We start from the raw sequence: 55395 nt of genomic DNA on the forward strand, positions 1-55395 counted from the left end.
CAGATGCTGCTCGGCAACCTGGGCAGGCCGGGAAGCGGTGTGAACCCGCTCCGCGACCAGAACAACATGCAGGGCGCCTGCGACATGGGAGCCCTTCCAGACGTCTACTCCGGTTACCAGAAGGTCACCGATGAAGCGGCCCGAAAGAAGTTCATGGACGCCTGGGGCGTCGATATCGCCGAAGGCGAAGTCGGCTATACCGTCACCGAACTGATGAACGTCCTCGCCGACAACCCCGGCGAGATCAAGGGGCTCTACATCATGGGCGAGAACCCGATGCTCTCCTGCCCGGACCTCCACCACGTCGAGAAGGGCCTTCGGAACGTCGAGTTCATGGTCGTGCAGGACATCTTCATGACCGAGACCGCCGAGCGCGCCGACATCGTCCTCCCCGCTGCCTGCTACGCCGAGAAAGACGGCACCCAGACGAACACCGAACGGCGTGTCCAGCGCTGGAGGAAGGCCCAGGAACCTCCGGGTGAAGTGAAGGAAGACTGGCAGATCATCTGCGAACTCGGCGCGAAGATGGGCTACGCAGAGCAGTTCGCCTACAAGAACCCCGAAGAGGTCTTCAACGAGATCGCCGCCGTCACGCCGTCCTACCACGGCATGTCCTACGAGCGGCTCGACCCGGACGGCCTGCAGTGGCCCTGCCCAACCGAAGAGCACCCGGGGACCCCGATCCTCCACCGGGAGTGGTTCTCCAACCCCGACGGTCTCGGCATCTTCGCCCCGATCGAGTGGAAACCTCCGGCGGAGGTCCCCGATGCCGAGTATCCGTTCGTGCTCACCACGGGGGGGGTCATCTGGCAGTGGCAGACCGGCACCATGACCCGCCGGTCATGGGACCTTGAGAGGGAGGCTCCCACGGGCTGGATTGAGATCAACCCCGAGGACGCACAGGCGCTCGGGATCAAAAATAAGGAAATGGTCCGGGCAAGCACCCGCCGTGGGTCCGTCGACGTTCCCGCAAAGGTGACCCCCGACATCATGAAGGGCGTCATGTTCATGCCGTTCCACTATCGGGAGTGTGCGGCGAACATCCTGACAAACAACGCGCTCGACCCTATCGCCAAGATCCCCGAGTATAAGGCCTGCGCCGTGAAGGTTGAGAAGATCAAGGAGGCGTGAATAATGGCAGGAAAAGGCGATTTACTCTATGCGTGGACGACGGACGAGGGCCTCCGGGAAAAAGCGGAGACAGGCGGGGCGGTCACTGCTCTGCTGCGCCACGCCCTCGAGAGTGGTATGGTCGACGGAGTCTTTGCGGTCCGGAAAGGAGCGGATGTCTACGACGCGGTGCCGGCCCTGATCACGGACCCGGCCGAGATAGGGGGGATTGCCGGTTCGCTCCACTGCGGCACCCTGCTCCTCCCCAAACAGATGCGGCGATGTCTCCTTGCTCCCGATCCGGCTATGCGGATCGCCACCGTCCTGAAGGGCTGCGATGTCAAGGCGATCTACGAGATGGCCAAGCGCAGCCAGGTCAACCTGGACAACATCATCGTGATCGGCCTCAACTGCGGCGGCACCATCCGGCCGGAGACGGCGCGGATCATCGTCCGGGAAAGACTCGGTCTTGATCCCGACGATGTTGTCAAGGAGGAGATCGACAAAGGGAAGTTCATCGTTAAGACAAAAGACGGCCATCATGCCTCGATTTCGATCGACGAACTTGAAGAGGGCTCGGAGGACCTCCTCGGGAACGAGGGGCTCGGCCGCCGGTCCAACTGCCGCCGCTGCGAGATCAAGATCCCGCGCCAGGCGGACCTCGCCTGCGGCAACTGGGGCGTTATCGGTGATTTGGCCGGTAACGCCACTTTCGTCGAGGTCTGCTCCGAGAAGGGCGCGAACCTCCTCAACGGTGCTGTTGCGGCCGGGGCCGTCGCCACCGAGCCCGCAAACCCGAAGGGCATCGAGATCCGCGGCAAGGTCGAGAACGCGATGTTGAAACTCGGCGATAAGTGGCGGGCGCGCTACTTCGGGGCGCTCGGTGAGGGTACGGAACGCTTGAACCGGATCCGTGAGCAGACGAGCCGGTGCATCAAGTGCTATGCCTGCGTCGAGAACTGCCCGATCTGCTACTGCATCGACTGCAGTACGAAAAAGGACTACCTGGTCGAACCGGGTGTGATCCCGCCGCCTTTCATGTTCCACCTGATCCGGTTCGCGCATATCTCCGACTCCTGCGTCAACTGCGGCCAATGTGAGGAACTCTGCCCCGTGGAGATAGCAAACTCGGTTTTTCTCCACGCCATCCAGACCGATCTCGAGAGACTCTTTGGGTTCCACCCGGGAGCGGATATGACCCCGCCGGTGCTTGCGCTCGTCGAGGAAAGTGCGGAGCGTGACCGGCTCGTCTCCACCGGAAGCGATCAGATCTTTGATATCTTTAAATAACGCCGTTCCGAAGGATCGTCGTTCGAGCACCGTGAGGTGCGTTTCCGCCGTTCCGAAGGATCGTCGTTCGAGCACCGTGCGATGTAGGTCGTGTGTGGGGTGCGGGGCCGGGGTCTCTCCGCCGCTCCCCTGGCGCGGTCCCGGCCCCGCTCCCCCATACGGCTGTGGAGTGCGACACCCATACACCGCTGGCCACAGAGACCCGACAACGTCCCTGGTTCCTCGGATATCGCCGGAGAGCACCATACGGACCTCTTCAGGTGCGGGTTTGCGGCCAAGGTCCTCCCTGCAGTCTCGCCTCCTCCGGCTTCTCAAAACGCGCAGGTGTCCTCCAACTATTTCCCCGGGTCGTCTGTTGCCCCGACGCGAGTATACGCGAAAATCCGGAGACCTGCGCGCCCGCCCCCGTGCACCCGCTCAAATACTCTCCAGAAGCCCACCTGTATTCCGCGTAACTTCAAAGGGATGGATGAAACCACGATTTATCGACTCCTCTCGTTTAACGACAGAAATTAACTTACGACAGGGATAAACGCTTTAATTTAGATTGCGCACTCCGTGCGCCACTATCATTTCGAAACCTATTAATAGCACTCTCAGTTTACTGATTAATTAGACCTATACACTCTGATTACTTGATGGTATAGGTAGGACGTTTAGAGAGGTGTATGAAAAATGGTGTTCCATCCTCCAGTTGCTATCGTAGCAAAAGCGGGTGATTCTGGAAAGTATAAAGTCGGACTACCCGTCTGGAACATGATCCTCCGTGGTATCATGTCCGGGGCTTACATCGCTATGGGTGGTGCCCTGGCAACGGTCTGTTCCACCGGTATCATGGCATCCGACGCTGCGATGCGGTTCGGTTTTGCAAGTCCGGGTGTCGCCCAGCTCGTTCTGGGTGCCGTCTTCCCTGTGGGGCTTATCATCACGGTCCTGACCGGTGCCGAGCTCTTCACCGGTGACGCGATGCTCGCCCCCATGGCAGCGTTCATCCACAAGGTCAGCTGGGCAGGCGTGCTCAACCTCTGGCTCTGGGTGTATATTGGAAACTTAATCGGGTCGTTAATCTTTGCGTATATCATGGCATACGGCCCGTGTGTCAGTTTCGACGCCGCCGGAAACGCAACGCTCACGGCGTTCGGTCTACGCGCAATAAGTATCGCGACGGCAAAGACGAGTTACGTCGGCGGTATGGCGCTGTGGTCGGTCTTCCTCAAAGGAATCGCCTGTAACTGGCTCGTCAACCTCGCCATCCTGCTCGGTATCTGTGCCGACGATGCGATCGGTAAGATTGCCGGTATCTGGTTCCCGATCTTCGCCTTCGTTGCCAGCGGGTTTGAGCACAGCGTTGCGAATATGTACTTCATCCCCACGGGTCTCCTCTGCACGGGTCTTGACCCCTCGAAGGCAGTCGATACGCTCACCTGGACGACCATGTGGACCAGCAACATCATTCCGGTCACGATCGGCAATATCGTCGGTGGTCTGCTCTTCGTAGGTATCCTTTACTGGGTCGCGTTCAGAAAGGAAATTGCAGCCCTCAAGTAAACCTGATTGACGATGCAGATCGGAAATATTAAAGTGAGGGTGACGGTCGTTACACTGGCCGTCTTCCTCTTTTTTATGGTCCTGATCGCAGTATACGTCCTTGCTACCGGGGACGTATCCGCGCTGATCTGGAGCGTTCCTGCGGCTGTCATGCTGATCCTCATACCGCTTGCACTTAACTACATGAGCCAGAAGCAGTATGCATCACTGGTGCCGACCTACGAAGCGGAAGCAAGAACCGTCCGGATACGGGAGATCAACCTGAACATGCTCGGGACACCGGTGCGTGTGAAAGGAGTCGTGGAGCGGACGTATTACCAGTTCCTCAACCGCCCGCAGTATCTCGTCGCCGACCGGACAGGCGAGATCTCGGTCAAGATGTTCACCTCCCCCTTAGAAGATGTGCAGAAGGGGGATGTAGTCGAGGTGCTCGGCGTCATCGTCAAGCGCTATATCCTGACCGGGGACGCGGTCATCAATTGTGTATCTATACGAAAAATAGAGAACGTTCAGCAATCCTGACGCCTTCGTGCGTCAAGCAATTCAGTGAAGGGACGGTTGACATCGGATAGCATCCTGCCAACATCACCTTCGCGCGTTGCCCTTAAAACGCCGTGTCAAGCCCGTCATCTATCGATTTTGCCCCTGGCTTTCTATTGAGGTACTCGATATACTCCTCAAAGAGATGGATCCGGGTGCTCACCGGAAACGGGATCCCTATTGTGCTGATGACCGCCTCTCCCGGCTCAAGCGTCTGAATCTCGGTGTCCAGGCGTGAAAGGTCCTGTTTTGCGCTGCTTGCGATGGTGTCGCGGTCCCCCCGGTCGGAGAGCCCCATCACCACGAAGGTGTTAATCTGGGCCAGAACCCGGGCATCGATATTCTTCGGCTGCTGGGTGACCACACAGAGCCCCACACCGAACTTCCTCCCCTCCATCGCGGCTTCCCGAAAGATCTGGGTGCTCCCCGGCCCCGACCCAAGAACCCGTTGCGCCTCCTCGATGGTGATCAGCACCTGTCTTGGTTCCTCTTCGCCCCCGGCCCCTTCTCCCTGGTGGTTGCGCATAATCTTGCGCGTTATGATGGAGAGCACGAAGAGTTCGCTCTGTTCGCTCATCCCCGGGATATCGATCAGGACGACCTTGTTCTCGTGGAGTTTCTGGAGGATATCGGGGATCGAGGAGCCGCTCTGCCGGAGGAACCCCCTGTTCCGGTTGAGCATGCCGGTGATGCGCCGTTGCATGACCGAGAGCGTGCTCGGCGCGAAGTTCTTTACGTCGCGGGCAATCCGGGGGTGCCGCCCGCTGTAGGTCCCGGCGTCAAAGGTTGCAAAGTCGGTGTTCTGGAAGAAGTCGATCACGTCGGAGCCCGGCGTGCTCTCGAGCATCTCCACCACCTCGCGCTGGGGCGGGGAGTGTTCGTAGAGCAGGAGGAGATCGGGCGCCCGGAAGTCGTTGTAATCCAGGTAGAGCTGGTCCAGGTGGTACCTCTTCCGGAACTGCTCCGACCGTGTGGAAAAGACGGAGAGCCCGTCCCTGCCGGCCTGGTAGTGCAGGAGCCCCCGGGTGTCCTTGCCGCTCGACGACCGCCCGCCGGCCACGTACTCGCCGTGCGGGTCGACGATGAGCAGCCCGAACTCGCGTGCCCGCATACAGGATGCACAGAAGACCTTCATGAAGTTGCTCTTTCCCATGCCGGTCGTGGCAAAGACTCCCATATGCTGCCGCATCACCGCCGCGTGGAGCGCCACTTTCACGTCCTGCAGTACGCCCTGACCGGTCTTCATCACTCCGACCTCGATCTCGCCCATCACCTGCCGCAGGAACGCAAAGTCGCCGGCCTGCGGCCGCTCCACACGGGAAAATTTCGCAGGGATCGTCCGGGGTTTGCGGAAGGCGCCGTCTTTGCTCACGTAACCGAGGGGGATCGCCTCCACGAGGATGAAGACGTCCTCGTCGATATTGTAGAAGTGCTCGGTATGGGGGCGGGTGTCCCACTTCGGGTCGGAGAAGTTACAGTCGTGGAGCAGGTCGCTTATTTTGGCAAAGAACGTCAATCCTTTGACGTGATCGGTGATCTTCAGGATGTCCCCGAGGTAGAGTTCTTCGTCGTGAGGAACGGCAAACCGGTAATTGAGCACCCGGTCCCCGATCAGGCGGTATTTCGAGGCGTCGTCGCCGTCAATATCGGTCAAATTCATCGTGGTAGTCTCCAAAGATGCTGATGTAATCGGCAAGGCTCATCCCGAGCCGGTCCATGCCCCGGAGTATGTCCTGACGGACCTGGCCGATTGTATCCTTTCCGATCCTGGTGGTGAGGTGGGCGTCGAGGAGCGGGTAGGGGTAGCCCGTGACCCTGCCGTCGTCGGCAAAGGACGCAAGCGCGGAGAAGACCTCTTCGACCAGGTCCTGGCTGTAATACTTGGGAATCTCCACCTTGAAAGCCCGCTGCGCCCGCGGGTGCAGCCGCGCTACATACTGCTCGCCCCGCTGCTTCCAGAGGTGCGTCTCCTCCCGGTCGAGAAGGCCTTTTGCGGCGGAGACGCAGAGGTACCAGGGTTCGGGAACCTCGAGGTCGCGGGCAAGCCCTTCCGCCGCCGGGACGATCGGGTGCCCGCCCCCCCAGGTGAGCGACGTCCGTTTCGTCACGGCGGCGACGAGCACTCCCCGGAGGTTGCAGAGATTCAAGAGTCCCTCGATGACCTCGTCGTGGCTTGCGTGGCGGACCTGGAGCGTGCCGTCAAGCACGATGAGGTCGCCGGCGTCGAGTTCCGCGGCCATCTCCGTCGCCGCCCAGTACTCGAGGGTATCCCGCATGACGGCGGCGTTCCGGACCGGATCGTCGTGGTCGAGGTGCACCTTCGGGGGAGCGTGAAAGCAGTCGTGGAAGAGCGCGTCGAAGTCTTCGTTTCCGTTCCCGGGGTTGACGGTGACGACGTGCAGGGGTGTTGTCCGGCGGCAGATGCGTGAGGTGCCGGCATATGAACTGACCGCAGCCCGGACGGCCGCAACGGCAAAACTGCCTGCATCGAGGACGATGGCGTTGCTCCCGTCCACCGCACAGACCACACCGTCGAACTCGGGCCGGCAGCGGTGGTATGACGACGCATCAAAACCGCTGCACGCCGTGAACTGCCCGGAAAGGTCGTCCGGAGCCGCATCCCGGATCTTTCCTGCAACCCGCCGGATCGCATCCCGGTAAAGGGCCTTCTGGTCCATCACTCGCACTCCCTGACCTGGCTTGCCTGGTCCGCCCCCATCTCGACCATGAGCGTCGTCGAGAACTCATCCTGAACCTCGGTGATGTGGGAGATCAGGATAATCTGGGGGAAATGGGCCTCCTGTGTCCTGAGTGCGCAGAGCAGGTTGTTCCGCCGCCCTTCGTCCTGGCTCCCGAAGATCTCGTCGAAGATCAGGAACGTGGAATCATGCACCTCGTTCACTTCGGCAAGGAACCTGGAGAGGGCGATCCGGAGGGCGATGGCGATGTCGTCCTGTTCGCCGCCGCTGAACCGGTCGGCCGGATAGTCGTCTCCCAGGTCGTGGACGAGGACGGTGAAATCGTCGTCGAGCATCACGGTGCCGTAGCGTCCGTCGGTGATCTCGGCGAGCACCCTTCCTGCCTCCTCCTCGATCCGGTCCCTGATCACCTGCAGCAGGTAGTCCGTGTAGTCCTTGATGAGCGACCGGGTCAGTTTCAGGCGCCCGATCTCCAGGGTGAGAGCCTCCTGCTGTCTGGCAAGGTCCTCCGCCCGGGCAAGTTTCCCGGTCTCGGCCTCGATATCCGCTTTCAGGCCGGTTATCCCGGCGGCGATCGCGTACCTCCGCTCCCGTGCCGCCATAATCTCCCGCTCGCAATCCGCGAGTGCCTCCTCCGCCGCCGCGACCATCCGTTCGTCAAAACCAAGGTCGACGATAGCCGCTCTGACCCGGGCGAGTTCGGCCTCCCGGTTCGCGAGAAGGGTCTTCCTGGCTTCCAGCGCATCGAGGAGCCGCGGAACCTCTTCGAGACGAACCCGGAGTTCAAGCGCTTTCCGGTGCGCCGCTTCGGCGCGGCTGCACTCCTCGGTGCAGCGCGCGAAGCGTTCCGGATCGAACGAGAGGCGGATGAGTTCGCCTTTCGCGGATTCCTGCCTCTCCCGGAGTTTTTCGCTCCTTGCAAGAACCGTCTTCTGTTCTTCTTCCAGCGCCGGCCGCCGCAGGAGTCGGGCCTGCGCCTCCGTGTAGGCCCGGAATGCCTCCTCAAGCGCCTGTGCTTCCGCATCAAGGCGCTGAAGGACCTCCTGATCGAACCCGAGTCGGGAGACCTTCGCCTCAATCTTCTCTTTGCGGGCGAGGTAGCCCTCGACGTCGACGATGAGCCGCTGCCGCTCCTCCTGGAGGACCGGGAGGCGGCTGCACTCGCCCCGGAGGGTATCTGCCGTCGCCCGCTTCTCCGCGAGATCCCTGATCCGCTCCTTGAGGGCGGTATGCGCTGCCGGGTCGTAGCCGTCCATGCCGAGCGCCTGTATCGCGTCACGGTGCTCCCCGGCCTCTGCCCGCCACCGCTGCACGGCGCTCGCGCTCTGCTCGTGTCGGGATACATACAGCGCGTGCTGCTCTTTTAAGCGCTGGTACTCGGTGCGCTGCCGGTGCAGGTCCTGCAGGGCGGCGATGAGGCTCTCGCGGTCGGCGGTCGCCTTCGTGTACTCCTGTTCGAGGTCTGCAAGCGCGGCCTGCATCGACGCGGCAGCAGCCGTAAGGTCGCCGACCAGTTCCTCATAGTGTTCGCCGAGGCTCTGGTGGCATGTGGGGCAGGACCCTTCCGGACCCGCAGCGATGATCTCCGCCCGGTGTTCGGCCGTCCGCCGGATCTCTTCGCGGAGTGCCTCCCGGCGTTCGGCGCAGGCACTGATCCGCGAGGTCAGGGAGTCTTTCCGACTCTCCGCGGACTCGATCTTCTCATCGATGGCGTCCATCCCGGCGAGGCGCCGGGCAAGGTCGGCGATCTTACTTTCGAGCAGGCTCATCTCTTCGGATGCGGTGCGGACCTCCTTCAGGCACCGCTCTTCCTGCCGGGCCTTCTCCAGAGCCGCATGGAACGCCTCTTCCCGGTCCCGGAGGGCGTCGAGGCTGCCGATCTCCGTTTCGAGCGCACGAAGGCGCCGTATCTTTTCTTCGATCCCTTCGATCTCGACCCGGTTCTCCCGAACGCGCCGCTCCGTCTGGGCGAATCGTTCGTCCATGCGGGCAAGTTCTTCCCGGAGAGCGTCGTACTCCGGCTGGAGGGCCTTCATAGCCGCGATACGGTCCCGGAGGGTCTGCCGCTCCACGACCTTCCGGGCACGGTCGTCAGCCGTCTTTTCGGCATCTGCAAGTGCGGCGAGTTCTGCTTCGATCTTCGCGCGACGCTCGTCGTACTCCCGGACCTGCTCGTCCACGGTCTTCACTTCGAGGGTCAGGCGGTCCGAGGCGGCCTTCTCCTCCGTCATCGCGGCAACCTCCGCCTTCAGGGGTTCGTAGCGCCCGGCGAGAGGCCTGAGTTCGTCGAGTTCGGCCTGCAGGTTCCTGCGCTCTGCGACCTCCGCCTCCCTCTCCCGGCATTCGCTTTGGAGCCGTGCGATCTCGCCCGTGAGCCCCTCGTCTTCCCGCGCGAGGTTCAGGTACCGGTCGCGGACGGCGAGCAGCCGGTCGCGCTCCGCCCGGGCACGTTCGAGCGCCTCCCCGGCTTTTCTCTCGGCGTCGCCCGCTCGCTCCGCCTCTTCGTCTGCACCGGCGAGATCGGCGCGGAGCGCCGAAATCCGGTCGCGGACGGCGTCGGCATCCACCTCCCGAATGCGGCCGGAGAGTTCCAGAGCGGCGCTTTCCCGGGCATCGATGACCTGTTTGAGGTCTTCCATACTGTCCTTCTTGAGGTAATCGATGCCGAGCACCTGCATGAACCAGTCCTTCCGGGACCCGGCCCTGCTCTCAAGCAGGGTCATGAGTTCCTTCTGCCCGGCGTAGATGGTGTTCCGGAAGTCGCCCGGACCCATGCCGACGATCCGCTGCACCTCCTCTCCCACCTTCTGGACGCTGCTTGCAAGAAGTTTCTGGTTCAGGTAGAGTTTTGCTTCGTGGAGGGTCGAGGAAGGGCGCCGCTTGAACCGGCGGACGACAGCGTACTCGTTGCCGCCGACCAGGAAGTCCAGGCGTACCTCACAGACGTCCTGTGGACCCGCAAAGGAACTGACGATGTAGTTTCCGTCGAGCCCGGTCCCCTGGAGCCCGTAGAGCGCGAAGAGAATGGCGTTCACGATGCTGCTCTTGCCGGTCCCGTTGTTTCCGACGATGCCCGTGATCCCGTCCTGAAAAGTAATCTCCTGGTCGCGAAACCGCTTGAAGTTCCGCATCCGGAGTTTATTCAGCAGCACTCTCTCCCTCTCTATGGCGTGCGATGACCGACCGGAGGACTGCCGTCCCGGTCTTCTTCACGAACTCCTCTTCGCCGGGTGCGAGGTGCTCCCTCTCCACAAAACGCTCGAATTCACCGATATAGTCCACACCGACAAGCGAGTCTTCATAAAAGATCCGGGACGGAGCGTCGACGGCAATCACCTGCAGCTTGAGGTTCAGCGCCCGGCTCCTGACCTCCGAGAGGGCCTTCTGGTCGAGCGCGCGGAGTGTCTCGCGGCGTATCCCGTCGAGCGTGACCTGGCAGATCTGTCGGTCGATCCCGGTTTTATCGGCCGCGTCAAGGATGCCGTCCATGACCTCCCGGGCCGAGAGCCCGTCGCAGTTGATCCGGCCGAGGCTGATCATGGGGGTATGCGGGAGGTCGATATGTTCGACCTCTCCGGAAGCGAGGTCCACGGCGAGGCCGCCTTTGGTCTCTGCGATCTCGCCGTAGTTGCAGTATTCAAGAGACCCGCTGTACCAGGCGTTGTCGGCGACCTGCACCTGGCCGTGGTAGTGGCCGAGTGCGATGTAGTCGAACCGGTCGGAGAGGATCGTCGCGTCCAGTTCATGTTCGGCGACGGTGTGCAGCCGCTTATCCGAGAGAATGCTCGCGAGGCCGTGGGTGACGAGAACGTTTGTGCCGGGAGAGTATGCGATCTCCTCGAACGCCGTGCGGTATCCTTCGGGGAGGAGCATATTCGGTATCAGGTGAAATACGACATCGTCCAGTTCGACCCGCCTGTAGCGGTTGTGGTGGGCGACGTAGAGGTCGTTTGTGCGGTAGCCGCTTCGCTCGAGCACCTCGAATGGTGAGGCCGTGTACCGGGTCTTGGCCATGCTGTGGTTTCCCGCGATCACGAGCACCGGTATCCCTGCGTCCCGGAGGCGGGAGAGAGCGTCGAGCACCGTCGTGTAGGCGCGGGTCTTCGGCTTGACCTGGTGGAAGAGGTCGCCCGCGTGGACGAGCGCATCGGGGTGAAGGTCGATGATCCGGTCGACGGCGGCAAGGAAGTTGTCGTAGACGAGATGTTCGCGCAGGTTCATCCCGGTCTCCGGATCTACGCGGTTAAAAGCCGATAACCCGAGATGCGTGTCTGCTATGTGGACGATCTTCATGCTCCATTACTCTCCATGTCCCCCGTGCATAAATGCCTGATCTCCGTGGCGTGAAAGTGTCCGGTGCCGTCCCGGCGCCCATAATACGCTTAATCTAATATATCCTCACTGATATTTGTATGGTGATCTTTTGTCAAAAAGGGCCGTAGATGCAGTTTTTCAGGCACTCTTTATCCTCTCCGACATCCGGTTCCTGCTTCGGGAGACCGCTCCGGGGCATGACCTCGATGAAACGCAGAAAGCACGTGCTGCAGCCTCCCTTGAGAACGTGAAGCGGCAGATTGCAATCATCGAGGAGGAGTTGATCCGGTGAAATGCGCGGCCGATATCGATGTCCGCGACGTCGAGGAGATGTACATCAACATCGACCCGATCCAGGCGGGTGGGCGGCTCACTCTTGAAGCCATGAAAGCGGCAATTGCTTTCGGCGACGGCTACTCGGTCTGTGACAACTGTCGAAACCCTCCCCGGCTCGACTACATCCGAAACCCCCCCATTGCACAGTTTCACGCCGACCTCGCCGCGTGGCTGAATATGGACACGGCGCGTGTGGTCCCCGGGGCGCGCCGGGGGTTTCAGGCGGTCGCGAGCACCCTCGTCTCGAAAGGCGACCCGGTCATCCTCACGTCGCTTGCCCACTACACCGAGTTTATGGCGGTTGAGGAGGCGGGGGGGGTTCCGCGGGAGATCCCGAAGGACGCAGCGAACCACATCACCCCCGACGCCGTCGCGGAGAAGATCGAGGCGGTGATCCGGGAGTTCTCGAAGACACCGCCCCTGCTCTTCGTCGACCACGTCGACTACCAGTATGGGAACGTCCACGACGTCGCGGGCATCGCGAAGGTCGCCCACCAGTACGACGTCCCGGTCCTCGTCAACGGGGCCTACACGGTCGGGGTCCTGCCGGTCGACGGTAAAGCGCTCGGCGCCGACTTCGTGGTCGGGTCGGGGCACAAGAGCATGGCGGCCCCGGCGCCCTCCGGCGTCCTTGCGACGACGAATGAGCACGCGGCGAAAGTCTTCCGGACGACGCAGGCAAAGGGGGACGTGACGGGCAGGACGTTCGGACTAAAGGAGGTTGAGATGATGGGCTGCACCTTGATGGGCGTCACCGTCGTCGGGATGATGGCCTCGTTTCCCCATGTCCGGGAGCGGGTGCAGCACTGGGAGACCGAGGTGGCGCACTCGCAGTCGGTCGTTGACGCCCTCCTCTCCGTCGAGGGGACGAAGGTTCTCTCGGACTGCCCGAGGCAGCACACCCTGACCCGGATAGACACCCGCGGTTCGTTCGATACGGTGGCGCAGCATCACAAAAAACGCGGCTACTTTCTTTCAAGCGACTTGAAAAAGCGAGGAATCACCGGTGTCATCCCCGGCTCCACGAAGGTCTGGAAGTTTAACACTTTCGGGCTGACCGCAAAGCAGATCCGGCATGTCGGGGAATCGTTTGTCGAGGTTGCCCGGGAGAATGGGCTGAATATTCTCTGAAAATTCTCGGATTTTTTTGGGCGAGTGCGTGCAGGCCGGAGCAAGCCACGGTCTCACGCTCGATGATTTCCTTGCGGACGGTAGTTGGCCTCTAACTTCGGAATCCGCGTATAACCTGGAGTAAGGAGAATGGGCGTCCTGCGAGTCACACCCTCCATGGCTTTTCATCTAAAGTGCATTTCCGATTGAGGAGCCCCTTACCTTTCCTCCTCAATTACCCCGTTCTTTGCGCGGTACCGCCGCACCGTCCCCACCGCCCGTGCCGCGAGGCTCTCCACGTCGATCTCCTCTTCTATCGCCGTGATCGTCGCCGCGGGCGCAGCCGTCGAGGGATAGCGGGGGGCGACCGTGCATTCGACACTTCCCGGCCGGGCCTCGAACGTCCCGATGGCGCGGGCGCGCTCGACGATCTCCGCCTTGTCGGACCCGATGAGCGGCCGGAGCACCGGAACGGAAGCCGCCGTGGCGATCACCGTCATGTTCGCGAGCGTCTGGGACGCCACCTGCCCCAGGTTATCGCCGTTGACGAGCGCGGAGATGCCCCGTTCTTTCGCGAGGATGCTTGCCACCCGGAGCATGAACCGCTTGCAGAGGATGCACCGGTAGCGGGGCTCTTTCAACGCCGTGATCACCTCAAAGAACGGCTCCATATCCACGACGAGGAGGTCGAGGGGGTGCCCTGGAATCCAGCCGGAGAGCCGGGCATGGTTCTGCAGGACGTTCTTTTCCACATCCGCACCCCCGTACCGCCCGCTTTGCATGTGGACGTGCACCATCCGGCACCCCCGGCGCATCATCAGCCACGACGCAACGGGCGAGTCGATGCCGGCCGAGAGCAGGGTCATCACTTCTCCCTGTGTCCCGTAGGGGAGCCCGCCCGGTCCGCGGATCTTCTCATCGCAGACGAGACCGCCGAATTTCCGGGCTTCCACGAAGATCTCGTAGTCGGGCGCCGTCAGGTCGACCCTCGCCTCCGGCACCCGGTCGAGAACGGCCGAGCCGACCGCCGCCGCCAGTTCTTGACTGTTGAATCCCTCGACGCCCGACCGCCGCGCCCTGACCGCAAACGACATCCCCGATCGGAGGCGCCGCTCTGCGTGCTCGACGGCGGCGGCCGCGATGCCGGCGATATCGGCCGTCGTCACCGTACAGACGCTGGCGCTCACCACCCCGAAGGTTCTTGCGGCCGTTACAGCGATCCGCCGCGGCTCGTCGCCGAAGATAAGGACCCGTTCCCGGTGGATCTCGATACCGGGTTTGAGTCCTTCGGCCTCCAGCGCGAGCCGGATGTTTTCGGTCATTGTCGCTGTGAACCGCCGTTTCACCCGCTCGCTCTTGAGGAAGATCTCGCCGTACCCGATCATCACCGCTTCCATGAATCCTTATCCCTCTCCCGGCCGCGTCGGGCCGGATCGGTATCGACCCTGGTGCCGGTCGCCCGGATACCCGAGGGCGCGACTGAAATGGGCCCGCAAGATTCGTGGAATGTCTCAAGCCCGAAATATCCCACCATCTGCTCTTCTTATGCTCGCTCGTCATAGATGAATCTTCGCGGGACCGTGACAATCCGGGTTCCCTGCGCGAAGAGCAAATGGTTTTTAACAGAGCACTCAGAATGTGTACAGAACATGGCGAAGAAAGCGAGTGCCAAACAGGCAGAACCCCTGAAACTCTTCTATATTTTTTATAATCAGGAGCGCTGGGACAACTGGATTACAACGCTTGAGGGCGCAAGTTTCGAGCCCGCCGAAGGCGAAGAGGTATCCGAAGGCGAGCAGATGCTCTACAATTTCAGCGAGGACATCACGCTCTCGGTCTTGAAGATCATCCGCCTCTACCAGAACGGCCGGTTCACGAAGGAGGAAGCCACGGAGAAACTCGATGACGTGGAGTTGATTGTCATGACCGGGCTTCCTGAGGGAGACCTTGAGGAGATCGTCGGGTCGCTCCAGCTCTCCTTGCTGGTGCTCTTCACCGCCTGCCGGAAGTACCTCGAGGGCGAGTTCGACAAGGACATCAAGGCGCTCGTGAAGAAGGGCCGGGATCTTGACGAGGAGAACCTTGAGGAGGTGCTCGAGGTTGCGGCGAATATCGGTGCCGCCGTGATCGACGGCGCCACCTGCTGTTCGAAGTACATCAAGGACGATGTTGAGAATCCCGGCCTCTTTGACGAGTGGCTCATCGAGATAGAGACCATGGCTGGCGCCATGAAGTCTCTCGCGAAGTTCGACGAGGAGCCCGGCGAGGCGTCGTGATTGCGGATAAAGCCCGGTTCCGGGCGGCACGGAAACTGGAACGAGCTTGCGGGTTCCGGCTCCCGGACCATGTTTTCTCGGGTGCGTTCCTTGAGTCGCTCGGAAAATCGATCAACTTCGAGAACCTCGACCGGCGGACGCATGAGCAGCTTCTCGCCTTCTTCCGCGACTTCATGGACTGTAAATGCAAGAATGCCCCGTTCTGTGGATGTCCGGAGCGGAAGTTCACCCTCACTATCATCGAATTCCGGGAGATGGGGCTCGACCACCGTCAGATCAGTTCCCATCTCCTCGAAGAATACGGGATTGACCTCTATCCCGCTGATATCCTGAGTTTTCTTGAAGACTCCGTCCATACGCTCGAAGCGATACGGGATGTCGCCGAGCTGCAGGGGCGGGAGAAACTGGCGGAGAACGCCATCGATCACATAAAAAAGATCGAGCATTAGGCCGGGTTCTTCCCCGGTACCGGCAGAGTCTGTCGGTGCTTATCGGTTGGGGTTCCGCATCATGGGGGCGACGTTGCACCCCTCCATCTCCCCGAAGCAGAAGATAAATCGTTCCTTGATGCTCGTCGGCAGCCTCGCCTCGGGAATGGGCTCAAACCCGAGTTTTCCGTAGAACTCGATCAGGGGGAGGGTCGAGTGGATGTAGATCGTTTCGGAGCCGCATTCATCGAGGAGTCTCTGCACGACTTCCTTTGCATACCCGTGTCCTCGATACTCGTCCAGGGTGAAGACGCAGTCCATCTCGAGGCCGCCCGGATGACGGGTGCAGCGGGCCGTCGCCGCAAGAACGCCGTCAACAAAGACACCGAAGATCTTCTCCCGCGTCGCGTCCGCTTTCTGACCCCGGTAATGCGTCCAGACCTTCTCTGCAAGCGGAAACTCTTCATGCTTCAGTTCACGGACCTCTTTCTTCATTGTCTTCCTCGCGTAGGGATTGCCGCACCTGCTATTTCAACCAGATGGTTCCCCCACCCGGGCGGGGGCCGGGGGTCAGAGTATGTGGGGCCAGGGGAGGCCGAGTTTTTCGATGAGGTCCTTTAGTTCGTCGTGGATGCCCCTGTCGAGTTTAAGGAGAACCAGGATATAGACCAGCCCGCCGAGTGCGACCGCCGCAAGGACGAGGAAGACGTTCGAGAGTGGGATGATGAACGAGCATGCTATGACGACGGCTGCCATAACGAGCGCGGCAAGAACGATGTTGCCCACGGCCCCGGGCTCTATCCGCACACGGATGCTCCGGGAAAGGGCCCGGTGGGCGAGTACCGCGTTCAGCACCATGGTGACGAGCGTTGCCGCCGAGGCCCCGACGATGCCGTATGCCGGAATGAGGAAGAGGTTTAACCCGATGTTTGCGGCAACCGCGACCGCCGTCACCCGGAACGAGTCTCTCGGCCGGTCGAGGGCGTTCAAGCACATCGTCTGGAGGAACATGAAGACGTGGGCCACCTGAACGGGCAGAAGGAGCGCGAGAGCCCCCGCCCCGGAAACGGATGACGCCGTGTAGAAGAAGTAGAGGAGCCGTTCCCCGAGGAGCCAGCCCCCGGCAACGACCGGGACCGCGAGCAGGAGCGAGTAGGTGAAGGCGCGGGCCAGCGCTCCCTCCACCGAAGCGAGGTCGCCCTGCTTCCCCCAGTAACTGATCTTCGGGTAGAGGGTGGTATGGAGCGCCAGGGTGATGAACGTCGCAATCGTGGTGAGCTGGAGCGCCACGCGGTAGGTGCCGACGTCGGTATCGGTCATGAAATAGCCGATCATGATGGTGTCGGCGTAGGAGAAGATGAGGTAGCCGCCGGAACTGAGGAACATCCAGAACGAGAAGGTAAAGAGGCTTGCGATATGCGACCGGTCGAACGGCGCGAGTTTGAGATCCAGGAACCGGAAATCGATGAGCCCGGCCGCAAGGAGTCCGGCAACGAACCCGCCGGCGAGCCCCGCAACGCCGTAGCCGAGGATGACCGCGATGACCTGGGTGGTCACCCGGGTCAGGTTGTCGATCAGGCCGCCGATCTGGTTGATGCCGACCTTTCCGGTGCCGTAAACGCCGTTTGAGGTGATGTTTGTGAAGGTGCTGATGATCAGCGCGAGGACCAGCCAGGGGAAGATCCCTGATGCGGCGATATCGACGAGGTACGGCTGTACGATGAGGAGAAAGCCTATCGATACGACCGTCAGCATCACCCGGAGGACGAGAAACGCGGTGAAGTAGGCATTCTGGTCTTCTCTCTCGCTGATCCGCTTCACCGCGGCGCCTCCGAATCCGCCGTCTCCGATCAGGTTGAAGACGCTATAGTAGGCGACAAAGAGGTAGTAGGCGCCCAGCACCGCGAGACCGACGGTATGGGTGAAGAACATCGTGGAGAGGAACCCGATCGCGGTCAACCCCAGTGTCGAGGCGAGGCTGATGAGGCTCTGGCGCTGAACGGGGTCGATGCGCATGACACGGGCAAGATACCCGGAGGGCCGGAACACGAGCATTGATTTTGCCGTGAAGAACGATATTGGTTTTGAACCGGAGCGGGAGGGGTCCGGCCTGGAAGGAGGGCTTAGCGATACTGTCATAGCGTAACGGTGTCAAACGTAAATGAGTAGCACCATACTTACGGCGGTGAGATCTTGGATGTAGGGGTAATCGGTATCGGAATGATGGGCAGGAATCACGCCCGTGTGTACTCGGAGTTAAAAGCGGTGGACTCTCTCTACCTGTACGACCTTGACCGGAAGGCGGCCGGCGACCTTGCCGAAACCTTCGGGGCAACGGCCTCCCCGACCGCCGAGGCTCTGCTCGGAAACGTAGACGCGGTGAGCGTCTGCGTCCCGACGCCCTACCACTTCTCCGTTGCGGCGCAGGTTCTCGATGCCGGGGTGCCGCTGCTCATCGAGAAGCCCATATGTGCGACGGCGGAAGAGAGTCGGCGGCTTCTCGCAGAGATCCCGGACGGCCTCGTCGCCGGCGTCGGGCACATCGAACGGTTCAACCCGATCGTCCCCGAGATCAAGAAGATCGTTCAGGCCCCTCTCTACATCGAGATGAAGCGGCACAACCCCGCCTCTTCCCGCGTGAGCGGCTCCTCGGTCGTTGAAGACCTGATGATCCACGATATAGACATCGTGCGTAACGTCCTTCTTCCTGCCGGCGCCTACCGACTCTCCAGCAGCGGGAACGAGGATGTTTGCAGCGCCCTCTTCTCCTTCGAGGGGACCCCCGTCTACCTCTCGGCAAGCAGGAAGTCCTCGAAGAAGATCCGGATGATCTACATCGAAGAGGAGGAGTTCACCATTGAGGGGGATTTTATGGCTCAGGAGATCTACATCCACAGAAAACCCGGGCAGTACGCGGTCGAGAACGAGCGGTATGTGCAGGAGAACATCATCGAGAAGGTGCTCGTAAACAAGCAGGAGCCGCTGAAACTTGAACTCTCGACGTTTCTCTCCTGCGTCGACCGGGGGCGCGAGTTCCCGGTCAGCCCCGCGCAGGCGTTGCGGAATATGGAGATCTGTGAAGATGTCGCACGGTGTTTTGCGTAAAGGTGGTTTTCCATGAGCGGCAGGTTAGAGTCGATAATCAATAACAAAGGCCCGATCAAAAAAATCGGCGTTGTCGGGATGGGCTACGTCGGCATCCCCGCCGCTGTGCTCTTTGCGGACGCGCCCGGGTTTGAGTCCGTCATCGGGTTCCAGCGGAACTCTCCGTCCTCGGGCTACAAGATCGATGCGCTGAACCGGGGCGAGTCGCCGCTCAAGGGTGAGGAGCCGGGACTGGAAGACCTCCTCGCAAAGGTCGTCCGCGCGGGGAAGTTCCGGTGCACGTCGGACTTCTCGAAAGTCGCGGAGTGCGACGCGGTGACCCTCGCCATCCAGACGCCGTTTGCGGACCCAAAGGACCTGATCCCCGACTTTTCTGCCCTGACCGAGGGGCTCAGGAACGTCGGGCGCCATCTCGTGCCGGGCATGCTCGTGGTGCTCGAGTCGACCGTCACCCCGGGGACGACCGCCGGGATGGCCCGCGAGATCCTCGAAGGCGGGTCCGGGCTCGTCGCCGGTGAGGACTTCTGCCTCGCTCACGCTCCCGAGCGGGTGATGGTCGGGCGGCTGCTCAAAAATATCCGGGAGCACGACCGGATCGTCGGCGGGATCGACGCCGTCTCGACGAGACGCGCGGTCGAACTCTACCGCCCGGTCCTCACGACGGGAACGATCGTCCCGATGACCGCGACCGCGGCCGAGGTGACGAAGACCGCCGAGAACGCCTTCCGCGACCTCCAGATCGCCGCCGTAAACCAGCTTGCCCTCCACTGTGAGGCGATGGGCGTCAACGTCTACGACGTCCGGGCCGGGATCGACTCCCTCAAGGGGGAGGGGATCACCCGGGCGATCCTCTGGCCGGGGGCCGGGGTCGGCGGTCATTGCCTGACGAAGGACTCCTGGCACCTCGAGCGGGGCGCGCAGGTCCTCGGGCATGGGGACCTCTGGTATCCCCACGGGGCGGAGTCGATCTTCGGCGTCGCGCGGAAGGTCAATGAGTTCATGCCCCGGCATATGGTCCACCTGACCGTCGAGGGGCTCAGGCGGGCCGGGAAGTCCCCGGAGGGTGCAAAGGTCGCGCTCCTCGGGTGGGCGTTCATCCAGAACTCGGACGACGCGAGGAACACCCCGGCGGAGCCCTACCTTGCGGCGATGGAGGAAGCCGGTGCGGAGGTCCGGGTCCATGACCCGTTCGTGGACCGCTACCCGGGGGTCGAGGTGTCCCATGACCTTGACGAGACCCTCGCGGGTGCGGAAGTCGTCACCCTCTTCACGGCCCACCACCACTACGCCTCTCTTGACCCGGCGCGGCTACGGGAACTCTCGGGCCGGGAGCACCCGGTGATCGTCGACGGCAGAAACGTCGTCGACCCGGACGCGTTCATCGGGGCGGGCTTCATCTACAAGGGCATCGGCCGGGGCGATAAGAACAATCACCCGATCGTTTCGTATCGGCGGCAGCCATGAAGATCGCATCGATCGTCGGCGCCCGGCCGCAGTTCATCAAGTGCGCCCCGGTTTCCCGGGAACTCCGGAGCCTGCACGAGGAGGTCCTCATCCATACCGGCCAGCACTATGACTACGGGATGTCGGCGGTCTTCTTCGAAGAACTCGCCATCCCGAAGCCCGACTACAACCTCAACATCGGCTCCGGCAGCCACGGCCACCAGACCGGAGCGATGCTCGGGGCGATCGAGGACGTGCTCCGGGAGGAGGAGCCGGATGTCGTCCTCGTCTACGGCGACACGAACTCAACCCTCGCCGGCGCGCTTGCGGCGGCAAAACTCCACGTACCGGTGGCGCACGTCGAGGCGGGGCTCCGGAGTTTCGATCGCCGGATGCCCGAAGAGGTGAACCGGGTGCTCACCGACCACTGCTCGGATATCCTCTTCTGCCCGACGGAGACGGCCGTCGCGAACCTTGCGGCCGAAGGGGTCACGAAGGGCGTCCACCTCGTCGGGGACGTGATGGTCGACGCGATGGAGTACAACCGCGCGGTCGCGGAAGAGCGCTCCCGGGTCCTCGAGGACGCCGGGGTTCGACCCGGGGAGTACCTCGCCGTCACCGTTCACCGGCCGTCGAATACCGATAGCCCGGAGAACATGGCGGCCATCATCGGCGCTCTCGGGGAGGTCGGAAGGCCGGTCGTCTTTCCTGTTCATCCCCGGACGCGGAACTACCTCGGCGAATACGGCCTTCTCGATGCGATGCCAGAAAACGTCCGGGTCGTCGAACCGCTCGGCTACCTCGATATGCTCCGCCTGATGGCGCATGCGGAAAAGATCCTCACCGACTCGGGAGGCGTCCAGAAGGAGGCCTACGTGCTCGGTGTCCCCTGCATCACCCTCCGGGAGAACACCGAGTGGGTCGAGACGGTCGAGGCCGGGTGGAACGTGCTTGTCGGGGCGAACCGGAGGAATATCGTCTCGATGATTTATGAGTTTACCCCGGCAGGAGATCGGCCGCCGCTCTTCGGGGACGGCCGGGCTGCCGCCGTGATTGCAAAGGTTCTTGGTTCCTGAAGTCGCATCGCGTCCCGGTATACAGGGGTGCAGGCTTCTGGTGAGCGATGGTAAACCTGCCGTCTCGGTGGTCATCCCTCTCTACAACAAGGCTTTGTATGTCGAGCGGGCGTTGCGCTCGGTGTTTGCCCAGACCGAACAGGGGTTCGAGGTCGTCGTCGTCGACGATGGGTCGACGGACGGGGGTGCGGCAATCGTCGAGCGGTTTGCGGACCCCCGGATACGCCTGATCGTGCAGGAGAACCGGGGCGCCTCGGCTGCACGGAACCGGGGGGTTCGGGAGTCGGGTGCGGCGCTCGTGGCGTTCCTGGACGCGGACGACGAGTGGTGTCCCGCTTTCCTTGAGGCAGTCCTCGACCTGCACCGACGCTACCCGGGGGCCGGGGCTTACGCGACGGCGTATGCGGTCTGCAATCCTGACGGTAGCAGGCGTGTCGCCTCGATTGCAGCCGTGCCGTCTCCTCCCTGGAGCGGGCTGCTCCCGAACTACTTTCGATCCGCAACCCTTGGGGAGCCGCCGGTCAGCGCCTCTTCGGTGGCGATACCCCGCGCCGTCCTGCAGGAGATGGGGGGATTTGCCGAAGGCCACTGGTGGGGCGAAGACGCGGACCTCTGGGGGAGGATTGCGTTTCACCACTCGATCGCGTTCACCTGGGCAGTCGGTGCGGTTTACCATACCGACGTGGTCGGCAGGGTCTGCACCCGTGTCCGGTCCGTCGCCGAGAACCCGTTCGTTGCCTCGGCATACCGCGCGATAGAACGCGGGCTGATCCCTCAGGAGGTGCTGGACGACCTGCTGGAGTACGTCGCCGTAAAACAGCTGCAGACCGCCGCGCGGAACATCCAGGCCGGGCGCCCCGACCTTGCGCGGACAAATCTTGCCCGGTGTCCGACCCGGCTGCACCGCCGGCAGAAGGCCGCATATGCCCTCATGGCTCTCATACCCGCCCCGTGTTACCGGAGTTACCGGCGGGTGAAAGCGGTCTTTGTCCGGCAGCAGTGAGAACATTTATCACCTCCTACGGCTCTCTCCGTGGCGATGGCTTCCGGGAACGGCGACCACCTGGTGGTCTTCACCATGTCCTACCCCTATAGCAGGGTCGGGGAGTCGTTCCTCGACGGGGAACTCCCGCACCTCTGCATGGCGTTTGGTACTGTCACGTTCGTCCCGCGCCTCTATCCTCCACCCGGTGAACGGCTTCTCCGGCCGCTCCCGGAGAACGTATCTGTCGAGACTTCGATCATGCACGATGCAGAGAAAGAGAGCACGGCGGTCTACTACCTGCGCCTCGCCCTCGCGGCGCTTGCATCCCCGGCGTTCTACGCCGAGTTCCGGAAGAACTACCGTTCCCTCCTTCACCCGGCCGGGATGAGGAAGGCGCTCGGCTACCTCGGCATCGCGCTCGATGTCCGGGGCTGGGTCGCGCGGAGGGTTGAAAGGGGTTTGATCGATCCCGGCCGTACGCTCCTCTACACCTACTGGTTCGACGGCACCGCGCTCGGTGCCGCGCTGGTAAAGAGGGTCTATCCGGAGATCCGGTGCGTCTCGCGGGCGCACGGCTATGACCTCTACGCTGAACGCTACGCCCCGCCCTACCTGCCGTTCCAGGAGACGCGGGCCTGTCTGCTCGACCGGGTCTATACCGTCTCGGAGCACGGGAGAAGGTACCTTTCGGCCCTGCACCCCTCGTACGAGTTCCGGGTGGCCCGGCTCGGTACCGGGGACCCCGGGTTTTTTGCGTCCCCTTCCGTCGACGGGGTCTTTCGCATCGTCTCCTGCTCCCATCTCATCCCGATAAAGCGCATCGATCTCCTGGTTCGGGGGCTTGCGGAGGCGGGTCGGATGTGGCCCGACCGGGAGTTTGGGTGGGTGCATATCGGTGGAGGGCCGGAGCAGGCGGAGATGGAAGCATATGCGGACGCGACGCTGCCCGGGAACGTCGGTTGCCGGTTCACCGGATACGTCGCGAACGCTGCGGTCCTGGAACATTACCGGAAGAACCCCGTCGATGCCTTCATCAATGTCAGCGAGTCTGAAGGCGTCCCGGTCTCGATTATGGAGGCGGAGAGTTGCGGGATTCCGGTGATCGCGACGGCGGTGGGTGGGACCCCGGAGATCGTCTCCGGCGCCACGGGTATCCTGCTCCCGGAAAATCCGTCACCCGGAGAGATCGCAGACGCCGTCGGCAGGCTCGCCGCCGACCCCGGCGGCGGACGGGCGATGCGGTCGGCGTGCAGGGAGAACTGGGAGCGCCGTTACGACGCGGACCGGAACTTCAGTGCATTTGCCGCCGATCTTGAGGTCCTTCTGCCGGTTGCCGGCCGTCCAGGAAGAGTTCCAGAAACTTCGCCGCGCTCTTCTCCCATGTAAACCGCTCGTCGACGGTCCTCCTCGCGTTCATCCCGAGGCTCCGGGATACACGGGGGTTTTCCAGCAGGTAATCGATCCGCTCTGCGATTGCTGCCGGCTCTGGCGGCACGAGGATGCCGTTCTCGCCGTCCCGGATCGCCTCCGGGATACCCGCCACGGGGGTTGCGACGATCGGTCTGCCCGCGGCCATGGCTTCAAGGAGCGCTATCGGCAACCCGTCCCCGAGAGTGATGTGGGCGTATACGTCGCAGAGGGAGAGCGGCACAGCAGGGTTCTCGATGTTCCCGGTAAAGACGACGTGCCCGGACAACCCTTCGTCCCGTGCGAACGCTTCCACCTCCGGAGAGAAGACCCCCTTTCGCGTCGCGATGAGGACGATCCCGGGGTACTTCTCCTTGAGGATGTTTACGGCCCGGATGAGTTGTTTCAGGCCTTCTGCCTTGTACTTCAGTGCGGTCAGGCCGAGGGCGAGGAGCACCGGCCGGCGGTCGGCGATACCGAACCGCTCGCAGAACAGCACCGCTTCGTCGGGTGTCACTCGACCGACCTTCGGGGCCCCTGCGTAGGTGATCTCGGTCTTCGGGAACTCCAGGTTCCAGACCTCGATGGTCCGTTCCCTGAGCCGGTTCGATACGAACGTCACGTGGTCGCACCGGTTGAGGAGGGCCTGGTAGAAGAGCCTGAACCGGTCCGTCAACGCCTCTTCCGGTTCGGTATGGAACGTCTGGACGACGGTGCAGCCGTGGAGGAGTTTGTAGGCGACCGCCGGAAAGAGGCAGTGCCAGCCGCCGTGTACGCTGACGACGTCGGGCCCGTAGTTGCGGAGGGCGGAGAGCGACCGCACCGCAAAGACCCGCTGGCTCGCCGGGATGCAGACCGCGTCGGGGTCCTGCCCCTCCCGGAATATGACCCGCACGTCGGCGCCGCGTGCGTCCAGTTCCCGGACCAGGTTCTCCAGGTAGACCCTGATCCCGCCGCCCTGGCTCCCTCTCCAGTAGTTGGTGACGATCGCGACCTTCATACTATCCGGGGTGATGGGTGCCGCGTCGCTATATCAACCTTTGTGCACCCGTTCGCGCTGCTCCGGCCGCCGCTGGTTGTTCGCCCGCCCCGCCGAGCGGGAACCGGGATGTTGCGGGGACCGATTCTGCCAGGATTCATTCGAAGGAAATTATATATACTTACCTCATAAAAGTGGGGCCGTTCAACTCCTCTCGTTCACACCCGGGGATATCCGGGGGGAAGGTCCCGTGCAGAGAGGCCTGAACGGGCTCCAGTCCCATGAAGGTCTGTATGCTTACCACAACGCATCCTCCTCACGACGGGCGGATCTTCGAAAAAGAGGCGAAGAGCCTTGCGAAGGAACACGACGTCACGATCATCGCTCCTTCGGATGCCGGAGACGTTGGGAATGAAGGGGGCGTCCGGATCGTCACCGTCCGGAAACCATCCTCTAACCTTCTCCACCCGGTGACTCTCTGGAGGACGTTCCGGGCGTGTCTTGCCGAGGATGCCGATGTTGTCCACTGCCACGAGCCGGATGCGCTCTTTGTTGCGCTCCTCCTGAAGGCGTTGAAAGGCCGAAAGGTCGTCTACGACGTCCACGAGCACTGGCCGAGCGAGATCCCGTATGATCTCGGAATCCGGAACGGTACGCTGGTGCAGAGAGCACTTTCTGCATTCGTCTCAAGTGTAGAAATCGCAATGGCGCGCCGGACCGAGAATTTATTCGCCGTAAGCGAGAGCGTTGCCGCCCGATTCAAGGAGAGAGGGCTTGAGCCGATCATCCTCCCGAACTACTCGCTCGCCGCCATCGCCATCCCTTATAACCCAAACCGGAGCGGCCGGAAACTTATGTTCATGGCGGGAAATATCAATTCCTTCCATGGAGTCGGCGAGTGCATCCGGGCAGTATCGCGGGTCAGGGAACGCTACCCTGATACCTCACTCACGCTCGTCGGAAACGTTCGAGAAGACCTCAAAAAGCATACTCACGGCTCAGACCGTAATGAGTTCATCCTCTCCACCGGATTCCTCCCCTACAGGGAGATGTACGAGAAATTGAACGAAGGTACGGTCGCTCTTCTTGTTTTCCAGCCGACGTATTATAACATCTTCATCGGTCTGCCGAACAAGCTCTTCGACTACATGCTCCTCGGGCTTCCGGTCATTGCAAGCGATCTACCGGAGATCCGTAATGTCGTTAGCAAGGCGGACTGCGGCATCCTTGTCGATCCGGGAAATGTGAGTGATATTGCCGATGCAATCGCCTACCTCTTCGATCACCCGGAAGAGGCACAAAGAATGGGTGCGAACGGCAGACGAGCGGTTCTTGAGACCTATAACTGGTCCGCTATGGAGGCAGACCTCTTGCAGGCATACCGAAACCTGGACGGCGCCTCCTCAAGACCTGGGTGATCAGCAGACAACAGCGCTCTTCTGCACCCTGTTCTGTCCGACTGTCGTCGGTACTTACTAGTAGTTGGCCATCGACGTGAGTACATTATGCTTCACGTCCTCCTCCTCGACTTCGACGGCGTCATCGTCGAATCCATCCCCCTAAAGACCGCCGCGTTCCGGAAGATCTTCTCCTTCGCCCCCGATCACCTCGACGAGATCATCGCCTTCCACCTCGATAACGGCGGCATGTCGCGGTACGACAAGTTCCGCTACATCTACAAAAACATCCTGCACGAGGCTCTCACCCTGGAACTTGAGGAGCGGCTCGCGGGCGAGTACGCCGGGCTGATCTTCGACGCCATGCTCACCGTACCGTACGTTGAAGGAGCGGAGGAACTCCTCAGAGACTGTTCCCGGGTGCTCCCCCTCTACATCGTCTCCGCGACCCCGGAGGGGGAGATGCACGAGATCGCCCGCCGCCGGGACCTTACAAAGTTTTTCGTCCGGATCTACGGTGCGCCGAAGACAAAAGCCGCGTGCATCCGGGAAATCCTGGATTCGACCGGGGCGTCACCCACTGAGGCTCTCTTTGTCGGCGACGCCCCGAACGACTGGGAAGCGGCATACGAGACCGGCGTCCGGTTCGTGGCGAGGGTCGGGCCCGGCGACCCGAACCGGTTCACCGACCGGCCGGGGGTGGAGCGGATCGTGGCGAACCTTCATGAACTCCGGGAGTATCTACGGGGGAGCATATGCTCATCCCGATCTCATACCCCCTGACCCGGGCAACGCCGCTCTACCCCGGGACCGAACCGCTCACGATAACTCCCACGAAATCCTTTGCAGAGGGAGATGCGGAAGAGAAGAGCCAGATTACATTCTCCAGCCATGCCGGGACGCACATCGACCTCCCCCGGCACTTCTGCCCGGACGGGGGTTCGGTCCGGTCTCTCCTCGCGCCGGAGGCGGTCTTTGCACCCGCACGGTGCATCGCGGTGCAAAAGACCGGAGAGGAGCCGATCCGGATCCACGACCTCCTCCCGCACCTCGACGCGATCCGGAACTCACGCGCGCTCTTCATCAGGACCGGTAACGGCCTGCTCCGGGAGACCGACCGGGACATCTACGAGCAAGCGCACCCCTGGGTGCACCCCGAAGTGCCGGGTTTCCTCCGCATGGAAAACCCGGCTCTCAGGCTGTTCGGGATCGATACCATCTCCGTCGCCGTCCCCGGAGAACCGGAGGAGGGCGCGGAGGTTCACCGCGCGTTCCTCTGCACCTCCCCGCACATCTTCGTTCTCGAAGACGTGGACCTCTCCTACGGCCGGCTGCTCGAAGAGCCCTGGATTCTACGGATTTACCCGGTGGTCTTCGACGACCTCGAGGGGGTGCCGGTGGTGGCGCTCGCGGAGTTTGGGTGACGGGCTGCAGTTCAGACTCTAAAGAGAATCCACCTATAGACCGGTTGAACCGCTCTCCGCGATGTGCTCCTTCATAACGAGAGAACTCCCGGAGGACAGCAAGATCATGCTGCAGGATCGCATACACCTGTTTGAGATCCAGATTCCAGTAGATGTGGACGAGCACGTTCCGGAATCCCGCCAGGTTTGCGAGATCTCTTGCCAGGGATTCATGGATGATCCCCTCATCAGCGAGGACCTCAAATGTCTCCCGGTAGGTGAAAGGCTTCCTCAGTCTCCCCTCTGCGATCACATCGGTCGCCATGTCGATCGCCGACTGGATGGATAGCAGCATGGCATGGTGAACCATATTCTGCGTATCCCGGTCTTGCAGGAACTGCTCTTCCGGGATGCGCTGATACCGCTCCCAGTCGCGCAGAGCCTCCTCCAACTCCCGCATATGATGGAAAACCCTCATTCTCCCACCCTGGCAAGAAGAGCCCTGTCGATCCGGTCGTAGAGGTATTTCAGATCGAGGAACTTCGTTATCACGCCGGCCTCAAAAGCGACGCGCGTATCCTCGTCCCGGGCGACAAGAAGGCGCCCGGTTTTCACCACCTCGTACTGGAACTCAACGGGAGCATCATTCAGGATACGGAGATCGATCTCATATCGCGGCGTGATACACCGCTCGAGGTCGGATGCGATACCCATGGCATACTTGTAGAGTTCATAGGGCTCCCTCTCCCCCGAGACGAGTAGCCCGATATCGATATCATGGAATCCATTACGACAGAGAAAAGAGCCGTAGAGATACCCGAGCAATATATCCTCTCTTCCGGTGAGGCATCGGCGGAGCTGGCCGATGATCCGCTCTCTGTCAATATTATCCACTTCTCCTTTCACCTCCCGGCCCCCACAAGGGTTCGTTTCCACGTACAATCTGATCTGCAGGCAAAGAAGGGTGCTCCCTCCCGGCTCATTAATCCTTCCCTGCGGCAGAACCCGGTATCGTATAGCGCCCCTGCCGGAGGTGGAAAAACCGTGCGCGGGCCCTGCACTCACTCGATTTCTGGAGATCGCCTGGGTATAAGGGGCTGCTCACGGTCCGCACGCAGTGCCCTTCCCGGCAAGAATATCCTGGAGCCGCTCCCTCCCGACAGGCTCGGGGATCGTCCTGCCTTCTTCGCAGGCGGCCTCAAGCCAGAGGGAGACGGCAACCTTCACCTCGCGGAGCGCTTCCTCCTCGGTCCCGCCGAATGCAGAGCACCCTGGAAGTTCCGGGACCACGGCGATGAACCCCTCTCCTCATCGCTGTAGATGATCTCAATTGCATACATGTGGCATCTCTCCAGGGGGATCACGCGGAACCATGCTCATCCACCGTTCCGGGACGCCGCCGTTTCGCGAGCATCTGGTGCATCTCGAGGTATCGGGCACGGGAGAGGGCGTAACTCCCGGCGTTCGCAAGAAACGCATCGATCAGATCGGCCTGCTCGCGGCTCCAGACCTCGTTAGGGACTCGCCTGACCCAGAGAGCATGTCTCCGGACAAAGGCCAGCCTCTCCTGCCGGTTCTTCTCCCGGTCAAACCCCAATTCCATATGGCTCCCCCCGGACATGCAGGCGCTCCATGAACGATCGCGTGAGATCCCCGTCCAGCATCTCGCGGAACAGCACCCAGAGGTAGACGGCATCCTCGATATCCTTGTCGCTCCCGAGATAGAATTTATACGGGATCTGCAGCTCGATGGGCGATATGAAAAGCCGGATATCGTCGAACGTTACCGTCCTTGCCATAGCCATCGCGCAACGGTCGAAGTCGTCCGCCTTGAACTTCATCTCGATGTTCGGGATGACTCTCTCCTTCTCTGCAATCCGCACGGCAAGTCCGTCGCGGAGCATCGAATAGATCTCGCCGACGTCGTCCGAGTTCAGGAAGTAGAATCCTGCGCCAGGAGTTCATCGGTAAACGACCGGAACGTATCGCGGTCCATATAGTCGATGAAGAGATCGATGTCTTCCGTACCTCTGGCTCTTCCAAAGAGGATTGCAACATATCTGCTGACGATCACGTAGCCGGTATATCGTCCGATGATCTCCGTCGCCGACGCCACAAAGCGATCGAGCGCGGTCACAACCTTGCCGTCGATGAGGATGGTCCCGTCGGGAGCACTCGTGATCTGCATTATCTCTCCTCCGTTAGAGTCAGACCGGGCACTATATTAACGAGGTCGTCCCAAAACACCTCAGCCGGGGGGGGGAAACCCCCTCCCGGCCCCTCCCCCGCGTGGCGATGCCCAGAGGGAAGCCGTGTCAGCAACTTGATGCCAAAGATTACTCATTTTTTCGTGGGGATGTGTCAGAATACTCTGAATTATATAAATCTTCAGCCGCTGGACACTTTTGGGATGACTTCAACTGTACGCTCCTCGAGTGCCAGAGCGTTCCACAGAGCATTTGCATCTGGATCCATCCGCGTGAACCACCTCCTCTTGCGCAGGGGTCTTCCCGCTCCGCTCCTTCAACCCCGCGGGGATAAAGGCCCGCACCCGGGTTTCCTAAGTCCAGTTCTTCAAAAAAAAGATTACTCAGTTCCCCGGCACCATCCCGGGAAGGTCTTCCTCGACCGTCGCAATCCCCCGGACCCCGAAGTTCTCGACGAGTACTTTCAGGATACCGGGCGAGACGAAGGCCGGGAGACGGGGGCCGAGGGTGATGTCCCGAACCCCGAGTGAGAGGAGGGCAAGAAGGACGAGCACCGCCTTCTGCTCGTACCAGGCGATGTTGTAGGAGATCGGGAGTTCGTTGATCCCGACGCCGAATGCTTCGGCGAGGGCCTTTGCGATGACCACCAGGGAGTAGCAGTCGTTGCACTGTCCGGCGTCGAGGACGCGGGGGATGCCGCCGATATCCCCGAAACCGAGGCTGTTGTAACGGTACTTCGCGCACCCGGCGGTGAGGATGACCGTATCCGCGGGAAGGGCCTCTGCAAACCGGGTGTAGTAGTCCCGCTCGCCGTGCCGTCCGTCGCAGCCCGCCATCACGACAAAACGCCGGACGGCGCCGGACTTCACCGCACCGACGACCGTATCGGCGATGGTGAGGACCGGGGCATGGGCGCACCCGGTGACCAGGTCTCCGCGGGAGAGGTCCTCCGGGGGGTTGCAGCGCTTCGCATGCTCGATCAGGGCCGAAAAGTCCTTCTTCCCGTCCGGCGAGGCACCGATGTGGGTAAGCCCGGGATATCCGACGGGCCCGGTAGTGTAGACCCGGTCGCGGTAGGAGTCCTTCGGGGGCACGAGGCAGTTGGTGGTGACGAGGACCGGGCCGTTGAACCGCTCGAACTCTTCCCGCTGGAAGGGCCAGGAACCGCCGTAATTTCCGACGAGGTGGTTGTACTTCCGGAACTCCGGGTAGGCATGCGCCGGGAGCATCTCGCCGTGGGTGTAGATGTCCACCCCCGTCCCCACGGTCTGTTCGAGGAGGTCGGCGAGGTCTTTGAGGTCGTGGCCGGTAACCAGGATGCCCGGGCGCGTGCCCGCCGCGGTGCCGACCTTCGTGATCGCCGGCGTCCCGTAGACGGCGGTGTTCGCCGTATCGAGGAGGGCGAGGACCTTCACGCCGATCTTACCGCATGCGAGCACGTAGCCGACCATCTCCTCCACAGTGTGGTCCTGCAGCGTGGCGGCGAGGCCCTTCTGCATAAAGGTCGTGACCTCTTCGTCATCGTAACCGAGGACGGCTGCATGGTGCGAGTAAGCGGCCACCCCTTTGAGCCCGTAGACGAGAAGCTCGCGGAGCGACTGCAGGTCCACGTTCACGGTCTCACGCGCGGCGGCGATCTCCTGCGCTTTTGCCGCAATCGCCGTCGGCGAACCTGGCGCCCAGGTGCAGGCGTCGGGTTCCCCACTCCCGGAGGGCGGGAGGGCGTCGCGGATACGGACCGCCTCCCGGACGGCATCCCGGAACCGTGCAGGGTCGAAGTTCACGTTGGTCAGGGTGGCGAAGAGACACTCCGCGATGAACCTCCCGGCTTCCGGATCGCCGCCGCCCTTCTCTGCCGCCGCAAGGTTCCGGACCGAGACCCCCTTGAGGAGGTAGATCAGGACGTCCTGGAGCCCGGCGGTCTCCCCGTCCTTGCCGCAGACACCACGGACGGTGCACCCGAGCCCTTTTGCTGTTTCTTCACACTGGTTGCAGAACATTCATGCTCACTCCAAAGTATCTTTTTGATACAAAGTATCTATGAGATACCAACGTATAAGTAGGAGAAGGTTTCTCTCATTATACCATGCAGGACGGCTGCACGGTCAATCAGACCGTCAAATACCTCGGGAAGAAGTGGATGCTCCTGATCATCCTTGAACTCTACAAAGGGGACGGCTACACCCGGCGGTTTACCGAGGTGAAGGAGCGACTCCCGGGTATCACGGCAAAGGTCCTTTCGGCCCGCTTGAAGGAGCTCGAAGAGGAGGGCCTCGTCGAGAAACGGATGGAGACCGGAACCGTCCCCGTCAGAAGCGAGTACACGCTCACCGAAAGCGGGCTTGAGATGGTCGAGGTAATCAAGGATATCAAGCGATGGGCCCTCCGGTGGAAGATCGAGAACCTCGCATGCGGGGCGCAGGACTGCCGGAACTGTGTGTTGTGAATTCCGTTCCGTGGGCACCGCTGGGTGCAAAGAAACAGAGTTCGAGAAAGACGCGAAATATTTTTCGAGTAACGACGTTCCGAAGGGCGACGGTTCGTTAGAATCAGAGCGCGAGCACCGGAGGTGTGAAGAAACGGAGTTTGCGGTCTTGCATGGATATGGGGGGAACAGCACGTTCGGCCTCCGGGAGATGCATACGGGCTGAAGAGGGCAGTCCTCTCCGTCATTTGAAGGTTTTCCCCCGCTCAATCATCCATCCGCCTCCGGAGGGACTCCGGCCGGACCCGGCGGAGCAGACTGCAGAAACCAACATCAGGGGAGGCGCAAACCTCATCACCGCCTACGCCAATCATTCTACGATGAGACCAAGAGACCTCTCTTTTAAGGAGAAGCAGCGGCTCTCCAATCTACTCGCCGGGCTGCTCTTAGAGAGAGAGGAGATTCTCTTTGCCTACCTGTATGGGTCATTGCTCCACGGTACATTCCGCGACATCGATATCGGCGTCTTCCTGCGGGACGAAAGCAGCGGAGCAGCCGTTTCTCTCAGGTACGAAACGGCGCTCGAGCAGGAACTGGAAAACAGTACGGGGGTGCCCATCGACGTCAGGGTCCTGAACGTTGCGCCTCTGCCGTTCGCCTACTCGGTCCTGCAGACCGGGGAAGTGCTCGTTTCTCGCGACGAACAGGCACGCTGCGATTTCGTCTGCAGGATATATGCCTATTTATTACCACGATTTTGCCTACTACCGAAAGCGTTACCGGAGGGAAGCACTTGGTCTCCTACGAGGACGAGAAAGTCACCGCACTCTCGTCGGAGCTGGTGCAGGCGTGCGGGCGTCTGAAGGACCTCGGCCGTATGCCGAAAGAGGTCGTTGTTAGAGACCCTCACCTGGTCGCCAGCGCAAAGTATCACCTCATCATCGGCATCGAGGCCGCCATCGATCTCGCCAACCACCTGATTGCAAGAAATCGATGGAGAGCGCCGGAGGACTATGCAGATACATTCCGCATCATGGAGGAGCGTGGTATTGTTGACGCAGAGTTTGCAGAGCGCCTTCAAAGGATGGCACGGTTCAGAAACCGCCTGATCCATATTTACTGGGATATCAACGACGAAACCATCTAAAATCTCCTCCAGGAAGATGTTTGCGACATTGAGGAGTTTCTTGATGAGTATCTCCGTTTTCTTCGAACTGCGTGAGGGAGTGACGGTCGCATACTCTTATCCGCTCTCGATCTTCTCTCACCATGACCACCGCAGAACCCAGTAGGTCTACAATAGACTGGTCAGAACCTGCTCTGGAATCTGGAACAGTGGAGGAAGTTCGTGGCCATCCGGTCCCGGATCGAGGATGTCTTCAAGGTGGCCAAAGAAGCGTTCTCGTTATGGAAATTACATCGATATTCATGACTCTCAGTCGCAAAGGTCGTCGCTGTGGATTTACTTCTGCTAGAGACGACAATAGCGGCGGGATTTGACGAAAAGAAGAAGGTACAGAGGGTCGCGGAGTGGTGAGACGGGGAGGGGGCTAATCTTAAAAGGATCCGGCGAGCGAGGATCCGCACGAATAAAACACTCCGACACATGTTTATGTGAATATGAGTCGCATCTGTTGCTTTGTTGTGAACGCGGCTTTTTCTGAGTTTCATCACGTAAGGGAGGGAGCAGGGCACGGCAGGGAGAAATTTGAGAAGATCAGGCCCTTTGAGCGACGGTTATCTCGCTCCTACCAGATTTAAAGTTGACATCTATTTTGTTTTCATAGCGAGATACGCATAGTATGGAGGGCCCCATTTCAGTTTGCCTTCACCATCGGCCCGGATATTTTCGCATTCCTTATACTTTTTAAAGCGTTTTATGAGATACTGCTCCATCAAGCACACTCTCTCTTTAGATTGCGTTCGATACAGGACGATCATGCGGTCGTAGTCATTCAACAAATAATCATCACCTTCTGCTCGGTGATTATAGTCAGTTGTAATCCCGATCTTAAACTTTGAAGCAGCCTTTCTCTGCTCATTCATGATTAAAGTAATTTTGAGGATTAGAGGTCCAGCAGGAGGTCTGCGTCCGGATCAGCTGACAGTAGGGTGACGTTTGTGATTTTGTGGTAGAACCTCTGAGGGTAATAGTAGGTTGTTTTCCCGCTCCGGCTTTTTTGTGCGAAAGGTTTGAGGATATCCTCCGTCTCATACTCAAGCGAGTACGCCACCCCGGTTTTGAGGACAGGCCCCTCCTTCACCCGGAACATGACCCTCCTGAAGCCCTCCGTCGAATGGTCACAGTCCGAGTAGTCTGAGGCGAAAACAAGCCCGTCTTTCCGGATCCTGTCGATCACAATCCTGGTTCGTAGCACGTTCTTCACCTATTTTGATTGGTGTCACCCCCGTCAGGTATTAAGATGCGCCGTGTGGGGTGAAAGTGCTTCCGACGAAAGGGCCCCGCTCTAGATAACCCCCATCTCCGACAACCTCGTCGGCAGGTACTCCTTCGTCACAAAATCGAGCCCTCGGCTCGCGAACGCCTGCTGTTCCGACTTCATCTGCATATCGAGCTGCAGGTTGATCTGGTTATGCCAGTACTCGGTTGCAAACCGCGGATCGGTCAACTCTGCCTTCAATGCGTTGACGTCCTGCTCGGTGAGGTGGTCGGAGGGGAGATTGTAGTCCGAGATGTCGGAAGGCTGCACCCCGACGAACTGCGCCTGGGGGGTCGCCAGGAGTTCCGACATATGGGCGCTCTTGATCGAGCCGTAGGCGACGCTCGCGTAGATCCGGTAGGACCAGGGGTCGCCGTCGGTGAAGACCACGACCGGAAGGTTGAGCGACTCGTTGAGCCGTCGTAAGACCCGGCGCGTCGAGCGCGCCGGCTGCCCCTTGAGATGTACCAGGATCGCCCCGTACTCCTCGTCGAACCCGTTCTCCATCAGACGGGCGTACATACCGCCGGTCTCGATGGCGATGACGAACTTCGCGTCGTGGTCGATGAAGTCGAGGTTGTCGACGTTGTTCGGGATGGGGTAGCCCGCCTCCCCGACGTCTTCCTGACAATGCATCTCCTTCACGCCCCGCCGGGTGGTCTCGCGGATTCGCAGGGGCCCGAAGATCGAGGCGCCGTCCTCCTCCGGCCGGAGGTGGAACGCCTCGCGCTGCACCTCGGTGATGATCTCCAGGTCCTCGATCAAGAGGTTGCTCTCGTCCTGGGCGGCGAACTTCGCCTTCTTCCAGCCTTCGGAGATGTAATAGAGTTCTCTCAAGGTCGACGACCGGTTCTCCACGAGTTGCTTCTTTAAAAACCAGATGACGTAGGCCATCTTCAGAAGGTGGACCGCGCTCTTCTCGGTCGTCGCCGCCCGGGTGCTCTCTTTCTCGCCGTACTTCCAGACCTCGCTTACGTCGTCGTACGCGATATTCCGCTTCGTCCGCGTCGGCAGCCGGATGTAGGGCACGATACCGTCCCGCATCTGGTCATACCACCCCCGGGCGATCTTCATCAGCCGCTCCTTTGCCAGCGCATCCATCTCATCCTTAGACATCGAGATCCACCACCACTTTCATGCCGTCCTCCACGCCGCGGAGGTCAAGCGTTCCGTCGCCCGCTCCCGTGTAGGCGACCTGCCAGGCGGCGCCGGAGCCGAGCGTGCACCGCCAGACCTTGTTGTACTCCCCGTCCATCTCATCCACGAAGTCGGGCCGGGGCTCCGCGTCCGCGGCCGCATCACGGGAGAGGTTGTAGAGGACGATGGTCACCTCCTTTGCCGTGTAGTTGTTCACGTCGATACGGACCCGTCCGTCGTTCGTCCTCTTCTTGGCGACGACCTTGCGCATGATCTTCCCTTCAATCGGGGAGGTGTCCACAAGGGGGAGTTCCACGATCTCGCTCACCTTCGCAGCGATCTCGGGGATGATCGAGCAGATTGCCCGGGCGCGGTCGTCCTGCAGTTTCTTCCTCTCCCGCCGGGAGAGGTACATCTTGAGTTCCCGGCCGAGTTCCTGGAGGACGAGGACTATCTCCCGCTCGATCTCCGGGATGGACGCGACCGCGTCCTTGCTCTCGCTTGTGAAGGGGACGTTCGTGGACGCCACGTGGACCATGACGAGCACCGGGCCCATGGGAAGCCCCTGCTGCGAGAGGCCGTAGTTCTTCCAGTTCACCTGCGAGATGCAGTCCGTGATCGCGCAGGCGCCCTGCTGGTAGAGGAGCGGGACGCGGTTTGCAAACCGGAAGATCAGGGCGTTTCCCTCGGGAGGGATCTTGCCGCCGTAGCCGATAGCCGCCTCGATGATGAACGAGTGCCCGCCGTAGACCGCGCTCGGGCGGGTACGGGCCTTGATGAAGTCAAGCTGGATCTCCTTCTCAAGCCCCTTGCAGATCAGGTCCTCCCCGATGGGGGAGAGACACTGCTGCGCCAGCGGCGCCGGGACCCTCACGCTCTGCATGGCATCGAGGAGGTTCTTCAACTCGTCGGCATCGAGTTTGCTCACCTTTCGGGAAGGCTTGAGCCCGGCAAGGGCGATCATCTCGTCTGCGGTCTTCTTTCCTACCCGGGAGAAACTGCTGATCAGGAACTCCTCGACGGTCCCGGTGCTCGCGGCCGCGATCCGTTTCAACGCCCCGAACTCGATCCCGTGAGGGTGCGGGAGGACGGGCTTCGGGCACGGCGGGACCTCGCTCGTCACCCGCTCGAACGTCATCACCTCACCGTCGATATCGGCCGTGATCCGGGCGTGGGGGTTGACGATCGCGGTGAGACGAAGGTAGTCGACCAGCCGCTTCTTTGCGGTAAGGGTGCTCTTAAACTGGATCTCGATCCGTGTCCCGTGCGTCCGGTCCCAGTCAATCTCTTCGTGGCTGACGATTTCGGGCTCGTTGGTCTCGGTCCGGATCATCAGTTCGAACCGGTGGGCCGATGTCTTCGCCCCCGTTCGTGAGGTGACCCGCGCCGGGGTGCCGGTGGTGAGCTGCGCATACAGCACCGCCGCCGATATCCCGATACCCTGCTGACCCCGGCTCTGCCGGATCTGGTGGAACCGCGACCCGTAGAGGAGTTTTCCATAGACCAGCGGAACGTTCTCCGGCACGATCCCGGGGCCGTTGTCTTCGACGGTTATCCGGTAAACCTCGGTATCGATTCTCCTCACGCCGACAAAGATGTCGGGGAGCACCTCCACCTCCTCGCAGGCGTCAAGGGCGTTGTCCACCGCCTCCTTGACGGTGGTGATGATGCCGCGCGTCGGGGAGTCGAAACCGAGCAGGTGCTTGTTCTTCTCGAAGAACTCCGCGACGCTGATGCTCCGCTGTTGTTTGGCGAGGTCCTCAGCAAGCACCATACCGTGCTACCTCAGCGATGGCGTCCTCAAGGCTCCTCTCCTGCTGCTCGCCGGAGCGGAGGTCCTTCAGGGTAACCGTACCCGCTTCGACCTCGCGCTGTCCGAGAATCACGACATAGTCCGCTGTCTTTGCGGCGTGCGCGACCTGGGCGCCAATTCCCCGCTGCATCAGGTCCGTCTCGGCCCGGACCCCCGCTTCCCGAAAGGCCCGGGCGACCTCGAGCGCCCGCGGCCGTGCTTCGGGCGTGCAGACGACGCCGACGACGGGCTCGTGCGCGAGGGGAAAGTCTCCGACCGAGACCATGACCCGGTCGAACCCGATGGCGAACCCCGCGGATGCGACGTCGTCGCCGCCGAAGAGGTGGGCGAGCCGGTAGGTCCCGCCGCCGAGGATCTGGTTTTCAGCGCCGAGGTTATTGGCGAATCCCTCAAAGACCATCCCTGTGTAGTAATCGAGCCCGCGTGCAATCCCGAAATCGGGCCGGTAGTCGATGCCCTGGGAGTCAAGGAGCGCGAAGGTCTCCTCGATCCGCGCGCGCTCCGGGATGTCGCCCACGATCTCAAAGACTTCCGCGACGGTGCGGCACTCCGAAAGGGCGGCGAGAGGTTCGGCAAGGCGGGTAAGACCCCGCCCGACGAGCGCTGCTTCGAGCCCTTCCCGGTCGTGTTTGTCGAGACAGGCCATGATCGCCCGCTGGTCGCCGGGCGAGAGGTCGGAGAGGAGATGCTTCATCGGCGCGAGGTGGCCGACATGGAGTTCGAAAGTGACTCCGCTCGATCGGAGCGCCTCGTCGGCGAGCATGATCACCTCGGCGTCGGCGCTTGCCGTGTCCGCGCCGATGAGCTCGACGCCGAACTGCCAGAACTGCCGGTAACGGCCTTTCTGGGGACGCTCATAGCGGAAACAGTCGGCGAAATAGCACCAGCGGATCGGTTTCGGGAGGACCTTGCCCTCGTTGACGTACATCCGGAGGACCGCCGCCGTCACCTCCGGCCGGAGCGTCATCTTCCGGCCGCTCTTGTCCTCGAAGACGTACATCTCCTGCATGATCCCTTCGCCGGATTTCATCGTGAAGAGTTCGAGGTGCTCGAAGTCAGGGGTGCTGACCTCCCGGTATCCCCATCTTCGGGCCGCGTCGCGCATCCGCCGTTCGATCAGCCGCCGCCGTTCCATCTCGTCGGGTAAAAAGTCCCGTGTTCCCCGTGGTTTCTGAAGCATTCGGTAGTCTCCTGAACTAAAGTCTCTTGCCTGAACCCTTATCTTTTGTGCGCTTCGCCCTGCCGAAGAATCGCTCGGCGGCGCCCTCGCCGTGCCATACGTTCTCCCGATCGACCCGGCCCTGGAGGTAGAGGGCCAGAAGGACCAGGCCGAGGCCGAAGAATTCCCACGCTTCGGCAAACGCGGTGACGAAGAAGCCGAACAGGGCGAGTGCCGTGCAGGGCACCCCGACATAGGCCGCCTTCCGGTATCCGGGAAGACCGGTACGGAAGAATATCCGCAGGTCGCGGAGCCACAGGAAAACGGTGACGGCAACGCCGAACCCTGCGACATAGGCGAGGTATGACATGAGATGAAGTAATATTATACTTCCACCCCTATTTTTGTTATCGAACTATGCTGCCGAATGCCACCATCAGGGACATCCTCCGGATGTATTGTAACGGTGAGGTATCTGAGGACGAGGCGACGGCCGCCATCGAAGGGCTCCGTATCGAGATGATCGACGGCATGGCCCGGATCGATACCGGGCGGAGCGTGCGTTGCGGGATGCCCGAGGTGGTGCTCGCCGAGGGAAAGGAGCCAGAAGCCTTTGCCGAGATCATGCTCGCGCAGGTGAAGGCGGTCGGCCGGTGCGTCGCGACCCGGGTCTCGCCGGAGCACTTCGCGGCCCTGCGGGCCAGACTGCCGCCGGAGGTCCGGATGGAGCATCGGGAAGCGGCGCGTGCTGTCGTCCTCTCGACGGGGGACCGGCCGGCTCCCCGGGGCGGAACCGTGGCCATCCTCACCGCCGGGACGTCCGATATCCCCGTCGCCGAAGAGGCGAGGCTGATCGCCGAAGAGATGGGGTGCGAGGTCCGGACTGCGTACGATGTCGGGGTGGCGGGGATCCATCGCCTCTTCTCGGCAATCAGGGATATGATACCGGCGGACGTCTTCATCGTGGCGGCCGGACGTGAGGGCACGCTCCCGGCGATCGTCGCCGGGCTTGTCGACCGCCCGGTGATCGGCGTTCCGGTGAGCACCGGCTACGGCTACATGGGGGGCGGCGAAGCGGCGCTTGCGAGCATGCTCCAGGCCTGCTCCGTGCTTGCGGTCGTGAACATCGATGCCGGGTTCACGGCGGGCGCGTTTGCCGCGCAGATCGCGCACGGGGGCGGCCGGGCATGAGCCGGGGATTCTACATCGGGCGGTTCCAGCCTTACCACTACGGGCACCAGGCGGTACTGGAGCAGATAGCCGGTTCCGTCGATGAGATCGTCATCGGGGTGGGGAGCGCCCAGGTCTCCCATACCCTGGATAACCCGTTCACGGCAGGAGAACGGGTGCTGATGCTCACCAGGTCGCTTTCCGGCCTCGAGAGCCCCTTCTACGTCATCCCGATCGAGGACGTCCAGCGCAACGCCCTCTGGGTCGCTCACGTTCGGTCGATGACGCCGCCGTTCGATATGGTTTACTCGTCGAACCCCCTCGTCGTGCAACTCTTCACCGAGGCCGGCATGTGCGTACGGTCGCCCGATATGCACGAGCGGACGGTATACTCCGGCACCGCCATCAGGCAGCGGATGCTTGACGGCGAACCCTGGGAGCACCTGGTCCCGCCTGCCGTGGCGGACGTCATCCGGGAGATCCGCGGCGTGGAACGCCTCCAGAGGATTGCGGGGAAGGACGACGGCAAGGAGGAACTATGATGGGGACGACCGTCACAGGGTACATTCAGGTGGACTATGTTTAAGCAACTGCGAGACCTCTTTCGGCGAACCGAACCTGAAAAGGAGGCTCTAGGGCTCGCCTTTGACGACCTTCCCGCATGGCTGGATTCCCGCGAGGAGAAGATCGAGAACGAACTCGTCGGCGCCACGAGTTCGTCGCGGGAGGCAATCGACGGTATCCTCGATAACCTCGAGGAGGTGGTCGCCCGTATGGAAACAGCGGAGGGTAGTGAGGAGGTCCACCCACGGCTCCGGGATATCTCCCGGAAGGCGCTTCCCGGATTTGCGAGGTCGATGACCCAGATCCTCTCCCGCAGGCCTTCCGGCGACCCGGAAACCTTCTACACCGCCGCCGCCGAGACCCTGAAGAGCGCTCTCAAGGCGGTGAAAGGGCAGGGAAAGTATCTCTCCTCCCTCTACCCGGACGAGATGAAGGAGGTGCGCACCACCGTCAGGGACCTCGGGCGGGAGATCAACGCGATGACGGAGGCGATTACCCGGGTGCGTGCGGATCGGCAGCCGGTGGCGGATGTCAGAAAGTCGTATGACTCCCTCGTCCATATTCGTGAGGAGTATGCCGTCGCCTCCGGTCAGGTACGGGTCTGCGGGGCGGCGCTCGCAGAAGTGGAGGCGGCGATCCGGAAGGCTGAAGAAGACCTCGCCGCCCTCAGACAGCACCCGGATTACGCAGAAAAGCAGGATCTCGAAGGGAAGATCCGTGAACTCGATTCTGCGGACGAAAAGATCGAGCGGGAGATCGCGGCCCTGCGGGTCCCTGCCGTCCACGTCTTCCGGAAGGCCGAGAAGGTTGCCGAAAAGGCGGGAGATAGCACGGCGGCCGCGGCAGTCGGGCGGGTCCTCGATGCCTATACGGGCAGCCTCACGGACGGCAGTGAGGACCCGGTCGGTCTGACCGAAGCAGCGATGCCGGCAACCCTTGCCATGATCCGTGAGGGGTCCCTCCCTCTCAAGAACCAGGATGAGGTTCACCTCTTCTCGGACCCCGATACCCTGCCTGCCGGAATACGGCAGGTTCTGGACCGGCGGAGGGAGGTCCGGGAACAGCGCGCGGCACTGCAGGAGACTCACGCCGCGCTTCCGGGTGTGATCGAGGAGCACCGCCTCACCGCGACGCTCGCGGAACTGCGGCGGGAGCGCGAAACGAGAACCGCCGCGCGGACCCGGGCGGAGAACCAGCAGGAGGTCTTGCGGACCTCGTATGCTGCCGAGCGCGAAAGGCTCCAGTCCCGCATGATTGCCCTTGCCGAAGGGGAGGTGGAGGTCGATGTGCCCGACCTCCCGTCTCCTTCCTCATGACCTATAAAGGGCACGGGAAAGCGGCCTCCCTCTAAAAGCGCCGGTCCGCCGGAGCCGGAGGGCGGGAGCACCCGGCGGTACGAAAGGAAATCCTGTTTATGCTCCGGGTGCAACCACTCAGAGAGAACTACTGATGACGCTGGACAACACCACATCCGGGCCTCTGTCTCGTCTCTGGATAGCGGTTCCTGCAGTCTCGTTCGGGGGTATCGGGATTGCATTCCTGCTCGCCTTCGTCGGCTTCCCATACCCCGTCTGGGCGGGCATTGCAGGGTGCGTGATCGCCTCGTGCATCCTCTGCTACCAGGCATACCTCAAACCACGCAGGGATATTGTCTCGCTCTTCGTGCCGCTCTTTGCGGTTCTGATCTTTCTTGTGCCGGGCGAGATCAGCACGGGCGTAATAACGCAGGCGTTCTTCGCGGCGACGATCACCGTCCTCGCGGTTCGAGTAGAAAAATTGTTTAATGCGCCGAAGCGAGAGAAGAGAACAATGAAGCAGATACTGAACGACTACATCGGCCGGATTGCACCGCTTATCGCCGTGGTGGATGAGGAGACCGGCCACCTGATTGCCCAATCCTTGCTGACCTATAAGTTCGAGCTCTATGGGAACGCGGTCGAGAAGAGCACGGCTGCGCTTGCCCGGCTCAACGCGATCACCCCGCATCCCGATGCTCTGGAGCGTGCCCTGCTGATCTTTCGGGAGCGTGCTGGCGACCTCGCCGATTCCCGGGTGACGGCAAGCCCGAAGTACACCTTTGCAGGGGCGGACGCCGACGACCTCGCCATCCACCTTCCTCCCGACCAGGTCGAGGACCCTGCGGCGCTCGACCTTGACAACGCGCTGGTCCTGCTCTACGCTGTCGGGATCGAGACCTCCCCCGACGATGAGCAGGCCCTCGAAGAGCACCAGCGCTTTATCCTCCAGATCCTGGAATCCTATTCCAAAAAATGACCGTATAATCGGCCCGATCTGGGATAGTTTCCTTCCGTGCCCCCGGGCCCGGCCTACGTACGGTTTTCAGCCCTCCCTTTCCCCCGGAACGGCGCGCGGCCTGCCCGATCGAGAATGAAAAGAACTGATAAAAAAATCAGAGCGAGTCGAGGCTGATCCCGCTGAACTCGTCGGCGACCGCGTTGATGTCCTTCACACCGAACGCGGTCTGGACCGTGGCAAGTTCGAGGTCGCGCGCCACGTCGCACATATAATCGAGGATGTCGACCGAAAGCTCCCGCTTCTGCTTGGACTTGCGGAGCTGGTCCACAAGGAACGTCATTCTCTCGGGAGGCTCCATGCGAAGTTTGGCGAGGCTCATCACGCACATATAGATTCTCGTCAGGTTCCTGTCCGTTCCGGTGATGGTATCGAAGAAATTCCGGAGGACCTGTGCCTGATAGACCTCGCCGCTCATACTGATCGACTATTTCCTCAATGCTCTATAAATGCCTGCCGGTTCACTTTCGGACGCTGACGATCTTGATGATATCCCCGTTCTTCAGTTCGTGGGTATCCTTGATCCGCATCCCGGTCCTTGCGTCGATGGCGTACAGGAACCCCTCGCCGATATCGGTGTGGACCTGGTAGGCAAGGTCGCGGGGGGTCGACCCGCGCTTCATCAGGAACGCATCGGGAAGCACCCGACCCTTGCCGTCGGTGAGTTTATGCTCGTCCTCGACCGGGAAGACGACGATCCGGTCGAGGAGGGTGAAGACCGCGGCATCGAGCGCTTTCTGGACGCCGGTGCCGTCGAACTTCTGCATGAAGTCCGCTATCTGCTGCAGGCCGGCGCGTTGCGCGGCGCTGAGGTTTGCCCCGGGGTTCAGGGTGAAACTCTCATCGCCGGGGAGGTAATTGATGAACTTTCCCTCCGCGGCCATTCGGAGCGCAAGTTCCCCGGCCGCGCTTGCGAAGATGACGTCGTGCTTTGCGAGCCGGTCTAGGCACTCTTCCGGTGCCTGGTCGGCCTTATTCCCGACGATCAGCATCGGCTTGCTGATCGTCATCAGTTCCCGGCAGAACCGGACCAGGTCTTCCTCCCCGGCGGTCCGCAGTTCGACCCCGGCGGCCTCGACGGCATCGCGGACGTGCTCGAACGTCACCCCGAGACCGGCAAAGACCTCGGCAATCGCGGCTGCAAGCGAAAAATCCTTTGTCTGCGCCTGCCGCACGAGTTTCGCCCAGTTCCGCGAGAGGATGCCGTACATCCACATCGACATCTCGTACTGGAGGAACTCGATATCTTTCACGGGGTCGCGCGAGCCGATATCGACCGGGTTTCCCTCGGCGTCCGTCGCCCCGCTGGCGTCGACGATCTGGAGGATCGCGTCCGCCTGTCGAAGGTTGTCGAGGAACTGGTTTCCAAGCCCCCGCCCCATATGCGCCTCGGGGACAAGGCCCGCCACGTCGATCAGCCCGACCGGGACGAACCTGACTCCGTCCCGGCAGTTCTCGCACGGCACGTGCATCTCCCGGCAGGGGCAGGCGGTCCTGACATACGCGACGCCGTGGTTGGCGTCGATGGTTGTGAAGGGGTAATTGGCGATCTCCGCCTGGGCCAGGGTCGCGGCTCTGAAAAATGTCGATTTACCACAGTTGGGTTTTCCTGCAATGGCCAGTGTGATCATGAGTAACTCCTTTTATCTCACTGTTCGGTTAAGAATAGTGTTGGGGCATGCACCATTTATCCTCTTCTTCCCGGTCATCCGGTCCGGTTGTCTCGTTCGTGGATAGCCGTCGGTAGAGCGGATACCGCATGCCCCGGGTTCGCCGGCCCTTGCGGTTGCGATCCCGTGGCGCCGCCCGTTGAAACGGGGGGTTCAATTAGGAGAGAGGACAACATGATTGCATGGGCTTCGTAACCAGAAATACCTACTATTTCGATGCCCCCGGCGAACAGAACACCCGCGACGCCGCCAGGTTCGCCGTCGAGCGGGCGCGGGGGCTCGGCATCCGGAAGATTGTGGTCGCGAGCACCAGCGGTCGGACGGCGCTTATTTTCCGGGACGCCATCGCGGGGACGGATCTCGATCTGATCGTCGTCACCCACGCGGTCGGCTACTCAAAACCCGGCGAGTGGGAGTTCTCAAAGGAGACAGCCGAGACCCTCCGATCCGAGGGAGCGACCATCGTCACCGGCACGCATGTGCTCTCCGGGCTCGAACGCGCGATCTCGCGATCGCCGAAGCTCGGCGGGAGTTCCCGCACCGAGGCGATCGCCGAGGCGTTGCGGCGCGTCGTTGCGGTCGGCCTGAAGGTCGCGGTGGAGTGTGTCCTCATCGCCGCAGACCAGGGTGTGGTCGGCGTCGATGAAGAGGTGATCGCGGTGGGCGGGACCGCAAGCGGTGCCGATACCGTCTGTGTCATCCGCCCGGCGCATACCGCGACGTTCTTCGACCTGCAGGTGCGCGAGATCGTCGCCATGCCGAGAAACCGGTGATTATGGCGTTCAACTCTCTTACCGGTGCCGCCGCACTCCTCCGGCAGCACCCGGTCCTCTGGTTGATCGGTCTTGTCATGGGCGCCTTCGCGGTCCTCGACATCGTTGTCCCCGTGTACGGCGGGACGTTCTACGTGGAGCCCCTGGCACTCCTGCAGGTCCTTGTCGTGCCGTTTCTGGCCGGCGGGGTGTACGGTGCGGTCAAGGAAGAGGCATTCAAGCCCGGAGAGTTCCTGCGGTTCGGCCGGACCTACTACTTCCGGATACTCCTCCCTGCGCTGGTCATCCTCTTTGCGGTTCTCCTGACGGTCTTTCTGCTCGCGATACCGCTCTCGCTCCTCGGCACCAATGTTGCCGCGGGGCTGACGCCGCTCCTCTTCGGCGTGGCCCTCTCGATCGCCTTCCTCACGTTCTTCTACGACACCGCGGCGGTCTTTGAGGAGACAACCGTCTTTGAGTCGATCCGGCGGGGCATCGAGTTCGTCGTCAACAACCTCGGCAGCGTCCTTCTCTTCTATCTGGCAAACATCGCCGTCCTGGTGGTGCTCGGGCTCGCGGCACTCTTCGCCTGGACCGCCCTGCTCGTCGACAAACTCGAACCGCTCACCCTCATGAACCAGACCGAACTCCAGACGCTGATGCCGCAGGACATCGTCGCTCTCATCGGGACGGACGGCATATGGGTATCCGCGGTCGTCTATGCGGTTGTGATCTTCCTCTACTCGGCTTTCCTCTACGCCTACAAGGCAAGTTTCTTCCGTAACCACGCCGAAGGGGCACGTATGCCCCAGGGCGAATACGACGAGAAGGGCCGGTGGTATAAATACTGACACGGGTGTCCGGCGGGACACTACATCTCTTTTTCGTGCTCTGTTCAGGCGATTAAATCCGCCTGGGCCACTGGTTATCTCACCACGGGCAGGTTCTATTGAGTCCTGCAGTTCGCACCTTCGTCCCGGCGCACCTCACGCCTCTGGTGTCCGTATTCCGTTCCACCGGGGGTATTATTGCAGAAGAACAATGTGAGTTTCCCCGGCTCGCCCGATACACCGGATTGTGGAATTATCGCCACGCAGGGAACGACTGCCGGTACGGCAGGAGTTTGAGACGACTGGAGGTCTTCGAGAAGCGACTGGTCGTAGAGCAAGAGCGGGAGAAGACTGGAGGTCTTCGAGAAGCGACTGGTCGTAGAGCAAGAGCGGGAGACGACCGGAGGTCTTCGAGTGAGGGACCGGGAGGGGGCACCCGCTGTTTCGCCGGGTGCATGAGAAGACCGAAGGTCTTCGAACGGGTGCCCCCCTGGTTACAAGGTGGCATCCTTTTACCCCACCCTGAGGGCGGGGGCAGTGCGTGGCGATATCCTCTCGAAATCCGTACAAGGGGATAGCGATAATTGTGTTGTGCGAAGTGTACAGTCCCATGCTCCACTGTTTCAGGCCTTTTAGTCATTGAAAATTTCAGCAATTACGAATTTTTGAAGAGACTAAAAGCCAAAACCGCCCCGGAGCCCGCACGTTTCCTTCACACCACCATGTAGAGCAGCATCCCCGAGACCCCGCCGAAGAACGTTGCAGCCAGGTTTGTGCCTGCATTTCCGATCCTGCCGCTGTTCTCGAGCGTTGCGCCTACGACGCTGTCAACGTTGGTGCCGATGAACCCGGCGACGACCGTAACGACGACCATCCAGGGGTCGGCGACTCCCATCGCCCAGGCGACGGCCGCGACGATGACGGCCGCGATGACGGCTGCCGCTTCCCCCAGCAAGGTCACTCCGCCGTTCGTCCCCCGGGGCACCGGCCGGAGCGTCGTGATCAGGTACGGTGTCTTTCCCGTGACCCCGATCTCGCTTGCGGCGGTGTCGGCGGCGGCGGAAGCGACGCTCCCCATGAAGAGCGCCACGAAGGCAGGACTCCCGGTTATCCCGTAGAGAATGGCGGCACCGGTTGCTACGAGGCCGTTTGCAAAGACGTTAAAATAACCGCGCACCCCCCCGTGCTCCTGGGCGACCCCGAGCCTCTCCTTCTCCCCGTAGCGGTACCGGGTCGCACCGGCGCCGATGATGAAGAACGTGAGCATGATCAGGAACCACCGAACGTCCGCAAAGACGATGAGGATGATGCCGATCATGGCACCCGAGAAGAGGCCGCTGATGTCGGCCACCCGGAACCAGTAGGCGGTGTAACCGAACCCGAACCCTATCGCGGCCGCCGCGACGAGAATGGTCAGATCAACCTCGAAGTGGAGTTCTTCAAAGAGAAACATGGTCATCGCCACACCGAGCGCCGTGATCATCAGGGCGTCGTTCCGGCCCCGGAGAACCGCCCGGAGCAGCACCGCGGTAACCACACCCATAACCGCGACGAGCGGTGCGGTGTAGTCGAGGTAGAGCATCACCGCAAGCGAGACGCCGATGGCGGCAACCAGGTGGTAGAGGTAGGATGCCTGCCTCCCCCCGGTAAGGCGGAACGCCAGCTCGCCGATCACCACGATACCGAGCGTACAGGTGAGGACGAATGTCGAGAGCCAGCCGAGCCCGTAGAGCACGGCAAGTGCGATGATCGAGAACGACATGTACCGGGTGTCCCGGATAAGGGAGAGGACAAGCGAGAGCGGGATAAGGAGGAGCGTGAGCAGCCATGCCGGCTGGAGCAGGGGGGCAAGGCCTATGCAGGCGAGGGTGAGTATCGACGCCAGAACCAACCCCAGCGGTCTTGTCATTCATACATCATTGGCGGTACTGGGAAAAAGCCTTTAGGTTCGAATGCTCGCCGTCTCCGCTGCTTGTTGTGGTTAACCCCCGGGAGACTTCCTTTTGGGACGGTGGAGCCGCCATACGGGTGAGGGTGCTCCACGGCAGGAAAACCCTGTAGAACAATATATCTCACTGGAAAGAGAGAGATTATACACTGAAAATGTCGCCGTCACATCAACTACCAAAGAACTACGATAGCGAAGAAGTGGAGAAGCGCTGGCAGAGCATCTGGCGGGATGAAGATAACTATTTCGATCCCATCTCACCGAAGCCCCGGTTCATCATCGATACGCCGCCGCCGTACCCCACCGGCAACTTCCATATCGGGAACGCCTTAAACTGGTGCTATATCGACTTCATCGCACGATACAAGCGCATGCGCGGCTACAACGTCATGTTCCCGCAGGGGTGGGACTGCCACGGCCTCCCCACCGAGGTGAAGGTAGAGGAGACCTACGGGATCACCAAGAACGATGTACCGCGGGAGAAGTTCCGGGAGATGTGCCGCGACCTCACGCTTGCAAATATTAAGAAGATGCGTGTGACCATGCGGCGGCTCGGGTTCTCGACCGACTGGAGCCACGAGTATATCACCATGCTTCCGGAGTACTACAGAAAGACCCAGGCGTCGTTCCTCAAGATGCTCAAAGCCGGCGACATCTATCAGAGCGAGCATCCGGTGAACTTCTGCACCCGGTGCGAGACGGCAATCGCGTTCGCCGAGGTCAACTACACCCCCCGTACCACCCGCCTCAACTATTTCGACTTCGACGGCGTCGAGATCGCAACCACCCGCCCGGAACTCCTCGCGGCCTGTGTTGCGGTGGCGGTTCATCCCGACGACGAGCGATACCGCGACCTTGCGGGGAAGCGGCTCACCGTCCCCATCTTCGGGCACCAGGTGCCGGTCATCGAGGATGCTGCGGTCGATCCGGGCTTCGGCAGCGGTGCGGTGATGATCTGTACGTTCGGGGACAAGACGGACGTTTACTGGTGGAAGCAGCATAAACTGGACCTCCGGAAGGCAATCGACCGGAAGGGTGTTATGACCGCGGTGGCCGGCCCCTATGCAGGGATGTCTTCGGAGGCCTGCAGAAAGGCGATCCTCCGGGACATGGAGAAGGCGGGCATCCTGAAGCGGCAGGAAGAACTCGAACAGCGGGTCGGAACCTGCTGGCGGTGTAAGACCCCGATCGAGATCCTCTCGGAGCGCCAGTGGTTCGTGAAGGTCCACCGGGACCAGATCCTCGAGACGGCCCGGCAGATCTCCTGGACGCCGGAGCATATGTTCACCCGGATGGAGAACTGGGCTCAATCGATGGAATGGGACTGGTGCATCTCCCGGCAGCGGATCTTCGCGACCCCGATCCCGGTCTGGTTCTGTGCCTCCTGCGGCGAGATGGTCCTTCCGGCCCTGGAGGACCTCCCTATCGACCCGACCGTCGATAAGCCGAAAACTCCCTGCCCGAAGTGCGGCGGTTCGGACTTCATCGGCGAGAAGGACGTCCTGGATACCTGGATGGACTCATCGATATCGGTGCTGCACGTCACCGGGTGGGACGGAACCGACGCAAAACCCCCGCTCTTCCCGGCGCAGATCCGCCCCCAGGGCCACGACATCATACGGACGTGGGCGTTCTACACGATCCTCCGGTCAAAGGCGCTCGTCGGCGGCCACCCCTGGGACAAGATCCTCGTCAACGGCATGGTGCTCGGGGAAGACGGGTTCAAGATGAGCAAGAGCAGGAACAACATCATCGCCCCTGAGGAGATCGTCGGGAAGTACGGCGCGGACGCGCTCCGGCAGTGGGGTGCGGGAGGTGCGGCGATCGGCTCGGATATCACGTTTAACTGGAACGACGTCGTCGCCGCGTCCCGGTTCCAGACGAAACTCTGGAACATCTTCCGGTTCGTCGTGGGGCACCTGGACTCCGGGACGGAGAACCCGGCGCCGGTGACGGAACTCATCGACCGGTGGCTGCTCGTCAGGCTCTCCGATACCGTCGCAGAGGTCACCGCCGCAATGGAAGGCTACCAGTTCGACCGGGCGCTCAGGGCGATCCGGGAGTTTGCCTGGGGTACGCTCGCCGACGACTACATCGAGATCGTGAAGGGCCGCCTGTATGCAGACGAAAGCAGCAGGGCAAGCGCATGCAGCGCACTTCGGACGACCACGGATGTCCTCTGCCGTCTCCTCGCCCCGTTCATCCCGCATTTTGCGGAGGAGTGTTACCATTACCTCGCCGGGAGAAGCGTACATAAAGAGGCCTGGCCCGACTTCCAGTATATCGACGATGCGGCGCGGCGCCACGGCGACCTCCTTGTGAAGACGGTCGCTGAACTCCGACGCTACAAGCACGACCGGGGTCTGGCGCTGAACGCCCCGCTCGGCCACGTGACGATCTACGCCCCGGAGCCGGTTGACGACGCCGGTGACGCCGGGCGGGCGCTCAATGCCGCTGCCCGCTGGAGCACCGGGAAACCCCTCCTCGAAGAGGTCGCAAGCGGTGTGAACTTTAACATGGCGGTCATTGGCCCGGCGCTCCGAAAGCAGGCCCGCGGGTTCATGGAGGCCGTGCAGGCGCTTCCGTCGGAGCAACTCAAAAATCCGCCCGCAACCGTCACCGTCGACGGTGCGGAGGTCCCGGTGCCTCCCGGCTCCTTCACGCCGAAGGTCGCCTATCGGGTGGCGGGAGAAGAGGTGGACGTCCTCACGTTCGAGGACGCTGTCGTGACGATCGGACACTCGTCCTGATCTCGTCGGCGATGAACCCGGCAACCTCCTCTTTCTGGAGCAGGGCATCGACGATGACGAACCGCGCGGGGTCCCGGGCGGCAAGGCCCAGGTAATTTTCCTGCACCCGCGCGAGAATTTTGGCATTTTCGAAATATTCTCTCTTTTTCGCAGGGTCCAGCCTTGCGACGGCATCCTCCACCGGGAGGACGAGAAGGAACGTCCGGTCGGGCCGGATCGACCATCCTTCGTGGATCCGGCGCAGCCACTGAAGGGGATCGGGGAGGAGCCCGTCGAGGACGACCGGCTGGTAGGCAAACCGGGAGTCGGAGTAGCGGTCGGAGATGACGAGCCGCCCTTCGTCGAGCGCCGGGCGAATCACCCTATCGATGTGCGCGGCGTGGTCGGCGCAGAAGAGCAGCGCCTCGGTGATCGGGTCTATCCGCTCGGCGACCGCCCGCCGCACCGGGTCGCCGACCCAGGTGGCGCCGGGTTCGCGGGTGAAGACGGGGTCAAGGTCGGCGAGGAGTTCCCGGAGACGGGAGAGAAGGGTGCTCTTGCCGCTCCCGTCGATCCCCTCGATGGTGATCAGCACGGGTGGCCCCTCCGGACCCAGAGTAGCGGCACCGCGCCGTGATGGACGGCGGTTGCGACGATTGCCCCGTCAAACCCGGCGTCGTCGAGGAGACGGATGTCGTCGATCCCGGCAACGCCGCCCCCGTAGATGAGGCGCCCGGGGTAGCACGCCCGCATCTCCTCAAGTTCTTTCCGGGAGAGGCCCCGCTCCGTTCCCACGGCGCCGATGTTCAGGATGATGCATCCCTCAAACGAGAACCTGGATGCATGGTGCAGCATCTCCGTCGGCCGGATGCCCCAGGGAAGAACCCGACCGTCTTTGATGTCGATGCTGAGGTAACCTCCCGGATAGGCCGCAAGGTCTTCGATCGCCCTCGCCGCCGTCTCGGTACCGACGACCGGTGTCGTCCCGGCGACCGCCGTGCAGTCGGCAGGCGACCGGCAGCCCCGGTCGAGGTAGCAGCGCTCGACCAGCGCTGCAGAGCGGCGGACAAGTTCGTCCTGCGGGGTCCTCCCCTGAATGCTTTCGAGGTCCGCAATGTAGAGAAAACGGGGCTGCAGGGTGGATATGAAGGTCTCCGGCTCGGCCGAGGGGGAGATCCCCCAGGTGAGCGGTCGGTAGTCGGCGCGCTTTCCGGACTTCCCGTGCACCACGAGACCGGCTGCAAGATCGACTGCAAGAATCAGTTCCATGTCCTCAACGCAATCACTATTAGGGTGCAGGATCATTAATTTCTATGCAATTACTCGTCAGTCCAAGCAGCACTGAAGAGGCAAAACGTTCGCTTTCTGCTGACATAATCGACGTGAAGAAACCCTCGGAGGGCTCGCTGGGTGCGAACTTTCCCTGGGTCATCCGGGAGATCAAGGCTCTCGCCGGGAAAAAGCCTGTCAGCGCTGCAATCGGGGACAATGAGTATAAGCCCGGAACTGCGGCTCTTTCGGCTTACGGTGCCGCGCACGCAGGAGCGGATTTTATCAAGATCGGTCTGATGTTCGACGGGGCCGACCGTGCCCGTGAGGTCATCGAGGCGGTGACCACGGCGGTAAAGCAGGAATTTCCCGGGAAGTCCGTTGTCATCGCCGCTTATGCTGATTTTCAACGACTGGGTACGATCTCTCCGTTTGCTGTCAGTCCGCTGGTTGCAGAGGCAGGAGCCGATGTCGCCATGATCGACACCGGTATTAAAGATGGGAAGAGTCTCTTTGAGTTCATGGACGAGGAGACACTGGCCCGGTTCACTGAACGGAACCGGGAGCTCGGGCTTCAGACGGCCCTTGCCGGTTCGCTGAAGTTTGAAGATCTCGCTGCCTTAAAGCGCATCGACCCGGAGATCATTGGCGTCCGGGGGATGGTCTGCGGGGGCGACCGGTCGGCCGCGATCCGGACCGAACTGGTGGAAAAAGCTATGATGATGATCAGGTGACGTATGTACAGCGAGAAGATGAATCTGGAAACAACGTTTACATTTGACGATGTGTTGCTTGAGCCCGCTGAATCCTGGGTCGAGCCCGACGAGGCCGACGTCAGGTCGCGGTTCTCACGAAACATCCCCCTGAATATCCCTCTGGTGAGCGCCGCCATGGATACGGTGACCGAGTCGGTGATGGCGATAACGATGGCCCGCGAGGGCGGCATCGGCGTCATTCACCGGAACCTGCCCGCGGAGCGCGAGGTCGCCGAGGTCAGGATCGTCAAACAGGCCGAGGACCTGATCGAGCGCGAGGTCGTGACGGTCGGCCCCGAGTCCACGGTAACCGATGTGGAACGGGTCATGAAACAGTACGGTATCGGCGGCGTGCCCATTATCACGGATGACAGGGTGATCGGTATCGTCAGTCGTCGGGATATCCGGGCGATCCTGCCCCGACAGGGCGATGCAAAGATCACCGGCTACATGACCAAGAACCTGATCACCGCATCGGAAGACATCACTGCGGACAGTGCGCTCGATACGATGTATTCGAACAAAGTCGAGCGCCTGCCGGTTGTCGACGGGCAGGGTCGCCTTGTCGGCATCATCACGATGCGCGATATCCTCGAAAAACGGCAGTATCCCCGCGCAAACCGTGATGCAAACGGGAGACTCCGGGTCGCCGCCGCGGTGGGCCCCTTTGACTTCAACCGGGCCATGATGCTTGTCGAGGCGGGCGTCGACGCCCTGGTAGTGGACTGCGCGCACGGCCACAACATGAACGTCGTAAAAGCGGTCAGGGAGATCAAGGCGAGCGTCGCCGTCGATGTGGTGGCCGGGAACATTGCCACAAGAGAGGCTGCCTCCGTCCTGGTCGATTCCGTCGACGGGTTGAAGGTGGGTATCGGACCGGGTTCCATCTGTACCACAAGGATCGTCGCGGGCGTGGGCGTGCCGCAGATCTCTGCGATAGCAAACGTCGCCGAGGTGGCGCGCGATGCCGGCGTGCCGGTGATCGCCGACGGCGGCATCCGTTACTCCGGAGATATCGCAAAGGCGATTGCCGCGGGCGCGGACTGTATCATGGCGGGCAGTCTCTTTGCCGGCACCGATGAAGCGCCGGGACGGGTTACGACGATTAAGGGCCGGCGTTACAAGCAGTACCGGGGGATGGGCTCGCTCGGTGTCATGAGCAGCGGGGAGTCGAGCGACCGCTACTTCCAGAAGAAGGGGATCGGGAGGACCAAGTTCGTTCCCGAAGGCGTCGAGGGGGTCACTCCCTACGTCGGTCGGGTCTCGGACGTCATCTATCAGCTTGTCGGCGGTCTGAAGTCTGCGATGGGTTACACGGGGTCGAAGACGATACCCGACCTGAAGAAGAACGGCAAGTTCATCAGGATCACGCCTGCGGGCTACGGCGAGAGTCACCCTCATAATATTATGATCACCGATGAGGCACCGAACTATCGCCTCTTCGAATGATATCTTTTTATCTTGAAATCACTAACATTTAGTAAACATGCTTGAGGGCAGCGACGTTTCCCGTTTACTCGATATCCTGGGAAACCGGAACAGACGGCGAATAATAGAATTGCTGAGGCAGAAACCGTGTTTTGTGACTGAGATCTCCGAGCGCCTGCTGCTCAGTCCGAAAGCGGTGATAGAGCACCTGCAGCTGATGGAGCGGGAGGAACTCCTTGTTTCCTGCCAGGACGAGCGCAGGCGAAAGTATTACTACCTCTCGCAAGACATCAATGTCATCGTAAACCTGCAAAAGCAGGATGGGGTTATGCTCCCCTCTGTTGAAGAGGACCAGGAGACAAGATTTATGCGAAATCTCACGGCACTCCGGCGGATGGTCCGGGCCCGCGACGAACTTCTGGATAATCTCGAACAACTGGAGCGGGAGATCGAATCGAGGTTCGACGAGGTCCTGCGCACGAAGGGAGGTTTCCTCACCGACGATGGGGATCTGGACATCATTCTTCCTCTCTCCCATGCCGACCTGACGTTCGTTGAACTCGAGGAAGTGAGCAGCCTGTCCACGGATGAGCTGAAACAGAGACTGAGCAATCTCGTGTATACCGGGGTTGTCGAGCAGGTCAACAATCGATATCGAATACGTGGTACACATGGCGAATGATCCATACGACGAAATGTTTCGGAATATCGCGCGGTTGATGGAGAGGATCTTAAGCGAGATGCCCCTTCACGACCCAAGGATCATCGGGTTCACCATCATCAGCGGATTGCCCGAAGGGTCGCCTTACCTTGACCCGTCCGCGGAGAACGAGAATGAAGGGTCCGATGTGGAGGTGGTCGAGGGAGATGACTGTATCTACATCACCGCGATGACGGATGCGCGGGCAGAGGGCGCTCCTTACGTCACATTCCAGAAAAACTCCGTAACGCTCTGCACCGGGGGCAACGAAGAGACGGTCATCGATCTCGACTGCGAGATAGACATTCTGCACAGTTTCTACAATGTGCAGCACGGCGTGATCGATGCAGTCTGTCGTAAGAAGAGCGTCCCGGGCGAGATTGCCCGGTCCTGAACCGGGCCCGGAGTTTTTCCACTCTTTTATATCGGGTTAAAAATAAAGTGTCTCATTCCTGACATTCTTCAAGGGCGAGCTGGTACATCCAGTCAAGGAGGAGCGCACAATCTTCAGGTGTGCACTCCCGTTCGCAGCCGATGCACGGGAGGATCTCTCCTCCTGCCAGGATGACGCAGGGGTCGATCGCTCGCCTCTTCGCCCGCAGAAGGTAAGTCTTGATGCCGTCGCTGCGGAACTCGACG

Annotated in this window: 56 protein-coding genes and 1 pseudogene (1 of these 57 only partly in view); 30 read left to right on the forward strand and 27 right to left on the reverse strand. The window is 61.4% G+C overall.

Features of this window, described 5'->3' with window-relative positions; genetic code table 11:
- The 4 genes from BP737_RS00245 to BP737_RS00260 form a co-directional block, all read left to right on the forward strand.
- Nucleotides 1–1131, forward strand: a 1131-nt coding sequence (locus BP737_RS00245) for a molybdopterin oxidoreductase family protein (RefSeq protein ID WP_292410841.1), incomplete at its 5' end; no start/stop codon positions are given.
- A gap of 3 nt (nucleotides 1132–1134) precedes the next feature.
- The gene (locus tag BP737_RS00250) at nucleotides 1135–2400 is read left to right on the forward strand and encodes a Coenzyme F420 hydrogenase/dehydrogenase, beta subunit C-terminal domain (RefSeq protein WP_292410842.1); all 1266 of its coding nucleotides are present in this window, start codon (nucleotides 1135–1137) and stop codon (nucleotides 2398–2400) included.
- A gap of 675 nt (nucleotides 2401–3075) precedes the next feature.
- Nucleotides 3076–3948: a formate/nitrite transporter family protein gene (locus BP737_RS00255; RefSeq protein WP_292410843.1), complete on the forward strand. Its 873-nt coding sequence runs from the start codon at nucleotides 3076–3078 to the stop codon at nucleotides 3946–3948.
- Nucleotides 3949–3960: 12 nt separating this feature from the next.
- Complete coding sequence (locus BP737_RS00260) at nucleotides 3961–4470, forward strand: nucleotide-binding protein (RefSeq protein ID WP_292410844.1); 510 nt, start codon at nucleotides 3961–3963, stop codon at nucleotides 4468–4470.
- An 82-nt stretch (nucleotides 4471–4552) separates the two neighbouring features.
- Here the strand turns inward: BP737_RS00260 and BP737_RS00265 are convergent, their stop codons facing one another.
- Genes BP737_RS00265 through BP737_RS00280 form a run of 4 tightly spaced genes read right to left on the reverse strand, consistent with a single transcriptional unit; the run spans nucleotide 4553 to nucleotide 11480 of the window.
- On the reverse strand, nucleotides 4553–6148 hold the full coding sequence (locus tag BP737_RS00265) for an ATP-binding protein (protein ID WP_292410845.1): 1596 nt from the start codon (nucleotides 6146–6148) through the stop codon (nucleotides 4553–4555).
- Entirely contained in the window at nucleotides 6129–7166 is a 1038-nt protein-coding gene (locus tag BP737_RS00270) for a DNA double-strand break repair nuclease NurA (protein WP_292410846.1), read from the reverse strand. Before BP737_RS00270 ends, BP737_RS00265 begins: the two co-directional genes overlap by 20 nt.
- Nucleotides 7166–10339: an AAA family ATPase gene (locus BP737_RS00275; protein ID WP_292410847.1), complete on the reverse strand. Its 3174-nt coding sequence runs from the start codon at nucleotides 10337–10339 to the stop codon at nucleotides 7166–7168. The genes BP737_RS00270 and BP737_RS00275 overlap by 1 nt, the downstream gene beginning before the upstream one ends.
- A complete protein-coding gene (locus tag BP737_RS00280) occupies nucleotides 10326–11480 on the reverse strand; it encodes a metallophosphoesterase family protein (RefSeq protein WP_292410848.1) in 1155 nt (384 codons plus the stop codon). Before BP737_RS00280 ends, BP737_RS00275 begins: the two co-directional genes overlap by 14 nt.
- 130 nt (nucleotides 11481–11610) lie before the next feature.
- Here BP737_RS00280 and BP737_RS00285 point away from each other — a divergent pair, with 130 nt between their 5' ends.
- Together BP737_RS00285 and pscS are read left to right on the forward strand one after the other, a co-directional pair.
- Nucleotides 11611–11793, forward strand: a complete 183-nt coding sequence (locus BP737_RS00285; RefSeq protein ID WP_292410849.1) for a hypothetical protein — start codon at nucleotides 11611–11613, stop codon at nucleotides 11791–11793.
- Nucleotides 11790–12968 carry an O-phospho-L-seryl-tRNA:Cys-tRNA synthase gene (gene pscS / locus BP737_RS00290; RefSeq protein ID WP_292410850.1) on the forward strand — a complete coding sequence of 393 codons (1179 nt, stop codon included), beginning with the start codon at nucleotides 11790–11792 and terminating at the stop codon, nucleotides 12966–12968. The genes BP737_RS00285 and pscS overlap by 4 nt, the downstream gene beginning before the upstream one ends.
- Nucleotides 12969–13165: 197 nt before the next feature.
- On the opposite strand, the gene thiI is transcribed toward pscS, so the two are convergent.
- A complete protein-coding gene (thiI, locus tag BP737_RS00295) occupies nucleotides 13166–14344 on the reverse strand; it encodes a tRNA uracil 4-sulfurtransferase ThiI (RefSeq protein WP_292410851.1) in 1179 nt (392 codons plus the stop codon).
- 252 nt (nucleotides 14345–14596) lie between these two features.
- Between thiI and BP737_RS00300 the strand changes: the two genes are divergently transcribed.
- Both BP737_RS00300 and BP737_RS00305 read left to right on the forward strand, forming a co-directional pair.
- On the forward strand, nucleotides 14597–15223 hold the full coding sequence (locus BP737_RS00300) for a DUF2150 family protein (protein ID WP_292410852.1): 627 nt from the start codon (nucleotides 14597–14599) through the stop codon (nucleotides 15221–15223).
- Nucleotides 15220–15672 carry a DUF5814 domain-containing protein gene (locus tag BP737_RS00305; protein ID WP_292410853.1) on the forward strand — a complete coding sequence of 151 codons (453 nt, stop codon included), beginning with the start codon at nucleotides 15220–15222 and terminating at the stop codon, nucleotides 15670–15672. Before BP737_RS00300 ends, BP737_RS00305 begins: the two co-directional genes overlap by 4 nt.
- A 39-nt stretch (nucleotides 15673–15711) precedes the next feature.
- Here BP737_RS00305 and BP737_RS00310 read toward each other — a convergent pair whose 3' ends face one another.
- Both BP737_RS00310 and BP737_RS00315 read right to left on the reverse strand, forming a co-directional pair.
- The gene (locus BP737_RS00310; RefSeq protein WP_292410854.1) at nucleotides 15712–16146 is read right to left on the reverse strand and encodes a GNAT family N-acetyltransferase; all 435 of its coding nucleotides are present in this window, start codon (nucleotides 16144–16146) and stop codon (nucleotides 15712–15714) included.
- Nucleotides 16147–16221: 75 nt separating this feature from the next.
- Nucleotides 16222–17700: a flippase gene (locus BP737_RS00315; protein ID WP_292410855.1), complete on the reverse strand. Its 1479-nt coding sequence runs from the start codon at nucleotides 17698–17700 to the stop codon at nucleotides 16222–16224.
- A gap of 144 nt (nucleotides 17701–17844) precedes the next feature.
- Between BP737_RS00315 and BP737_RS00320 the strand changes: the two genes are divergently transcribed.
- Genes BP737_RS00320 through BP737_RS00340 form a run of 5 tightly spaced genes read left to right on the forward strand, consistent with a single transcriptional unit; the run spans nucleotide 17845 to nucleotide 23646 of the window.
- On the forward strand, nucleotides 17845–18756 hold the full coding sequence (locus BP737_RS00320) for a Gfo/Idh/MocA family protein (RefSeq protein ID WP_292410856.1): 912 nt from the start codon (nucleotides 17845–17847) through the stop codon (nucleotides 18754–18756).
- A 12-nt stretch (nucleotides 18757–18768) separates the two neighbouring features.
- Complete coding sequence (locus tag BP737_RS00325; RefSeq protein WP_292410857.1) at nucleotides 18769–20220, forward strand: nucleotide sugar dehydrogenase; 1452 nt, start codon at nucleotides 18769–18771, stop codon at nucleotides 20218–20220.
- On the forward strand, nucleotides 20217–21275 hold the full coding sequence (gene wecB / locus BP737_RS00330; RefSeq protein ID WP_292410858.1) for a non-hydrolyzing UDP-N-acetylglucosamine 2-epimerase: 1059 nt from the start codon (nucleotides 20217–20219) through the stop codon (nucleotides 21273–21275). Before BP737_RS00325 ends, wecB begins: the two co-directional genes overlap by 4 nt.
- A gap of 40 nt (nucleotides 21276–21315) precedes the next feature.
- Complete coding sequence (locus BP737_RS00335) at nucleotides 21316–22278, forward strand: glycosyltransferase family 2 protein (RefSeq protein ID WP_292410859.1); 963 nt, start codon at nucleotides 21316–21318, stop codon at nucleotides 22276–22278.
- 36 nt (nucleotides 22279–22314) lie between these two features.
- Complete coding sequence (locus BP737_RS00340) at nucleotides 22315–23646, forward strand: glycosyltransferase (RefSeq protein ID WP_292410860.1); 1332 nt, start codon at nucleotides 22315–22317, stop codon at nucleotides 23644–23646.
- On the opposite strand, the gene BP737_RS00345 is transcribed toward BP737_RS00340, so the two are convergent.
- The gene (locus BP737_RS00345) at nucleotides 23552–24667 is read right to left on the reverse strand and encodes a glycosyltransferase family 4 protein (RefSeq protein WP_292410861.1); all 1116 of its coding nucleotides are present in this window, start codon (nucleotides 24665–24667) and stop codon (nucleotides 23552–23554) included. The two genes, BP737_RS00340 and BP737_RS00345, sit on opposite strands and share 95 nt — an antisense overlap.
- 272 nt (nucleotides 24668–24939) lie before the next feature.
- Between BP737_RS00345 and BP737_RS00350 the strand changes: the two genes are divergently transcribed.
- The 3 genes from BP737_RS00350 to BP737_RS00360 all read left to right on the forward strand — a co-directional run bounded on the left by BP737_RS00350 (nucleotide 24940) and on the right by BP737_RS00360 (nucleotide 27467).
- The gene (locus tag BP737_RS00350; protein WP_292410862.1) at nucleotides 24940–26064 is read left to right on the forward strand and encodes a glycosyltransferase family 4 protein; all 1125 of its coding nucleotides are present in this window, start codon (nucleotides 24940–24942) and stop codon (nucleotides 26062–26064) included.
- A gap of 87 nt (nucleotides 26065–26151) precedes the next feature.
- Nucleotides 26152–26826, forward strand: coding sequence for an HAD family hydrolase (locus tag BP737_RS00355; RefSeq protein ID WP_292410863.1), 675 nt, complete (start codon nucleotides 26152–26154; stop codon nucleotides 26824–26826).
- Complete coding sequence (locus BP737_RS00360) at nucleotides 26799–27467, forward strand: cyclase family protein (RefSeq protein WP_292410864.1); 669 nt, start codon at nucleotides 26799–26801, stop codon at nucleotides 27465–27467. The genes BP737_RS00355 and BP737_RS00360 overlap by 28 nt, the downstream gene beginning before the upstream one ends.
- 136 nt (nucleotides 27468–27603) lie before the next feature.
- Here the strand turns inward: BP737_RS00360 and hepT (BP737_RS00365) are convergent.
- From hepT (BP737_RS00365) to hcp, 7 genes and pseudogenes are all read right to left on the reverse strand, one after another.
- A pseudogene (gene hepT / locus BP737_RS00365) lies at nucleotides 27604–27924 on the reverse strand (type VII toxin-antitoxin system HepT family RNase toxin); the annotation flags it as partial.
- Entirely contained in the window at nucleotides 27921–28340 is a 420-nt protein-coding gene (locus BP737_RS00370) for a nucleotidyltransferase domain-containing protein (protein WP_292410865.1), read from the reverse strand. The gene BP737_RS00370 and the pseudogene hepT (BP737_RS00365), both read right to left, overlap by 4 nt.
- Before the next feature lie 207 nt (nucleotides 28341–28547).
- Nucleotides 28548–28736: a type II toxin-antitoxin system HicB family antitoxin gene (locus tag BP737_RS00375; protein WP_292410866.1), complete on the reverse strand. Its 189-nt coding sequence runs from the start codon at nucleotides 28734–28736 to the stop codon at nucleotides 28548–28550.
- 70 nt (nucleotides 28737–28806) lie between these two features.
- Complete coding sequence (locus BP737_RS00380) at nucleotides 28807–29049, reverse strand: hypothetical protein (protein ID WP_292410867.1); 243 nt, start codon at nucleotides 29047–29049, stop codon at nucleotides 28807–28809.
- Nucleotides 29033–29350: a hypothetical protein gene (locus BP737_RS00385; protein ID WP_292410868.1), complete on the reverse strand. Its 318-nt coding sequence runs from the start codon at nucleotides 29348–29350 to the stop codon at nucleotides 29033–29035. The genes BP737_RS00380 and BP737_RS00385 overlap by 17 nt, the downstream gene beginning before the upstream one ends.
- Before the next feature lie 29 nt (nucleotides 29351–29379).
- Nucleotides 29380–29634, reverse strand: a complete 255-nt coding sequence (locus BP737_RS00390; RefSeq protein ID WP_292410869.1) for a hypothetical protein — start codon at nucleotides 29632–29634, stop codon at nucleotides 29380–29382.
- A 402-nt stretch (nucleotides 29635–30036) separates the two neighbouring features.
- Nucleotides 30037–31653, reverse strand: coding sequence for a hydroxylamine reductase (gene hcp, locus BP737_RS00395; RefSeq protein ID WP_292410870.1), 1617 nt, complete (start codon nucleotides 31651–31653; stop codon nucleotides 30037–30039).
- Between the two features lie 86 nt (nucleotides 31654–31739).
- On the opposite strand from hcp, the gene BP737_RS00400 reads away from it, so the two are divergent.
- The 3 genes from BP737_RS00400 (at nucleotide 31740) to hepT (BP737_RS00410) (ending at nucleotide 33225) form a co-directional block, all read left to right on the forward strand.
- The gene (locus BP737_RS00400; RefSeq protein ID WP_292410871.1) at nucleotides 31740–32099 is read left to right on the forward strand and encodes a winged helix-turn-helix transcriptional regulator; all 360 of its coding nucleotides are present in this window, start codon (nucleotides 31740–31742) and stop codon (nucleotides 32097–32099) included.
- A gap of 359 nt (nucleotides 32100–32458) precedes the next feature.
- Nucleotides 32459–32941 (forward strand): type VII toxin-antitoxin system MntA family adenylyltransferase antitoxin, encoded by a 483-nt coding sequence (gene mntA / locus BP737_RS00405; protein ID WP_292410872.1) that lies wholly within the window; start codon nucleotides 32459–32461, stop codon nucleotides 32939–32941.
- A 14-nt stretch (nucleotides 32942–32955) separates the two neighbouring features.
- Nucleotides 32956–33225, forward strand: coding sequence for a type VII toxin-antitoxin system HepT family RNase toxin (hepT, locus tag BP737_RS00410; protein WP_292410873.1), 270 nt, complete (start codon nucleotides 32956–32958; stop codon nucleotides 33223–33225).
- A gap of 623 nt (nucleotides 33226–33848) precedes the next feature.
- Here the strand turns inward: hepT (BP737_RS00410) and BP737_RS00415 are convergent.
- The 6 genes from BP737_RS00415 to BP737_RS00440 all read right to left on the reverse strand — a co-directional run bounded on the left by BP737_RS00415 (nucleotide 33849) and on the right by BP737_RS00440 (nucleotide 38998).
- On the reverse strand, nucleotides 33849–34124 hold the full coding sequence (locus BP737_RS00415) for a hypothetical protein (protein WP_292410874.1): 276 nt from the start codon (nucleotides 34122–34124) through the stop codon (nucleotides 33849–33851).
- 20 nt (nucleotides 34125–34144) lie between these two features.
- Nucleotides 34145–34438 carry a hypothetical protein gene (locus BP737_RS00420; RefSeq protein ID WP_342685806.1) on the reverse strand — a complete coding sequence of 98 codons (294 nt, stop codon included), beginning with the start codon at nucleotides 34436–34438 and terminating at the stop codon, nucleotides 34145–34147.
- 108 nt (nucleotides 34439–34546) lie between these two features.
- Entirely contained in the window at nucleotides 34547–35635 is a 1089-nt protein-coding gene (locus tag BP737_RS00425) for a DNA topoisomerase IV subunit A (RefSeq protein WP_292410876.1), read from the reverse strand.
- Complete coding sequence (locus BP737_RS00430; protein ID WP_292410877.1) at nucleotides 35628–37430, reverse strand: DNA topoisomerase VI subunit B; 1803 nt, start codon at nucleotides 37428–37430, stop codon at nucleotides 35628–35630. The genes BP737_RS00425 and BP737_RS00430 overlap by 8 nt, the downstream gene beginning before the upstream one ends.
- Nucleotides 37417–38649, reverse strand: a complete 1233-nt coding sequence (gene hisS / locus BP737_RS00435) for a histidine--tRNA ligase (RefSeq protein ID WP_292410878.1) — start codon at nucleotides 38647–38649, stop codon at nucleotides 37417–37419. Before hisS ends, BP737_RS00430 begins: the two co-directional genes overlap by 14 nt.
- A gap of 16 nt (nucleotides 38650–38665) precedes the next feature.
- Entirely contained in the window at nucleotides 38666–38998 is a 333-nt protein-coding gene (locus BP737_RS00440) for an ABC transporter permease (protein WP_292410879.1), read from the reverse strand.
- Between the two features lie 47 nt (nucleotides 38999–39045).
- Here BP737_RS00440 and larB point away from each other — a divergent pair, with 47 nt between their 5' ends.
- The 4 genes from larB to BP737_RS00460 all read left to right on the forward strand — a co-directional run bounded on the left by larB (nucleotide 39046) and on the right by BP737_RS00460 (nucleotide 42636).
- Nucleotides 39046–39819: a nickel pincer cofactor biosynthesis protein LarB gene (gene larB / locus BP737_RS00445; RefSeq protein WP_292410880.1), complete on the forward strand. Its 774-nt coding sequence runs from the start codon at nucleotides 39046–39048 to the stop codon at nucleotides 39817–39819.
- Nucleotides 39816–40340 (forward strand): nicotinamide-nucleotide adenylyltransferase, encoded by a 525-nt coding sequence (locus BP737_RS00450; protein ID WP_292410881.1) that lies wholly within the window; start codon nucleotides 39816–39818, stop codon nucleotides 40338–40340. The genes larB and BP737_RS00450 overlap by 4 nt, the downstream gene beginning before the upstream one ends.
- 36 nt (nucleotides 40341–40376) lie before the next feature.
- Entirely contained in the window at nucleotides 40377–41678 is a 1302-nt protein-coding gene (locus tag BP737_RS00455) for a hypothetical protein (protein ID WP_292410882.1), read from the forward strand.
- Between the two features lie 133 nt (nucleotides 41679–41811).
- Nucleotides 41812–42636: a hypothetical protein gene (locus BP737_RS00460; protein ID WP_292410883.1), complete on the forward strand. Its 825-nt coding sequence runs from the start codon at nucleotides 41812–41814 to the stop codon at nucleotides 42634–42636.
- Between the two features lie 136 nt (nucleotides 42637–42772).
- Here BP737_RS00460 and BP737_RS00465 read toward each other — a convergent pair whose 3' ends face one another.
- Both BP737_RS00465 and BP737_RS00470 read right to left on the reverse strand, forming a co-directional pair.
- A complete protein-coding gene (locus BP737_RS00465) occupies nucleotides 42773–43093 on the reverse strand; it encodes a hypothetical protein (protein ID WP_292410884.1) in 321 nt (106 codons plus the stop codon).
- Between the two features lie 43 nt (nucleotides 43094–43136).
- Nucleotides 43137–44306 carry a redox-regulated ATPase YchF gene (locus BP737_RS00470; protein ID WP_292410885.1) on the reverse strand — a complete coding sequence of 390 codons (1170 nt, stop codon included), beginning with the start codon at nucleotides 44304–44306 and terminating at the stop codon, nucleotides 43137–43139.
- A 221-nt stretch (nucleotides 44307–44527) separates the two neighbouring features.
- On the opposite strand from BP737_RS00470, the gene BP737_RS00475 reads away from it, so the two are divergent.
- Together BP737_RS00475 and BP737_RS00480 are read left to right on the forward strand one after the other, a co-directional pair.
- Nucleotides 44528–45118 carry a pyruvate kinase alpha/beta domain-containing protein gene (locus tag BP737_RS00475; protein ID WP_292410886.1) on the forward strand — a complete coding sequence of 197 codons (591 nt, stop codon included), beginning with the start codon at nucleotides 44528–44530 and terminating at the stop codon, nucleotides 45116–45118.
- A gap of 2 nt (nucleotides 45119–45120) precedes the next feature.
- Nucleotides 45121–45948 carry a hypothetical protein gene (locus tag BP737_RS00480; protein WP_292410887.1) on the forward strand — a complete coding sequence of 276 codons (828 nt, stop codon included), beginning with the start codon at nucleotides 45121–45123 and terminating at the stop codon, nucleotides 45946–45948.
- 691 nt (nucleotides 45949–46639) lie between these two features.
- Here BP737_RS00480 and BP737_RS00485 read toward each other — a convergent pair.
- Nucleotides 46640–47836, reverse strand: coding sequence for a DUF92 domain-containing protein (locus tag BP737_RS00485; RefSeq protein ID WP_292410888.1), 1197 nt, complete (start codon nucleotides 47834–47836; stop codon nucleotides 46640–46642).
- Nucleotides 47837–48030: 194 nt separating this feature from the next.
- On the opposite strand from BP737_RS00485, the gene BP737_RS00490 reads away from it, so the two are divergent.
- A complete protein-coding gene (locus BP737_RS00490) occupies nucleotides 48031–50625 on the forward strand; it encodes a valine--tRNA ligase (protein ID WP_292410889.1) in 2595 nt (864 codons plus the stop codon).
- On the opposite strand, the gene tmk is transcribed toward BP737_RS00490, so the two are convergent.
- Nucleotides 50582–51199: a dTMP kinase gene (tmk, locus tag BP737_RS00495; RefSeq protein WP_292410890.1), complete on the reverse strand. Its 618-nt coding sequence runs from the start codon at nucleotides 51197–51199 to the stop codon at nucleotides 50582–50584. The two genes, BP737_RS00490 and tmk, sit on opposite strands and share 44 nt — an antisense overlap.
- A complete protein-coding gene (locus BP737_RS00500) occupies nucleotides 51193–51873 on the reverse strand; it encodes a HisA/HisF-related TIM barrel protein (protein ID WP_292410891.1) in 681 nt (226 codons plus the stop codon). Before BP737_RS00500 ends, tmk begins: the two co-directional genes overlap by 7 nt.
- A gap of 44 nt (nucleotides 51874–51917) precedes the next feature.
- Here BP737_RS00500 and BP737_RS00505 point away from each other — a divergent pair, with 44 nt between their 5' ends.
- The 4 genes from BP737_RS00505 to BP737_RS00520 are packed head-to-tail and all read left to right on the forward strand — an operon-like array spanning nucleotide 51918 to nucleotide 55150.
- The gene (locus BP737_RS00505; RefSeq protein ID WP_292410892.1) at nucleotides 51918–52607 is read left to right on the forward strand and encodes a (5-formylfuran-3-yl)methyl phosphate synthase; all 690 of its coding nucleotides are present in this window, start codon (nucleotides 51918–51920) and stop codon (nucleotides 52605–52607) included.
- 3 nt (nucleotides 52608–52610) lie between these two features.
- Nucleotides 52611–54077 (forward strand): IMP dehydrogenase, encoded by a 1467-nt coding sequence (gene guaB / locus BP737_RS00510; protein WP_292410893.1) that lies wholly within the window; start codon nucleotides 52611–52613, stop codon nucleotides 54075–54077.
- 37 nt (nucleotides 54078–54114) lie between these two features.
- Nucleotides 54115–54738, forward strand: a complete 624-nt coding sequence (locus BP737_RS00515) for an ArsR/SmtB family transcription factor (protein WP_292410894.1) — start codon at nucleotides 54115–54117, stop codon at nucleotides 54736–54738.
- Complete coding sequence (locus tag BP737_RS00520; protein WP_292410895.1) at nucleotides 54728–55150, forward strand: hypothetical protein; 423 nt, start codon at nucleotides 54728–54730, stop codon at nucleotides 55148–55150. Before BP737_RS00515 ends, BP737_RS00520 begins: the two co-directional genes overlap by 11 nt.
- Before the next feature lie 52 nt (nucleotides 55151–55202).
- Here BP737_RS00520 and BP737_RS00525 read toward each other — a convergent pair whose 3' ends face one another.
- Nucleotides 55203–55395: the 3' portion of a helix-turn-helix transcriptional regulator gene (locus BP737_RS00525; protein ID WP_292410896.1), read on the reverse strand. 149 nt of this gene lie beyond the right edge of the window; only the last 193 of its 342 coding nucleotides appear in the window; its start codon lies beyond the right edge, outside the window; the stop codon is at nucleotides 55203–55205.

Origin of the sequence: Methanoculleus sp. UBA291, assembly GCF_002499755.1 — an archaeon.
In the GTDB taxonomy this organism is placed as follows: Archaea; Halobacteriota; Methanomicrobia; order Methanomicrobiales; family Methanoculleaceae; genus Methanoculleus; species Methanoculleus palmolei.

Coding starts and splice junctions, on each gene's coding strand:
- BP737_RS00250 (WP_292410842.1), top strand. CDS start 1,135: ATGGCAGGAAAAGGCGATTTACTCTATGCGTGGACGACGGACGAGGGC.
- BP737_RS00255 (WP_292410843.1), top strand. CDS start 3,076: ATGGTGTTCCATCCTCCAGTTGCTATCGTAGCAAAAGCGGGTGATTCT.
- BP737_RS00260 (WP_292410844.1), top strand. CDS start 3,961: ATGCAGATCGGAAATATTAAAGTGAGGGTGACGGTCGTTACACTGGCC.
- BP737_RS00265 (WP_292410845.1), bottom strand. CDS start 6,148: ATGAATTTGACCGATATTGACGGCGACGACGCCTCGAAATACCGCCTG.
- BP737_RS00270 (WP_292410846.1), bottom strand. CDS start 7,166: ATGGACCAGAAGGCCCTTTACCGGGATGCGATCCGGCGGGTTGCAGGA.
- BP737_RS00280 (WP_292410848.1), bottom strand. CDS start 11,480: ATGAAGATCGTCCACATAGCAGACACGCATCTCGGGTTATCGGCTTTT.
- thiI (WP_292410851.1), bottom strand. CDS start 14,344: ATGGAAGCGGTGATGATCGGGTACGGCGAGATCTTCCTCAAGAGCGAG.
- BP737_RS00300 (WP_292410852.1), top strand. CDS start 14,597: ATGGCGAAGAAAGCGAGTGCCAAACAGGCAGAACCCCTGAAACTCTTC.
- BP737_RS00310 (WP_292410854.1), bottom strand. CDS start 16,146: ATGAAGAAAGAGGTCCGTGAACTGAAGCATGAAGAGTTTCCGCTTGCA.
- BP737_RS00325 (WP_292410857.1), top strand. CDS start 18,769: ATGAGCGGCAGGTTAGAGTCGATAATCAATAACAAAGGCCCGATCAAA.
- wecB (WP_292410858.1), top strand. CDS start 20,217: ATGAAGATCGCATCGATCGTCGGCGCCCGGCCGCAGTTCATCAAGTGC.
- BP737_RS00340 (WP_292410860.1), top strand. CDS start 22,315: ATGGCTTCCGGGAACGGCGACCACCTGGTGGTCTTCACCATGTCCTAC.
- BP737_RS00345 (WP_292410861.1), bottom strand. CDS start 24,667: ATGAAGGTCGCGATCGTCACCAACTACTGGAGAGGGAGCCAGGGCGGC.
- BP737_RS00350 (WP_292410862.1), top strand. CDS start 24,940: ATGCTTACCACAACGCATCCTCCTCACGACGGGCGGATCTTCGAAAAA.
- BP737_RS00355 (WP_292410863.1), top strand. CDS start 26,152: ATGCTTCACGTCCTCCTCCTCGACTTCGACGGCGTCATCGTCGAATCC.
- BP737_RS00360 (WP_292410864.1), top strand. CDS start 26,799: ATGCTCATCCCGATCTCATACCCCCTGACCCGGGCAACGCCGCTCTAC.
- BP737_RS00380 (WP_292410867.1), bottom strand. CDS start 29,049: ATGGAATTGGGGTTTGACCGGGAGAAGAACCGGCAGGAGAGGCTGGCC.
- BP737_RS00385 (WP_292410868.1), bottom strand. CDS start 29,350: ATGCTCCGCGACGGACTTGCCGTGCGGATTGCAGAGAAGGAGAGAGTC.
- BP737_RS00390 (WP_292410869.1), bottom strand. CDS start 29,634: ATGCAGATCACGAGTGCTCCCGACGGGACCATCCTCATCGACGGCAAG.
- hcp (WP_292410870.1), bottom strand. CDS start 31,653: ATGTTCTGCAACCAGTGTGAAGAAACAGCAAAAGGGCTCGGGTGCACC.
- BP737_RS00400 (WP_292410871.1), top strand. CDS start 31,740: ATGCAGGACGGCTGCACGGTCAATCAGACCGTCAAATACCTCGGGAAG.
- mntA (WP_292410872.1), top strand. CDS start 32,459: ATGAGACCAAGAGACCTCTCTTTTAAGGAGAAGCAGCGGCTCTCCAAT.
- hepT (WP_292410873.1), top strand. CDS start 32,956: ATGCCGAAAGAGGTCGTTGTTAGAGACCCTCACCTGGTCGCCAGCGCA.
- BP737_RS00415 (WP_292410874.1), bottom strand. CDS start 34,124: ATGAATGAGCAGAGAAAGGCTGCTTCAAAGTTTAAGATCGGGATTACA.
- BP737_RS00425 (WP_292410876.1), bottom strand. CDS start 35,635: ATGTCTAAGGATGAGATGGATGCGCTGGCAAAGGAGCGGCTGATGAAG.
- BP737_RS00430 (WP_292410877.1), bottom strand. CDS start 37,430: ATGGTGCTTGCTGAGGACCTCGCCAAACAACAGCGGAGCATCAGCGTC.
- hisS (WP_292410878.1), bottom strand. CDS start 38,649: ATGCTTCAGAAACCACGGGGAACACGGGACTTTTTACCCGACGAGATG.
- BP737_RS00440 (WP_292410879.1), bottom strand. CDS start 38,998: ATGTCATACCTCGCCTATGTCGCAGGGTTCGGCGTTGCCGTCACCGTT.
- larB (WP_292410880.1), top strand. CDS start 39,046: ATGCTGCCGAATGCCACCATCAGGGACATCCTCCGGATGTATTGTAAC.
- BP737_RS00450 (WP_292410881.1), top strand. CDS start 39,816: ATGAGCCGGGGATTCTACATCGGGCGGTTCCAGCCTTACCACTACGGG.
- BP737_RS00455 (WP_292410882.1), top strand. CDS start 40,377: ATGTTTAAGCAACTGCGAGACCTCTTTCGGCGAACCGAACCTGAAAAG.
- BP737_RS00460 (WP_292410883.1), top strand. CDS start 41,812: ATGACGCTGGACAACACCACATCCGGGCCTCTGTCTCGTCTCTGGATA.
- BP737_RS00465 (WP_292410884.1), bottom strand. CDS start 43,093: ATGAGCGGCGAGGTCTATCAGGCACAGGTCCTCCGGAATTTCTTCGAT.
- BP737_RS00470 (WP_292410885.1), bottom strand. CDS start 44,306: ATGATCACACTGGCCATTGCAGGAAAACCCAACTGTGGTAAATCGACA.
- BP737_RS00475 (WP_292410886.1), top strand. CDS start 44,528: ATGGGCTTCGTAACCAGAAATACCTACTATTTCGATGCCCCCGGCGAA.
- BP737_RS00480 (WP_292410887.1), top strand. CDS start 45,121: ATGGCGTTCAACTCTCTTACCGGTGCCGCCGCACTCCTCCGGCAGCAC.
- BP737_RS00485 (WP_292410888.1), bottom strand. CDS start 47,836: ATGACAAGACCGCTGGGGTTGGTTCTGGCGTCGATACTCACCCTCGCC.
- BP737_RS00490 (WP_292410889.1), top strand. CDS start 48,031: ATGTCGCCGTCACATCAACTACCAAAGAACTACGATAGCGAAGAAGTG.
- BP737_RS00500 (WP_292410891.1), bottom strand. CDS start 51,873: ATGGAACTGATTCTTGCAGTCGATCTTGCAGCCGGTCTCGTGGTGCAC.
- BP737_RS00505 (WP_292410892.1), top strand. CDS start 51,918: ATGCAATTACTCGTCAGTCCAAGCAGCACTGAAGAGGCAAAACGTTCG.
- guaB (WP_292410893.1), top strand. CDS start 52,611: ATGTACAGCGAGAAGATGAATCTGGAAACAACGTTTACATTTGACGAT.
- BP737_RS00515 (WP_292410894.1), top strand. CDS start 54,115: ATGCTTGAGGGCAGCGACGTTTCCCGTTTACTCGATATCCTGGGAAAC.
- BP737_RS00520 (WP_292410895.1), top strand. CDS start 54,728: ATGGCGAATGATCCATACGACGAAATGTTTCGGAATATCGCGCGGTTG.